General features: G+C 44.5%; 51 protein-coding genes, 1 riboswitch and 1 other annotated feature. Of the genes, 12 read left to right on the plus strand and 39 right to left on the minus strand.

Translation table 11 applies throughout. The annotated features are described in order from the left end of the window. Positions 1-222: 222 nt before the first annotated feature. From hisIE to tet(35), 9 genes are all read right to left on the minus strand, one after another. Entirely contained in the window at positions 223-858 is a 636-nt protein-coding gene (gene hisIE / locus IQP38_RS06825; protein WP_104978976.1) for a bifunctional phosphoribosyl-AMP cyclohydrolase/phosphoribosyl-ATP diphosphatase HisIE, read from the minus strand. Further along, positions 855-1628, minus strand: coding sequence for an imidazole glycerol phosphate synthase subunit HisF (gene hisF / locus IQP38_RS06830; protein WP_004749837.1), 774 nt, complete (start codon positions 1626-1628; stop codon positions 855-857). The genes hisIE and hisF overlap by 4 nt, the downstream gene beginning before the upstream one ends. Next, on the minus strand, positions 1610-2347 hold the full coding sequence (hisA, locus tag IQP38_RS06835; RefSeq protein ID WP_104978975.1) for a 1-(5-phosphoribosyl)-5-[(5-phosphoribosylamino)methylideneamino]imidazole-4-carboxamide isomerase: 738 nt from the start codon (positions 2345-2347) through the stop codon (positions 1610-1612). Before hisA ends, hisF begins: the two co-directional genes overlap by 19 nt. A gap of 12 nt (positions 2348-2359) precedes the next feature. After that, complete coding sequence (hisH, locus tag IQP38_RS06840) at positions 2360-2974, minus strand: imidazole glycerol phosphate synthase subunit HisH (protein ID WP_017634688.1); 615 nt, start codon at positions 2972-2974, stop codon at positions 2360-2362. Between the two features lie 26 nt (positions 2975-3000). Beyond that, positions 3001-4074 (minus strand): bifunctional histidinol-phosphatase/imidazoleglycerol-phosphate dehydratase HisB, encoded by a 1074-nt coding sequence (gene hisB / locus IQP38_RS06845; RefSeq protein WP_005389832.1) that lies wholly within the window; start codon positions 4072-4074, stop codon positions 3001-3003. Positions 4075-4143: 69 nt separating this feature from the next. Next, entirely contained in the window at positions 4144-5184 is a 1041-nt protein-coding gene (gene hisC / locus IQP38_RS06850; protein WP_017634689.1) for a histidinol-phosphate transaminase, read from the minus strand. 12 nt (positions 5185-5196) lie between these two features. Next, a complete protein-coding gene (gene hisD, locus IQP38_RS06855) occupies positions 5197-6495 on the minus strand; it encodes a histidinol dehydrogenase (protein ID WP_193837449.1) in 1299 nt (432 codons plus the stop codon). A gap of 5 nt (positions 6496-6500) precedes the next feature. Beyond that, complete coding sequence (gene hisG / locus IQP38_RS06860; protein WP_005378180.1) at positions 6501-7397, minus strand: ATP phosphoribosyltransferase; 897 nt, start codon at positions 7395-7397, stop codon at positions 6501-6503. Between the two features lie 53 nt (positions 7398-7450). Further along, positions 7451-7588 (minus strand) — a sequence feature (His leader region). Between the two features lie 180 nt (positions 7589-7768). After that, positions 7769-9370, minus strand: coding sequence for a tetracycline efflux Na+/H+ antiporter family transporter Tet(35) (gene tet(35), locus IQP38_RS06865; RefSeq protein WP_017634691.1), 1602 nt, complete (start codon positions 9368-9370; stop codon positions 7769-7771). Between the two features lie 109 nt (positions 9371-9479). Beyond that, positions 9480-9662, minus strand: a riboswitch (Lysine riboswitch). A gap of 582 nt (positions 9663-10244) precedes the next feature. Between tet(35) and IQP38_RS06870 the strand changes: the two genes are divergently transcribed. After that, positions 10245-10652, plus strand: a complete 408-nt coding sequence (locus IQP38_RS06870) for an H-NS family nucleoid-associated regulatory protein (protein WP_005378185.1) — start codon at positions 10245-10247, stop codon at positions 10650-10652. Positions 10653-10780: 128 nt separating this feature from the next. Here the strand turns inward: IQP38_RS06870 and IQP38_RS06875 are convergent, their stop codons facing one another. Both IQP38_RS06875 and IQP38_RS06880 read right to left on the minus strand, forming a co-directional pair. Continuing rightward, positions 10781-12085, minus strand: a complete 1305-nt coding sequence (locus tag IQP38_RS06875; protein ID WP_005378187.1) for an inosine/guanosine kinase — start codon at positions 12083-12085, stop codon at positions 10781-10783. 117 nt (positions 12086-12202) lie between these two features. Beyond that, positions 12203-12472: a hypothetical protein gene (locus tag IQP38_RS06880; RefSeq protein WP_005378190.1), complete on the minus strand. Its 270-nt coding sequence runs from the start codon at positions 12470-12472 to the stop codon at positions 12203-12205. Positions 12473-12660: 188 nt separating this feature from the next. On the opposite strand from IQP38_RS06880, the gene mnmA reads away from it, so the two are divergent. The 3 genes from mnmA (at position 12661) to purB (ending at position 15937) form a co-directional block, all read left to right on the plus strand. After that, positions 12661-13785 (plus strand): tRNA 2-thiouridine(34) synthase MnmA, encoded by a 1125-nt coding sequence (gene mnmA, locus IQP38_RS06885; protein ID WP_054576398.1) that lies wholly within the window; start codon positions 12661-12663, stop codon positions 13783-13785. Positions 13786-13795: 10 nt separating this feature from the next. Beyond that, positions 13796-14413 (plus strand): high frequency lysogenization protein HflD, encoded by a 618-nt coding sequence (gene hflD, locus IQP38_RS06890; protein ID WP_005378194.1) that lies wholly within the window; start codon positions 13796-13798, stop codon positions 14411-14413. Between the two features lie 153 nt (positions 14414-14566). Then, on the plus strand, positions 14567-15937 hold the full coding sequence (gene purB / locus IQP38_RS06895; protein WP_005378198.1) for an adenylosuccinate lyase: 1371 nt from the start codon (positions 14567-14569) through the stop codon (positions 15935-15937). 133 nt (positions 15938-16070) lie between these two features. On the opposite strand, the gene IQP38_RS06900 is transcribed toward purB, so the two are convergent. The 9 genes from IQP38_RS06900 to htpX all read right to left on the minus strand — a co-directional run bounded on the left by IQP38_RS06900 (position 16071) and on the right by htpX (position 23289). Further along, positions 16071-16604: a DUF3833 domain-containing protein gene (locus IQP38_RS06900; RefSeq protein ID WP_193837450.1), complete on the minus strand. Its 534-nt coding sequence runs from the start codon at positions 16602-16604 to the stop codon at positions 16071-16073. After that, positions 16604-17197: a chalcone isomerase family protein gene (locus IQP38_RS06905; protein ID WP_017821712.1), complete on the minus strand. Its 594-nt coding sequence runs from the start codon at positions 17195-17197 to the stop codon at positions 16604-16606. Before IQP38_RS06905 ends, IQP38_RS06900 begins: the two co-directional genes overlap by 1 nt. Beyond that, the gene (locus tag IQP38_RS06910) at positions 17157-17669 is read right to left on the minus strand and encodes a DUF2878 domain-containing protein (RefSeq protein WP_193837451.1); all 513 of its coding nucleotides are present in this window, start codon (positions 17667-17669) and stop codon (positions 17157-17159) included. Before IQP38_RS06910 ends, IQP38_RS06905 begins: the two co-directional genes overlap by 41 nt. A gap of 6 nt (positions 17670-17675) precedes the next feature. Next, a complete protein-coding gene (locus IQP38_RS06915; protein WP_064368031.1) occupies positions 17676-18932 on the minus strand; it encodes an SAM-dependent methyltransferase in 1257 nt (418 codons plus the stop codon). After that, positions 18926-19744 (minus strand): DUF1365 domain-containing protein, encoded by an 819-nt coding sequence (locus tag IQP38_RS06920; RefSeq protein ID WP_064368029.1) that lies wholly within the window; start codon positions 19742-19744, stop codon positions 18926-18928. The genes IQP38_RS06915 and IQP38_RS06920 overlap by 7 nt, the downstream gene beginning before the upstream one ends. Position 19745: 1 nt before the next feature. Further along, a complete protein-coding gene (locus tag IQP38_RS06925) occupies positions 19746-21056 on the minus strand; it encodes an NAD(P)/FAD-dependent oxidoreductase (protein WP_193837452.1) in 1311 nt (436 codons plus the stop codon). A 12-nt stretch (positions 21057-21068) separates the two neighbouring features. After that, positions 21069-21794, minus strand: coding sequence for an SDR family oxidoreductase (locus tag IQP38_RS06930; protein ID WP_017634393.1), 726 nt, complete (start codon positions 21792-21794; stop codon positions 21069-21071). Continuing rightward, the gene (locus IQP38_RS06935; protein WP_005378211.1) at positions 21791-22210 is read right to left on the minus strand and encodes a nuclear transport factor 2 family protein; all 420 of its coding nucleotides are present in this window, start codon (positions 22208-22210) and stop codon (positions 21791-21793) included. Before IQP38_RS06935 ends, IQP38_RS06930 begins: the two co-directional genes overlap by 4 nt. Before the next feature lie 209 nt (positions 22211-22419). Continuing rightward, positions 22420-23289 (minus strand): protease HtpX, encoded by an 870-nt coding sequence (gene htpX / locus IQP38_RS06940; protein WP_005388085.1) that lies wholly within the window; start codon positions 23287-23289, stop codon positions 22420-22422. Between the two features lie 509 nt (positions 23290-23798). On the opposite strand from htpX, the gene IQP38_RS06945 reads away from it, so the two are divergent. Beyond that, complete coding sequence (locus tag IQP38_RS06945) at positions 23799-23966, plus strand: hypothetical protein (protein WP_005378215.1); 168 nt, start codon at positions 23799-23801, stop codon at positions 23964-23966. Positions 23967-24047: 81 nt separating this feature from the next. On the opposite strand, the gene bioD is transcribed toward IQP38_RS06945, so the two are convergent. The 4 genes from bioD to bioB are packed head-to-tail and all read right to left on the minus strand — an operon-like array spanning position 24048 to position 27742. Then, positions 24048-24734: a dethiobiotin synthase gene (gene bioD / locus IQP38_RS06950; protein ID WP_005378217.1), complete on the minus strand. Its 687-nt coding sequence runs from the start codon at positions 24732-24734 to the stop codon at positions 24048-24050. Then, positions 24731-25552 (minus strand): malonyl-ACP O-methyltransferase BioC, encoded by an 822-nt coding sequence (gene bioC / locus IQP38_RS06955; protein WP_005388087.1) that lies wholly within the window; start codon positions 25550-25552, stop codon positions 24731-24733. Before bioC ends, bioD begins: the two co-directional genes overlap by 4 nt. Next, positions 25552-26703: an 8-amino-7-oxononanoate synthase gene (bioF, locus tag IQP38_RS06960; protein WP_017821706.1), complete on the minus strand. Its 1152-nt coding sequence runs from the start codon at positions 26701-26703 to the stop codon at positions 25552-25554. Before bioF ends, bioC begins: the two co-directional genes overlap by 1 nt. Continuing rightward, positions 26690-27742, minus strand: a complete 1053-nt coding sequence (gene bioB, locus IQP38_RS06965) for a biotin synthase BioB (RefSeq protein WP_005378222.1) — start codon at positions 27740-27742, stop codon at positions 26690-26692. Before bioB ends, bioF begins: the two co-directional genes overlap by 14 nt. A gap of 130 nt (positions 27743-27872) precedes the next feature. Here bioB and bioA point away from each other — a divergent pair, with 130 nt between their 5' ends. Continuing rightward, positions 27873-29153 (plus strand): adenosylmethionine--8-amino-7-oxononanoate transaminase, encoded by a 1281-nt coding sequence (gene bioA / locus IQP38_RS06970; RefSeq protein WP_054575124.1) that lies wholly within the window; start codon positions 27873-27875, stop codon positions 29151-29153. Between the two features lie 69 nt (positions 29154-29222). Here the strand turns inward: bioA and IQP38_RS06975 are convergent, their stop codons facing one another. From IQP38_RS06975 to lrp, 8 genes are all read right to left on the minus strand, one after another. Continuing rightward, complete coding sequence (locus IQP38_RS06975; protein WP_017634396.1) at positions 29223-29489, minus strand: DksA/TraR family C4-type zinc finger protein; 267 nt, start codon at positions 29487-29489, stop codon at positions 29223-29225. A gap of 137 nt (positions 29490-29626) precedes the next feature. Further along, positions 29627-30055, minus strand: a complete 429-nt coding sequence (locus IQP38_RS06980; protein ID WP_031812824.1) for a hypothetical protein — start codon at positions 30053-30055, stop codon at positions 29627-29629. Next, positions 30045-30947 (minus strand): N-acetylmuramidase domain-containing protein, encoded by a 903-nt coding sequence (locus IQP38_RS06985; RefSeq protein WP_017634398.1) that lies wholly within the window; start codon positions 30945-30947, stop codon positions 30045-30047. Before IQP38_RS06985 ends, IQP38_RS06980 begins: the two co-directional genes overlap by 11 nt. A 203-nt stretch (positions 30948-31150) precedes the next feature. After that, positions 31151-32458 carry a serine--tRNA ligase gene (serS, locus tag IQP38_RS06990; protein WP_005437179.1) on the minus strand — a complete coding sequence of 436 codons (1308 nt, stop codon included), beginning with the start codon at positions 32456-32458 and terminating at the stop codon, positions 31151-31153. Positions 32459-32549: 91 nt separating this feature from the next. Continuing rightward, a complete protein-coding gene (locus IQP38_RS06995; protein WP_038889531.1) occupies positions 32550-33905 on the minus strand; it encodes a replication-associated recombination protein A in 1356 nt (451 codons plus the stop codon). Further along, a complete protein-coding gene (lolA, locus tag IQP38_RS07000; protein WP_017634949.1) occupies positions 33906-34532 on the minus strand; it encodes an outer membrane lipoprotein chaperone LolA in 627 nt (208 codons plus the stop codon). It lies immediately after the preceding gene. 61 nt (positions 34533-34593) lie between these two features. After that, on the minus strand, positions 34594-37641 hold the full coding sequence (locus tag IQP38_RS07005) for a DNA translocase FtsK (protein WP_017634950.1): 3048 nt from the start codon (positions 37639-37641) through the stop codon (positions 34594-34596). A 152-nt stretch (positions 37642-37793) separates the two neighbouring features. Then, a complete protein-coding gene (gene lrp, locus IQP38_RS07010) occupies positions 37794-38288 on the minus strand; it encodes a leucine-responsive transcriptional regulator Lrp (protein WP_005378234.1) in 495 nt (164 codons plus the stop codon). A gap of 156 nt (positions 38289-38444) precedes the next feature. On the opposite strand from lrp, the gene ald reads away from it, so the two are divergent. Beyond that, a complete protein-coding gene (ald, locus tag IQP38_RS07015; protein WP_005378241.1) occupies positions 38445-39569 on the plus strand; it encodes an alanine dehydrogenase in 1125 nt (374 codons plus the stop codon). A 93-nt stretch (positions 39570-39662) separates the two neighbouring features. Here ald and IQP38_RS07020 read toward each other — a convergent pair whose 3' ends face one another. Then, on the minus strand, positions 39663-40859 hold the full coding sequence (locus IQP38_RS07020) for a methyltransferase (protein ID WP_017634951.1): 1197 nt from the start codon (positions 40857-40859) through the stop codon (positions 39663-39665). A 53-nt stretch (positions 40860-40912) separates the two neighbouring features. Then, on the minus strand, positions 40913-41887 hold the full coding sequence (gene cysB / locus IQP38_RS07025) for an HTH-type transcriptional regulator CysB (protein WP_005388967.1): 975 nt from the start codon (positions 41885-41887) through the stop codon (positions 40913-40915). Positions 41888-42200: 313 nt separating this feature from the next. Here cysB and IQP38_RS07030 point away from each other — a divergent pair, with 313 nt between their 5' ends. Together IQP38_RS07030 and miaE are read left to right on the plus strand one after the other, a co-directional pair. Beyond that, entirely contained in the window at positions 42201-42965 is a 765-nt protein-coding gene (locus tag IQP38_RS07030) for a hypothetical protein (RefSeq protein ID WP_005378247.1), read from the plus strand. A 97-nt stretch (positions 42966-43062) separates the two neighbouring features. Then, positions 43063-43833 (plus strand): tRNA isopentenyl-2-thiomethyl-A-37 hydroxylase MiaE, encoded by a 771-nt coding sequence (miaE, locus tag IQP38_RS07035; protein WP_017634952.1) that lies wholly within the window; start codon positions 43063-43065, stop codon positions 43831-43833. A gap of 125 nt (positions 43834-43958) precedes the next feature. Here miaE and IQP38_RS07040 read toward each other — a convergent pair whose 3' ends face one another. Both IQP38_RS07040 and IQP38_RS07045 read right to left on the minus strand, forming a co-directional pair. Further along, positions 43959-45587, minus strand: coding sequence for a methyl-accepting chemotaxis protein (locus IQP38_RS07040; protein WP_017634953.1), 1629 nt, complete (start codon positions 45585-45587; stop codon positions 43959-43961). Between the two features lie 155 nt (positions 45588-45742). Next, positions 45743-46009 carry a hypothetical protein gene (locus IQP38_RS07045; protein WP_017634954.1) on the minus strand — a complete coding sequence of 89 codons (267 nt, stop codon included), beginning with the start codon at positions 46007-46009 and terminating at the stop codon, positions 45743-45745. Positions 46010-46301: 292 nt separating this feature from the next. Here IQP38_RS07045 and IQP38_RS07050 point away from each other — a divergent pair, with 292 nt between their 5' ends. Together IQP38_RS07050 and IQP38_RS07055 are read left to right on the plus strand one after the other, a co-directional pair. Next, positions 46302-47630 (plus strand): sphingomyelin phosphodiesterase, encoded by a 1329-nt coding sequence (locus IQP38_RS07050; RefSeq protein WP_017634955.1) that lies wholly within the window; start codon positions 46302-46304, stop codon positions 47628-47630. After that, complete coding sequence (locus IQP38_RS07055) at positions 47627-48583, plus strand: hypothetical protein (protein WP_017634956.1); 957 nt, start codon at positions 47627-47629, stop codon at positions 48581-48583. Before IQP38_RS07050 ends, IQP38_RS07055 begins: the two co-directional genes overlap by 4 nt. Positions 48584-48667: 84 nt before the next feature. On the opposite strand, the gene trpS is transcribed toward IQP38_RS07055, so the two are convergent. After that, on the minus strand, positions 48668-49690 hold the full coding sequence (trpS, locus tag IQP38_RS07060; protein WP_176310877.1) for a tryptophan--tRNA ligase: 1023 nt from the start codon (positions 49688-49690) through the stop codon (positions 48668-48670). Positions 49691-50291: 601 nt separating this feature from the next. On the opposite strand from trpS, the gene IQP38_RS07065 reads away from it, so the two are divergent. Continuing rightward, positions 50292-51248, plus strand: coding sequence for an AEC family transporter (locus tag IQP38_RS07065; protein ID WP_005388415.1), 957 nt, complete (start codon positions 50292-50294; stop codon positions 51246-51248). A gap of 44 nt (positions 51249-51292) precedes the next feature. Here the strand turns inward: IQP38_RS07065 and IQP38_RS07070 are convergent, their stop codons facing one another. Then, complete coding sequence (locus IQP38_RS07070; protein WP_017635039.1) at positions 51293-51748, minus strand: MarR family winged helix-turn-helix transcriptional regulator; 456 nt, start codon at positions 51746-51748, stop codon at positions 51293-51295. A gap of 187 nt (positions 51749-51935) precedes the next feature. After that, positions 51936-52715 (minus strand): efflux RND transporter permease subunit (locus IQP38_RS26310; protein ID WP_228009999.1); only part of this gene is annotated, 780 nt, incomplete at its 5' end.

Genomic DNA, 52715 nt, shown 5'->3' on the forward strand with positions numbered 1-52715 from the left:
CTCGTTGGAGTGACGTGAATATATGTACCTGTTTGAAGTAAATAACTCTACTGCAAGCACCATTAGAAAATATACCGTCATTCTGAACAGCGAGGAACGAGTGTGATTCAGAATCTAATCGCTACTAGCACTGTTGCCGGTTTTTACCCCGAATCAAGAACACTAAATTAAAAAAGCCCCTAGGCTCGAGAGCATAGGGGCTTTCACTTATCTATAGCAAGCTTACTTATGACGCTCTTTCAGTTTGTTCACTACGTCATTCATCGATAAGCCTTGGTCTTGAAGCAATACCATTAAGTGGTAAATCAAATCCGCAGATTCACACACTAACTCCGCCTTATCGCCCGACGTCGCCGCAAGCGCGACTTCAACGCCTTCTTCGCCCACTTTTTGCGAAATACGCTTGGTGCCACGGGCATAAAGACTGGCAGTATAAGAGGAATCTGGGTCGGCACTCTTGCGGGCAGCCAATAGCTGCTCAAGTTGATGAAGCCACACCATTTGTGACTCCTCTTGAGGGTCCACATCCCAGCAAGTTGTGTTACCCAAGTGACACGTAGGACCAATGGGATTCACTTTCACCAGTAGCGTATCGTTGTCGCAATCGAGCTGCATGTTCACTAGTTGCAATACGTTGCCAGAAGTCTCACCTTTCGTCCAAAGACGTTGCTTGGTACGAGAGAAAAACGTCACTTGACCCGTTTCGCCCGTTTTTGCCAACGCATCTTGGTTCATGTAACCCATCATCAGCACTTGGCTTGATTGGAAATCTTGTACGATGGTAGGTACCAGACCATCCACCTTTTCCCAGTTGATTCGCTCAGCTAGCGAACTTACTTCGGCGGCTTTCACACTCATAGTCGTACCTCAATGCCTTGTTGTTTCAAATACTGCTTTAGTTCACCAATGTTGATGACTTGCTTGTGGAATACCGATGCGGCAAGCGCGCCATCCACATTGGCTTTTTGGTATGCTTCCGCAAAGTGCTCCATAGCACCCGCGCCACCCGATGCAATCAGCGGTACATTACATACTTCGCGCACCATATTCAGTTGTTCGATATCGTAGCCGTTACGCACACCGTCTTGGTTCATCATGTTCAGTACGATTTCACCAGCGCCGCGTTTTTGTACTTCTTGCACCCAATCACGCGTTTCCCATTGGGTCGCTTTGGTGCGTTCTTCATCACCAGTAAACTGGTAAACCTGATACTTGCCCGTCTCTTTGTCGTAGTATGAATCGATACCAACGACGATACATTGCACACCAAACTTATCAGCAAGGTCAGTAATCAACTGAGGGTTCGCCAATGCAGGTGAGTTGATAGACACTTTGTCTGCACCAAACTCAAGAATGCGCGCTGCGTCTTCCGCTGATTTAATACCACCAGCCACACAGAAAGGAATATCAATAACTTCTGCAACGCGAGCGACCCAACTTTTATCGACGACACGACCATCACTTGAAGCGGTAATATCGTAGAACACGAGCTCGTCTGCGCCCTCTTCCGCATAACGCTGTGCCAGAGGAACGATGTCGCCAATGATTTCATGGTTACGGAACTGGACGCCCTTGACCACTTGTCCATCACGTACATCAAGACATGGGATTATTCGCTTTGCCAACATGCAAACGCCTCCTCTGCTGTGAACTTACCATCTAACAACGCGCGACCAACGATCACGCCTGCCACACCGCAGCCTTTTAGCGCTTCGATATCTGCTAGCGAACCGATGCCGCCTGAAGATTGGAACTGCACTTGTGGGTACTGTTTACATAGGTCGACGTAAAGCTCTACGTTTGAGCCTTCTAGCGTACCGTCACGAGAAATGTCAGTACACAGCACGTGCTGTAGACCTACCGTTAGGTAATCGTTGATCAGAGCTTCAATAGTCACGCCTGAATCTTCTTGCCAACCAGAGATCGCCACTTTACGTGTGCCGTCTTGATCGATGTTGATGTCCAACGCGAGAACGATTTTCTCTGCGCCGTATTTTTCCATCCAACCTTTCACAAGCTCTGGCTGTTTTACTGCTGTTGAGCCAACGACAACACGCTGAGCCCCCGCTTCTAGCAGATCAATCACGTCTTGCTCTGTGCGCACTCCGCCACCGATTTGGATGTTCGCTGGCGTGCTTGCTAGTAGCTTTGCAATTAAATCAAGTTGACGTGCTGTCGTGTCTTTCGCGCCAGTTAAATCCACCAAGTGCAGCCAGTTAGCACCAGCTTGGTGGTACAAGTTGAACTGCTCTGCTGGGTCGACTTTGTACTCAGTTACTTGGCCGTAATCACCTTGATAAAGGCGAACCACCTGTCCTTCAATTAAGTCAAGAGCTGGAATAATCACACTAAATCCCTTTTATAATTCTAAGAAGTTTTGAATAAGCTTCGCGCCCGCTTTTGAAGAACGCTCAGGGTGGAATTGCACACCATAGTAGTTACCGCTTTGTACTGCTGCTGTGAACGGGTTGCCATATTCACACTCAGCAATCGTGTACTCCCCGACAGGCATTGCAAAGCTGTGTACAAAGTAGAAGTACTCGCCTTCTTCAATGCCTTTGAAAAGTGGATTACCTGCTTTTGCAGACACCGTATTCCACCCCATATGCGGCAGCGGCAAGTCTCCTGTTTGTAGCAACTTCACTTCGCCTTCACAAAGTCCGAGACACTCAACCAACTCGTCGGCTTTCTGGCCTTTTTCTTGAGACACTTTGCCCAGCAGTTGCATGCCTAAACAGATACCTAGTAATGGCTTTTCTACCTGTTTTACCAAGCTGATCAGATCGCGCTCTTCTAGGTTCTTCATCGCTTCGCTAGCAGTTCCCACGCCCGGTAGGAATAGCTTATCTGCCGACAATACAACTTGCGGATCTTTTGAAATCGTTACGTCATAGCCTAGGCGTTCAATAGCAAACTTCACCGAAGAAACGTTGGCACAGCCAGTATCGATAATGACAACTTTCTGTTCTGTCACTGTTTTTCTCCTTGCTAACGTTAGCCTTAAAGCACGCCTTTACTACTTGGTAGCTCAGTGCCTTCTACTTTGATTGCTTGGCGTAACGTACGACCAAACGCTTTAAATAGACTTTCAATGATGTGGTGATCATTGTTGCCCGCAGAAGAAAGGTGCAACGTACATGCTAATGTGTCAGTCAGAGAGCGGAAGAAGTGAACTACCATCTCTGTTGAAAGATCACCCACTTGCTCACGACTGAATTGCGCGTCGAACTTAAGGTAAGGACGACCTGACAGGTCTAGTGCGCATTGTGCCAAACACTCATCCATTGGAAGGCTAAAGCCAAAGCGACCAATACCACGCTTGTCACCCAGTGCTTCTTTCAACGCTTGACCTAACGCAAGAGCGGTATCTTCCACTGTGTGGTGATCATCAATGTGCAGGTCACCTTCTACTTTGCACACCATCTGGAACCCGCCGTGTGTCGCAATTTGATCCAGCATGTGGTCGAAGAAGCCAAGACCAGTAGAGATGTCATTGCCGCCTTGTTCATCAAGATTAACGAATACTTTGATGTCTGTTTCTTTTGTGGTGCGAACGACTTCAGCAACGCGCGCCTTCACCGTGAGATCTTTCAGGATCTGTTTCCAACCCATGGTTTCCGGGTTGTATTGAATGCCACGAATTGCCATGTTTTCTGCAAGTTGAAGATCGGTTTGACGATCGCCAATCACAACAGAGTTTTGGAAATCCACTTTGCCACCTTGAAGATACTCTTTTACCAAGCCTAATTTAGGCTTACGGCATGAGCAGTTATCTTCATCAAAGTGAGGACAAATCAGCACGTCATCAAATTTCACACCTTGAGATTCAAAGATCTCCATCATCATGTTGTGTGGTGCATCAAAATCAGCTTGTGGGTAACTGTCGGTACCCAAACCATCTTGGTTCGTGACCATCACTAGACGGTATCCTGCATCCTGCAACGACAACAGGCTTGGGATAACAAATGGCTCCAGTTTTAGTTTATCTAAACGGTCTACTTGAAAATCAATCGGCGGCTCAACAATTAAGGTGCCATCACGATCAATAAAAAGGATTTTTTGTTGTTTGCTCACTCGAACTTCCTTATTGCTATTCTTTTGGCGCTCCCGCTATTGAGCGAGAGCGATAAATTCTGTCTCTATTTATGCGTAGTAGTTTCTGATAAATCCAAGCGTTTTTTCGCACTCGTCACGGTTACCCACACTGATACGCACACAGTTTTCAATTGGCGAGTTACGCAAAATAATGCCCGTATCCCAAGCAGCTTTGAAAAGGTCATCGCCATCTGGGAATTTCACCAATAGGTAGTTTCCCCACCCTTCAAACACTTCCAAGCCCGGAATCATTGAAAGGCCAACTTGCAAGTAAGCACGGTTTGCATTCAAATCGAGAACTTGAAACTTCGCTCGCGCTAAACCAGCTTCCGAAAGTGCCTGAGTCGCAATTTCTGCCACTGGAACTGGGACTGGGTAAGGTGCGATAACTTTAAGAAGTACATTAATCAGCTCTTCGTTCGCAAGCGTAAATCCACAACGCAGACCTGCAAGCGCAAAAGCTTTCGACAGAGTACGCAGAATCGCAAGATTCGGGTATTGCGCCAGTAAATCTACCGTTGACGCTTCTGGACAAAAATCGATGTATGCTTCATCCATCACCACGATTGCTCGGTCTTTTGTCATCTCAAGCAGAGACACAATGTCCTCACGCTTAACCAAGTTACCTGTTGGGTTGTTTGGCGAACATACAAAAACCAGTTTCACGTTATCCAGATTAGCTTCGATGCCTGCAAGGTCTAGTTGCCAATCTGACGTTAGCGGCACGGTTTTGCGCTCTACACCGATGGTTTCTGCACTGATGGCGTACATGCCGTAAGTTGGTGGGCAGTAAAGAATCGCATCTTCACCCGGCTCACAGAATGCACGAATTAATAACTCAATACCTTCGTCTGCGCCGCGAGAAGTCAGTGTTTGTTCTGGCTTCACACCCGCATACGCTGCGTAAGCGGAAATCAGTTCTTTCGGTTGGCATTCGCTGTAACGATTAAGACGAGCAAAGTCTGTTTTGTATTCATTGTTAAATGGTGATTCGTTGGCATTTAGCCATACGTCACCCGTACCACCGATTCGGCGAGCCGACATATAAGGGGTAAGCTGTTGGACTTGTTTACGCGCTAGCTTTTCCATCTCATTACTCTCTTATTCTTTCTTACTTGCTAATTTTTCTACGCGGATAGTAACAGCACGTTTGTGAGCGTCCAGACCTTCTGCTTCAGCCATCGTGACTACCGTTGGTGCAAGGTTCTTTAAACCATCAGCAGAAAGCTCCTGAACCGTCATTCGTTTAGAGAAATCCGCCAAACCTAAGCTTGAATAAGTACGTGTGTAACCGTAAGTAGGAAGGACGTGGTTAGTCCCCGATGCGTAATCTCCCGCAGATTCAGGCGACCAATCCCCAAGGAAGATAGAGCCTGCATTATCAAGTAGAGGTAGAAGCTCACGAGGGTTCTTAGTCTGAACAATCAAGTGCTCAGGACCGTAGTAATTGGAAATAGAAACTGACTGCGTCATCGACTCGGAAATAATGATCAAGCTTGATGCCAGAGCCTTTTCTGCGATGTCTTCACGAGATAGCTCCTTAAGCTGACGTTGAACCGCATCCGTCACTTGATCAGCAATCACAGGAGAAGAAGTCACAAGTACCACTTGAGAATCAGGACCGTGTTCCGCTTGGCTCAAAAGATCCGCAGCGATAAAGTCTGCATCTGCGGTTTCATCGGCAATTACAAGAACTTCTGATGGACCTGCTGGCATATCAATCGCAGCACCACAGAAATCATTACTTACCTGACGTTTTGCTTCGGTCACGTAAGCGTTGCCCGGACCAAAGATCTTATCTACTTTCGATACAGTCTCGGTGCCATAAGCCATTGCAGCAACTGCTTGGCCACCACCGACGTTATACACCTCATCAATGCCACACAGTTTCGCGACATAAAGGATCTCATCAGCGATTGGGGGTGGAGAACAAAGAACGACTTTACGACAACCTGCAATTTTTGCAGGAACGCCGAGCATCAAAACAGTCGATGGCAAAGGCGCACTGCCACCAGGAATGTACAAACCCACTTTTTGAATTGGGCGTGTTACTTGTTCACAAAGGACACCTGGCTGGGTTTCCACCTTGATCGGTTGCGGCTTTTGCGCTTTGTGGAACTTAGAAATATTGGCGTAAGCTTGCTCTAGTGCGCTCTTCATTGACTCTGACAAACGCTCTGACGCTGCCTTAATTTCCTGAGAAGAAACACGAATGGATTCAGGCTTAACACGGTCAAACTTTTCTGTCAGCTCAATAAGAGCAGAGTCACCTTCTTCTCGAACTTTAGCAATAACTTCGGCCACAGCAGTGGTGATATTGGCACCTTCTGCAATAGCAGGGCGCTCCAAAATAGAGTCTTGCTGATTCTCACTTAATGATTGCCAAACGACTGTTCTCATGATGCTTACTCCATCATTTTTTCAATTGGTAGAACGAGAATTGAACTTGCGCCCAACTCTTTCAGCTGTTCCATTGTTTCCCAGAATAGGTTTTCAGAACTCACTAAGTGAACAGCCATTTTCTGCTTATCTGCAGAAAGAGGAAGAACAGTTGGGTCTTCAGCACCTGGCAGTAGTGCTTTAATTTGATCTAACTTCTCTGCTGGGGCGTGAAGCATAATGTACTTAGATTCTTTCGCTTGCTGCACGCCTTGCATGCGAGTTAACAGCTTTTCGATTAGCGCCACTTTGTCTGCGTCGAACTCACCTGTGCGTTGAATCAATGTCGCTTTTGATTTGAAGATAATTTCAGCTTCTTTAAGGCCGTTCGCTTCCAGTGTTGCACCTGTAGAAACCAAATCAGCGATAGCATCAGCGAGACCCGCGCGAGGGGCAACTTCTACAGAGCCTGTCAGCATACATGTAGAGAATGGAACGCCGGCTTCATCCATGTACGCTTTTAGAAGTTGAGGATACGTTGTAGCAATACGCTTGCCAGCTAAGTCTTGTGGACCGTTGTACTCTTCGTCCTTGTCGATTGCGATAGATAAACGACAGCCACCAAAATCAAGTCGACGAAGCTGAACAAACTCGCAGGGTTCACCTAATGCTTTGCGGTCAAGGCGAACTTCTTCTAGTTCATTTTCGCCAATAAAGCCAAGGTCAACCACGCCATCCATAATTAAACCTGGGATGTCGTCGTCACGAACCAAGAGTAAATCAATTGGCATATTTTCAGAATGGACAACTAAACGCTCGCCCATTACGTTGAACTTTACGCCGCACTGTTTTAGTAGAGCTTGACTCTCTTTGCTAAGACGACCTTTTTTCTGAATTGCGATTCTTAAACGTTGTGTTTGCATTGCTTTGTCCCTATGCAAGATTTTGATATCTAAGTATTTTTCAAACTAATAAAACTAAAAAACCCTCGGGAGATTGAAGTCTCCCGAGGGTTTAAAATCTGCTTTTACTTTGATTTTACCTCCGGGAGTTTCCTGCCTCCCGGGTATGCGTACATCGCCCGAAAGACTAGATTGGGTGATGATGGTGATGAATGTTCATTACAAAATTACGCATACTTATTTCAAGGCTCTTCTCATTTGCTTTGTTACCAACAACACTAACCAAGCTGATTACTTTTTTCAACCCTTAATTTTAAAAAAATTCGAATTGTATAATACAAATAAAAAAGGAGGCCGAAGCCTCCTATAAATTTACTTTTTAAATCAGTGAATTACGCACTCTGGCAAGACGCTATTTTAGACTTTGAAAGCCATGACAAAATAGCGCAAACGATAATGAATGTTATCGACGCTGCAATGAACGAGAACGCTATTGAAGCAGTCATACCAAGGGCAATAAAGCCGACGCATGAAACAAGCGCGACTGATAATGCATAAGGTAGCTGTGTTGATACGTGATCAATGTGGTTACAACGTGCACCCGTCGATGACAAGATAGTCGTATCTGAGATTGGTGAACAATGGTCACCGAATACCGCACCAGCTAAAACCGCACTCAGCATCGGTAGCATTAGCGCTACGTCTGTTGCGCCAGCCATGTCTCCAGCGATTGGAAGCATGATGCCGAACGTACCCCATGAAGTACCTGTTGAGAACGCCATCAGGCCAGACAACAAGAATAGGATAACTGGGAGCCAATGAGGGTTGATATTGCCCTGCGCCATTGTCGAAAGGTAAGTACCAGTCTTCATATCACCGATAACAGAACCAATGGTCCAGGCAAATACTAAGATTAGAATCGCACCAAACATAGACTTAGCACCAATCCAAAGTGTACGTGCGATCTCAGCCATTGGTAGACCTTGCTTCACAACAGTAAACAGTGCAACTGCTAAGCCAAGCAAGCTACCGTAGATTAGTGATGTACCTACATCTGTATTTTCAAAAGCACCAAGAAGCGCAAACTCCTTACCATCAGCAGCCAATGCTTGGCCACCCGTGTAAAGCATTGAAGCGATAGTCGCGATAATCAGCGTCACGATAGGAAGTATCAAATCTGACACTTTACCCTTTTCACTTTCACGGATATCTAGCTCTTCGTTTAGGTCATGCGCTTCTTGCGAGTCATTTTCTTTGTCTTTATCAAAGCCACGACCTTGCGATGCAGAGATCTCATGCTCACGCATTTTACCAATATCAAGACCAAACCACGCAACAGCGAACACCATTAGCAGCGCAAAAACGGCGTAGAAGTTCATTGGAATAAGACGAACATATGCGCCAAGAGCCGAATACTCTGTGATCCCATGTGAGACTAAGATCCCGCCAATAATAGTAATAATGTAAGCACCCCAGCTAGAAGCAGGCATAATTACACACATTGGAGCAGCGGTTGAGTCTAGAATGTACGCAAGCTTAGCGCGAGACACATAAAAGCGATCGGTTACTGGGCGAGAGATCGCACCAACAGCAAGGCTATTAAAGTAATCATCGACAAAAATGAATACGCCTAAAAAGGCGGCAAGAAGTTTGGAGCCGCGTTTACTCTTCACTCGAGATTGTGCCCATTCAGCAAAAGCACGAGTACCGCCAGATAGCGTTAATAAAGCTGTTGTCATACCTAATAAGATTAGGAAACCAACAATGCTCATGTTCCAAGTGTTAATTCCGCCATCTTCAATAAAGACAGAAGAAACTTGAGAACTGACGTAACCTGCGGTGTCGCTGATAGACCAGCTATTAAGTAGCACCGCACCTAGCACGATACCTACACCCAAGGAAACTAATACACGTCGAGTCAAAATCGCCAAAGTCAAAGCGACAATAGGTGGCAATAATGAAACAGGAGAACTAGAAAAATCTATTAAATTCATGATCTTCAAAAACCAAAGTTTGGCTAGAGATCTACTGCAGACAAGTCACGTAGCATACGATACGTGCTCATGTTGAACTTAGCGACAGGGAAGCGAACACTCCACCCAACCCTACAGTAGCGCTCCATAGTTTAATGTGAATATATACTATGGCAGTGTTGTTCCTTTCAGATACAACCCCAGCAAGTAACTTTGATGAGTTACTTACTTCGGCAATCTTCGCCTTCCACTATTATTCATTGGCATCACCCCAATAATAGCTACTCTTCGAGACCGCGCCTCTACGGCAACAACAAACAATTAACCACTAACTGTACAAATTAACAACAAATTGTCTGCAATATTGCATCAGGTGGCAGCCATTGTACTTATGATGAGAGTCAATGCAACACATCAAACTAAATTAAACAAATAAATAATGACTGAGATAATTTATAAACCTTGCCTACTTCCATAAGTTTTGTGCAACTGAAATCACATCAATCATGTTATTTATGAAACATTATTACTACCTTAGAAATATCATGGTTTATCTTATATCAATAAATTAAGGATATATGACACAGCATTAAAGATGGATGCTTCATATTTTTAAGTAATAACTCAAATTTTTTTATAAAAAACCAAGCTGTCACTCTCTCTATACAATAATGATTGTTGATTTTAGTTCTCATCTAATAATGATTTATTTCGAGTGTAATAATATTAATTGCTTTAAAAAATAGTCAAATTTAAACAAAATCTTGATTTAGCATTTGCACATAAGGAAAAGATAAAGTTAAATATAAGGACTCTTTGTTTATTTATAGATTGGCATTATTTAATCGTAACGATAAAAAGTGCCCAACACATTAACCTTTTAATAGGAATCGTTATGTCAGAGCTGACTAAAACCCTTCTAAATATCCGTAGCCTTCGTGCATTTTCTCGTGAGCTGACTCTAGAACAATTGGAAGAAGCTCTAGATAAACTCACTACTGTCGTAGATGAGCGTCGTGAAGCAGAAGAAGCAGAACGCGCAGCACAAGCAGAGCAAGAAGCTAAGCTTGCAGAGATTGCTGAGAAAATCGCTCAAGACGGTATTGACGTAGAAGCACTTATTACTGCGCTATCTGGCGAAACTAAGACGAAAGGCAAAGCGAAGCGCGCACCTCGCCCTGCTAAATACAAATACACAGATTCAAACGGTAATGAGAAAACTTGGACTGGCCAAGGTCGTACACCTTCGGCGATTCAAGAGCAACTTGATGCAGGTAAATCTCTGGATGAGTTCCTAATCTAGATCCGTGCTATTTTTTAAAAGGCTCCCATAGGGAGCCTTTTTTATTTAAACCATTACAAATAAAAAAGGCACATTTCTTAATGTGCCTTTTACTTTAGTTACAGAATAGTTAATTAAATCGCTTCGTATTAACGTTCCCAGTATGCTTCTTCTAGGCTATCTTCTCGCTCAGGAAGTCCGCGCGACAATCGTGGTGAATGTTGCACGAGAACTTCGTAGCTAGCACGGTTTGCGTATTTGCAGACTTGAGAAAAAGAAGAGTAAGTTAAATACTCGTTACTGTGCTTGCTTGAATTAGGCACATTTTCTTTATGGTATTTATTTGCTGCCATATCATGAAGAACAGCAGATAACGCAGCATCACCTGCGCCATTTGTATTCTTAATTTTTTCTGGGCCACCCATATATGGCGAGATATGCGAGTACACTTTTATTGGCGTCTCGCATGAGTCTTTTTTCGCCGGACGACTGAATTCATAACGATTAAATTCAGCAATTGACCCTGGAAGTAATGGCAAAGAAGTTTCGCGCTTCGCGCTATCCTCCGTATACCCAGCCATAAATAGACCTACAGGACCCGCCGTGCACAATACTAGATCAGCCCACTCCAATGTTTTATCAGACGCAGCAAGTGGATCAGATTCCCCCGTCAGTGCTTCTGCTTCATCTTCATTCATCGCAACGACTGAAACGTTATCTCGAATGAATTCTTGCCAATATTTAGGGTCATCTTGAATAACAAACTTTGTGCCTAAAGTCAGAACAACAGGCACATCATTCTTTTTCGCGTACTCAATTGCTTTCATTGTTGCTTCCGGCATTGGGTCGCCGTCTTTGCAACGTACTAGATATGACGTCAGTACAAGTGCTGATGCATTTTTAAAGATTTTCTCTGGAATGCTATCAGGATGGAGTTGGTTCATTTGCCCTTCGCTGATAGCAAAAGTACGTTCACCGTCTTCTGTGATAAGAGCAAAACAACGGCCAATTGCACCATCTACACCTTGTAGGTAGTTCAAGTCCATGCGGCTTGATGTATTACAAAGATAGCGGTAACCGTAGCTGCCAATCTTAATATCCTGGCTCATCACTCCAAGTAGTGTGGAGCGGTCATCCGCTAGCACGGAGTAGTTATGTAGCGTGTTACCAATTGTACCGCCCGCATACTCATTGGTAATCAAGTTCTCTTCTTTCAGTTGCTGGTATAACTCTTCTGCTCTTTCGTCATCGATAACCAGAGAGTGACCTTTACTCAGACCGTACTTTTCAATCACATCCGTTGTAACTTTTGCTTCAATATCAACCAAGGTTTGGTCAATACCAATGATGTGAGTGCGCGTCATCTTCTTGCTTTCTTGTGCTTGGCTCACCAGCGGGTCACGAGCATGAACAGGAAAATAGTGCTTCGATTTGCGTTGTCCAGGAAATTTCATATTGTCAGTCTGAGTAAGGGGATGAAAAGGAGAGCGGATTCTATACCGCTAATAATAAAGCAGCAATAAAAGCGATTATAGCAAACGTTTGCTGACTACTTTTTTCTTTTAGGTGGCTTATTCACCTTCCATAAAGCTGAGATCTGGTAGTTGCTCAAGGTGCTCGCTATAACGCTTTAGGTTGAACTCACCCTCATTCTTCATTACATCAAAAATCTCAATTGACATCGCACATGCCATCATCGCAACCGCATCTTCACGTGGTGTGCCAGTCATCATTAAACGCATAAGGGTTTCTTTTACTTTAAGCGGGTTACCATCTTCGAGCTGATTTTCAACAATTTCAATCAACTCACTTTCTTGCATAAATTGGTTTTCTTCTGTCATTTGATGTTTCCTCTTGGATTTTGGCCAACTATGCCATATATACCTCTTCTATACTTGCGAAATTACTCGTTCGAATCTTTGTTGAAGAAAAATCCAGCGAAACGAATTGTGATTTCGATCTCGGATCTGTCACCGGTCTGTGGATTCTGATAGAATCTGCATCCCGTTTATTTAAGTGGTGTTTAGTAATGTCTGATAACAGCCAAAAGAAAGTCATCGTCGGTATGTCCGGCGGCGTTGATTCATCTGTTTCCGCGTATCTTCTAAAGCAGCAAGGCTACCAAGTAGAAGGCCTTTTCATGAAGAACTGGGAAGAAGATGACAACGAAGAATATTGTACAGCGGCAGAAGATCTTGCTGACGCTCAGGCAGTATGTGACAAGCTAGGCATCCACCTACACACTATCAACTTTGCTGCCGAATACTGGGATAACGTATTTGAGTACTTCCTTGCTGAATACAAAGCGGGCCGTACTCCGAACCCTGACATTCTTTGTAACAAAGAAATCAAGTTCAAAGCATTCCTAGAATTCGCTGATGAAGTACTTGATGCTGATTACATTGCAATGGGCCACTATGTGCGTCGCTCTTTCCCAGAAAACGGTGAAAAAACACAAATGTTACGTGGTCTAGATGGCAACAAAGATCAAAGCTACTTCCTGTACACATTAAGCAACGAGCAAATCGCACGTAGCCTATTCCCTGTTGGTGACCTAGAGAAGCCAGAAGTACGCCGCATCGCGGAAGAGCAAGATCTAATCACGGCGAAGAAGAAAGACTCTACGGGTATTTGTTTCATCGGCGAACGCAAGTTTACTGAATTCCTAGGTCGCTACCTTCCAGCTCAACCAGGTAACATCGAAACACCTGAAGGCGAAGTGATTGGTCAACATCAAGGCCTGATGTACCACACGCTTGGTCAGCGTAAAGGTCTACACATCGGTGGCCGTAAAGGCGGCGGTGGTAACGAGGACCCATGGTTCGTTGGTGAGAAAGATCTAGAACGTAACGTTTTGATTGCCGTTCAAGGTAAAGACCATCCAATGTTAAAATCAGAAGGTCTACTTGCATCACAACTTCACTGGGTAGATCGTGAGCCAATTCGCGATGTTATGAAGTGCACAGTGAAAACTCGTTACCGTCAGGAAGATATTCCTTGTACAATCATCCCTATCGATGATGAAAACATTAAAGTTATCTTTGACGAGCCACAAATTGCTGTAACTCCAGGTCAATCAGCAGTGTTCTACAAAGGTGACGTGTGCCTAGGTGGCGGCATCATCGAGCAACGCATTAAATATTCTCAAGCTTAGGAGTCGTTACGTGGCGAATACACTTTATGACCGTACTATCGCTTTCGCTGGGATTTGCCAAGCTGTTGCTTTAGTTCAACAGGTAGCGAGAAACGGACATTGTGATCAAGATGCTTTTGAAACATCAATCAACGCTATTTTGAGCACGAACCCTGCTAACACAGTTGGCGTATTCGGTCGCGAAGCCGATCTAAAGCTCGGCCTAGAGTGCTTGGTTAAGGGGATTGATAGCACACCATCAGGCAGTGAAATTACTCGTTACATTATTAGTTTAATGGCGTTAGAGCGTAAGTTAAGCTCTCGTAACGATGCTATGTCTCAGCTTGGTGATCGTATTCAGATGGCCAAGCGTCAGTCAGAGCACTTTGAGCTACTAGACGATCAAATGATCAGCAATTTAGCGAGCATCTATCTGGATGTCGTTAGCCCTATTGGCCCACGCATTCAAGTAACGGGCACGCCATCTGTACTGCAGCAGACGGCAAGCCAACACAAAGTTCGTGCGCTGTTGTTATCTGGCATTCGTAGTGCAGTTCTTTGGCGTCAAGTTGGTGGTAAGCGTCGCCACCTAATCTTCGGGCGCAAGAAGATGGTAGAGCAAGCACAAATCCTTCTTGCTCGTCTGTAGTAAAATATCAAATAAGCAGCTCGCGTTTATCGCGAGCTCATTTTTTTCGACTAAAACAAATCCCGCGCAAACGTTTGCGCAATATTCGTGACAATTGCCACAGTTATTGGTATAAAGCTCACGAAATTTAGAAACCCAATTCAGGAGAACATCATGGAACTGTCAGCATTGACTGCTGTTTCACCAGTAGACGGCCGTTACGGAAGCAAGACAATTGCGTTACGCGAAATTTTCAGTGAATACGGTCTACTAAAATACCGTACTATCGTTGAAATCCGCTGGCTACAAAAGCTTGCTGCTACTGCTGAAATTGCAGAAGTGCCAGCGTTTAGCGCAGAAGCAAACCAATTCCTAGACGACCTTGCTGCAAACTTCTCTGAAGAAGATGCACGCCGTATCAAAGAGATCGAGCGTACAACTAACCACGACGTAAAAGCGGTTGAGTACTTCCTAAAAGAGAAAGTAGCAGACGTTCCTGAACTGCACGCAGTAAACGAGTTCTTCCACTTCGCATGTACTTCTGAAGACATCAACAACACATCACACGCTCTAATGCTTAAAGAAGCGCGTGAGAACGTGATTCTTCCAGAAATCCGTAACCTAATCGACGCTATCAAAGCACTAGCAGTGGAATACCGCGACATTCCTCTTCTATCTCGTACACACGGTCAGCCTGCTTCTCCATCTACTATGGGTAAAGAAATGGCAAACGTGGCGTACCGTATGGAGCGTCAATTCAAGCAAATCGAAAACGTTGAGATCCTAGCGAAAATCAACGGTGCAGTAGGTAACTACAACGCACACCTTTCTGCTTACCCAGAGCTAGATTGGCACAAGTTCTCTGAAGAGTTCATCACAGAGTCTCTAGGCGTAACTTGGAACCCTTACACAACTCAAATCGAACCGCACGATTACATCGCTGAGCTGTTCGACGCTATCGCTCGTTTCAACACTATCCTGATTGACTTCGACCGTGACGTTTGGGGTTACATTGCACTAGGCCACTTCAAGCAAAAAACTATTGCTGGTGAGATCGGTTCTTCAACAATGCCTCACAAAGTTAACCCAATCGACTTTGAAAACTCAGAAGGTAACCTAGGTCTTGCGAACGCTGTATTCGGCCACCTAGCACAGAAACTGCCTATCTCTCGTTGGCAACGTGACCTAACTGACTCAACGGTTCTACGTAACCTTGGTGTTGGTGTTGGCTACGCTATCATCGCTTACACTTCGACACTTAAAGGCATCAGCAAGCTAGAAGTAAACCGTGAAGCCCTTCTTGCTGAACTAGACAAGAACTGGGAAGTACTAGCTGAGCCAGTACAAACCGTTATGCGTCGTTACGGCATCGAGAAGCCATACGAGAAGCTGAAAGAGCTAACTCGTGGTAAGCGTGTAGACGGCGAAGCAATGCGTAACTTCATCGACGGTCTTGAGCTTCCTGAGCACGAGAAAGCACGTCTGAAAGAGATGACGCCAGCGAACTATATCGGTCAAGCAATCGAGCTGACAGATAAGCTGTAATACTCCTGTAACGACCAGATACTTAAAAGGTTGACGCGAAAGCGTCAACCTTTTTTAGTTAGGAGAGTTAGGTCGGGAGAAAATAATTTTAGTTATATGGAATGGATTATTAATTGAAGATCAGCCCCATTTGTTATGCCTGCTTTTGGAAGAACAAGGTTATTATTCCTACTTCCACACCAAACTTTTTTATTTTCGTTAGATTGAAAACGTGTCTGTCATCCTGACGATAAAGCCAATCATCAAAAGCAACCGTCACTGATGAATCCTCCATTTGTAGCTCAAAGTCATATTGCCACTGTAGCGCATTGCCCTGCTCTTCCCCTGTTGCTACACCTATAATATCGTCTGCCTTACCTTCATAACGACCGTCTTCTAATCTAGTGATAACCCAAATTCGCTGGTCCACCTCTCCGTCATCAAACACGAAGTCTTCCACCAGCGTCAGCGTATCACCCGCTACAGTACCCACTATATCGACCTCAAAGCGACGCGTTTGCTGTCCGGTATAATCTTGCACCATCCCCCACGCCTTTATGTCGCCTTCGAAATAACCGAATACGTCAAAAGTCGGTGTAGAAGAGCGGTAATTATCAATGTCTGCGGAACATGCCGAAAGAAAAACAGCTGCCACTAAAGTCGCTGCTTTAAAAATTCGTTTAAACACTATCTAACCTGCCCTATCAATTGTTTTCGGAGTTTCGGAAATTCTGTGTTGGGTGATAACCATATAGCCAAAAATGCATCGTTCATTCGTTCGTCTTCAATGATGCCAACGTTCTTTACTTGCACGTCCCCAACCTGCTTATAAAAAAGCTGACCAGATTTTCCATCTGTTAGATAAGTAAGCTCGTCACCTTTTTGAATATCAGGAAACATACGATCGAGCTCGCTGATCCAAGCTTTTCGATATGAGTCCGTAAAACCCAATTTCGCCCACTGCTCATCCGTCACATCAAGCAGCTGTTGCTTACTGATGTCTCTCTTGTAATTAATTTCCAACGCAAGGGGATGTGGCGATACGTCATCGCTTACGATAAACTTTCCATCAGGCGCTTTTAATCTTGAGTGATAAATATCGAAGATGAACCAAGTAAGTTGGGCTTCTCCAACAGTTTTCCACCCCTTCCAATTCGCAATGTTGCTGGCAGCTTCGCTATTTCCAACAGGTTGAGCTTGCAGAGCAAAAGAACCAGTTACTATTACCAACGCAAGCAACCTAGTCAGTCTCTGAGTTAAGTCTCTCTTCAAGCTTTTCATTTCCGTACACCTTGAGTATCAAGAGCAGCATGACGCACCATTCGACAAACAACATTGCCAGTGTAGCGCCAGTGCTGAATCCAAATTCAACGGCTTGGAGTTTATGGCCAGCAAAGTAGCTCGCCGTTCCTCCGAGTCCGCCTACTATTGATACGTAGGTTTTTGGGAAACGGTACAAAATTGACTTGAGTTGATAGGCATACCAGGCGAACAGAACCCAAAGGCACAAAAGCCAAAGGGGTAACCATTGAGTGGCAAACATGAAAATTGAAAATTGCTGATTTAATGTATCAAGCACGAGACCAATCGTGGCGATCACACCAATACTTTTGAGCGAAGATGCGTCAGTTTTCAAACAATATAGTAGGGTTGCCAAAGTAAGGAATAACGTGACCCATTGCCATTGATAGGTTCCAAGCACCGCTGCAAACCAGCAGAGTTGGAACCATGTCGAAGCAAGAAATACCTTCATAACGAACTACGGGCGTTGAAACGTCATGTGAACTGCACTGATCGTGCGAGCCAAAAAGCCACCTTCACAGTAGCTCAAATAGTAGCGCCACATACGCACAAAGCGGTCGTCGTAGCCAAACGAGCGCACTTCACTCTCTGCTCGATTAAAACGAAGGTGCCATTCGTTCAGCGTCTTGGCGTAGTCCAAACCAATATCGAACAAGTCTCGCGTCACTAAGTCACTGTACTTTGTTGTTGCTTGGATTAGTGAGGTTACCGACGGTAAAAAACCACCCGGGAAAATGTACTTTTGGATAAAGTCGACGTTGTTACTGTAGTAATCGTAACGCTGATCGGCAATCGTAATCGCTTGAATCGCCATCAAGCCACCAGACTTCAATAAAGACTCACAGACCTTAATGTACGAAGGCAGGAATTGTTTGCCCACAGCTTCAATCATTTCAATAGAAACGAGCTTGTCATAAGTGCCGGTTAGGTTTCGGTAATCTTCTTTGAGTAGAGTGATTTTGTCTTCTAAGCCACGCTCTTTGATTTTTTGCTCCGCGTACGCGTGTTGCTCTTCAGATATCGTTGTTGTGGTGACCTGACAACCGTATTGTTCAGCCATGTAAATCGCCATAGCGCCCCACCCAGTGCCAATTTCAACAACATGATCGGTAGACTTCAGCTCAAGTTGCTGACATAGACGATCCATTTTGTTGATTTGAGCCTGCTCTAGAGAGTCATCCGCATGATTGTAAAGCGCCGACGAGTACAGCATATTGGTGTCAAGGAACGCTTCGTATAGGTTGTTACCCAAGTCGTAATGCGCATGGATATTTTTACGTGAGTTCTCTTCAGAATTTCTGTTTGACCAATGGCTGAACTTGTACAGTATTTTAGTCAACCAACTGCCTTGCTCTTCGAGTTTATCTAGAGCACGCATGTTAAGGGCCATCAGTTTCATTAATGAGGTTAAATCGGGGCTATCCCACCACCCATCCATATAAGCCTCACCAGCAGCAATACTGCCGCCCTGCAAGATCCGTGAATAAAAGCCTGGATGTTTTACCTCTATAGTAGCGACAACAGGTTGACCACTGTACTCCCCATTTGGCGCACTAAAACGCTCGCTTCGCTCTGTCGTTTCCGTCTTAAAACTTTCAATAACTGTTAAACAGCCGATTTCCATTTTTTGCAGACATTGAAAAATAACTCCGCGAGCCGCTTTTTGCGTTGTCGTCAATTTACGCGGCAATGTCATAGAACTAGTATTTAACATGCAGAATTCTCCTTGTGCTTTTTATTTTTTTTGTCTGTTTTTTCAGTATCGGCTTCTATTTCTTCATGCGTTGAATATTTAGGATGAGAATAAAAAGGTGCGCCTTTCACCCAAAGTTTTAATGCGTGCCAATAAATACCAACCATTACTTTTACCGTTTGTATTGGTGTAACGATCAAACACCTCAATAAGGTTTTGCTTGAAAGTGGCTTGGCTTTCATAACCATGGTGGCATCAAAGTGTTTCTCTCCTTTGTGACATTCAAGATGAATATTCAACTTGTCTGTCAAAGGTTTAATTTTCCAGCGGTAGAGTTGGTCAATCGGGTTGAATGGTGAAACATGGAATGCTTTAACTTGTTCCCAACCAAACTTTTCTTCTTCTTTATCTGCTGACACCACGTAGTAATGTCGTTCATTCCAAGGAGTGTTACTCACCTCTGCGAGGAGATACTTCCATTCTCCTTCCGCGTTATAAACGTAGTAGAAATTAACGGGACTGAAATAAAGTCCTAGATAACGCAAGTGACAGACTGCGATTACCTTGCCGGTACAGCGAACACCTGTCAGTTCTTCAATTTTGCTGTGCACTGCCGACTTGACGCTACCTTCACCAATGTAATCACTGCGCTTGAAGCGAGCCCAATGCCACCAACGCGAACCAAAACCCCATACTTTTTTCTCTAAAGCATCGATCTCGTCTACATCAATGGCGGGCATAAATAAAGAGTAGTTCAACTCATGATTCACCGGCGTGAATCGACGGTGACGAACGTTGCCTATAAACAATCGGCTGTTCATTTGGCTATCCATATCACGCTGCGCCTTTTTCGAAAGGAACCACATTTTGTTCGCGGTACTTTTCTTCTAGTTCTTTCACAACATCAAGCGCGCTACGCACGCCATCTTCATGAAAACCGTTGTACCAATAAGCGCCGCAGAACCAGGTACTTTGTTTACCCTGTATCTCATTTTTGCGCTGCTGCGCTGCAATAGACTCAGTGGTGAATACTGGATGATGATAAGTGAACGAACGCAAGACTTTATTTGAGTTAATTTGCTCAGTACTATTCAACGTTACACAAAACGTGTGTTCTGATTGAATATGCTGAAGAATGTTCATGTTATAAGTGAGCGAAGGGAGGCGTTGCTGTTGCTCTTCACTGCCTTCCAATAGGTAGTTCCATGATGCCCATGCTGCCTTACGTTTTGGTAGTACGGCAGAGTCGGTATGAAGAACAACTTCATTTGCTTGGTATGTCATATCCCCCAAGATTTCCTGCTCAATTGGGCTGATATCCTCTAGCATTCTCATTGCTTGATCACTGTGACAAGCAAAGATAACGTCATCAAACCAATGCGTTTCTCCGCGAACTTGAACGCCACCCCCTTTTTCGTTGCGAACCACTTTTTCGACAGGACTATTAAGACGAATATTCTCGGCAAAGCCTTTGGTCAATGGTGGAATGTATGAACGTGAACCACCTTTAATCACATACCATTGTGGTCGGTTAGTCACATCTAGCAGACCGTGGTTGAGGAAGAAACGTAAGAAGAACATAAGAGGGAATGCGCGCATGTCAGCTAAAGTCGACGACCAAATCGCAGCACCCATCGGTAATATGTAGTTATCGGTAAAAAAAGCACTGAATTTGTGTTCGTCAAGGAACTCACCTAACGTCTGAGAGTGCGAAGATTGCTCGCTAGCGAAGCGCTTGGCAAGTTTATTGAAACGAAGTATCTCGAAGATAAATCGATAAAATTTAGGGTTTGCCCAGTTACGTTTTTGAGCAAACAATGTCGACACTGTGTGGCCGTTGTACTCTAGTCCGTTCCCATCGTTTCTGACACTGAAGCTCATTTGAGTCGGCAGACCTTCAACGCCAATCTCGCTCATCATTTTAATGAAATTAGGGTACGTACGATCGTTATAGACGATGAACCCAGTGTCTATCGCGTATTCTCTACCATCAAGGCTCACATCAACGGTTGCAGTATGGCCACCGATGTAATCGTTCGCTTCAAAAAGCGTTACATCATGTTCTTTATGCAAGTAATAACCACAAGTAAGGCCAGAGATTCCCGTTCCCACAATCGCTATCTTCTTTCTTCCTGCTGTTTTCATTTTTATTCCTTCTTATGATACGAGTTTAGCAGTTAGGCGAGCTTGCCAACTGTATGGAAGTAACGAGATAAAACGTAAAATACTGGTAAATCTCGCTGGGAAATAGATATAGGTCTTGTTGGCGGCTAACTGCTTCCTGATAGAGTCCGACGCTTGCTGAGTAGAAATGATCATTGGCATTTCGAAGTCGTTTTTGTCAGTCAACGGCGTTTCAACAAAACCAGGAAACACCGTTACCACTTTGATCCCTTTCTTTTTCAAGTCGACGGCGAGCGTGCGTGCAAAATAACTGACTGCCGCTTTGGATGCGCCGTAAGCTTCTGCACGAGGCAGTGCCACTTCTGATGCGATAGAGCCAACAATAACAATGCGGTGCCCTCTCTCTAAATGTACTTGGCAGCCTTCAACGCAGTTGGCAACACCGACAACATTTACGTTCATCACACGCGCCATGAGTTTCGCGTCGACCACTCCCTCATCCATGTACTCACAATCGCCTGCGTTAAAAACCCATGTGTTTGGCGTAAAGGGCAAATTAGAGAGCGCCTGCTGAGTTTCCTCATAATTTGTCACATCAAACTGCAATGTATGAATTTTGGCAGAAACTGCCTCCAGTTCTGCAAGAACATCTTGATTCCGACCACAAGCAATCACATTCCATTCTGAGGTCGCGTAATCTAGGGCAAGCTGTCTTCCTATTCCGGAGGTGGCGCCTGTGATTAAAATGGTGTTGTTCATTGTCCTAACCTCTGCTTGATGGTTTTAACGACTGAACCAAGTAACGGTAAATGCTCATAGAGCATCTCTCCGAGATCAAAATAGTCTCGGTGATAAATGACCTGACCTTCGCTAAATTTGAGGTGCGAAACACCATTGACGAGAATAGGCGCACCCTTCTGAAGTTTGGGATGCTGAAGGTCCATTGTCCAAGTTAGGAAGCCTGTATCTCCGACTTGTTGATGCTCATGGATTACAAAATCACAACTGATGACGTTGGCATATAATGAGGTGAAATAATCCGAAAGTGCTGGCCATCCTTCTAAACGATGCGCTGCGTCCTCAAATACTACATCTTGGTGATATATATCCTTAAGCAGATGTAAGTTCGCTTTGTTGAGCTTTTGATAGATATTGCCAACAGACTGTATGTCCATTTTTTACTCCTACACGCCCATTAAGTTGTACAAAATTATTATATGTACAAGATAGTTCATTCCACCAAAGTTGTACAAAAATAATTTTGTATAACTTTATTTCTGTAAGTAGTACGTGATGAAGTTCGCACGCGATCAATCGGCGAAAAAAAAGGCTTGGTCAAAACCAAGCCTTTTCAGCAGATTAACAATTATTTAAGTAGGAACAATTAGTATTGCTGGCCTCGCAACGCTGCAATACGTTTATCTAGCGGAGGGTGGCTCATTAATAGCTCAGTCAGCGACTGCTTGCCATTGATACCAAACGCCATCATGGTGCCATCCAGTTGAGATTCATGACTCACCTTCAAACGCTCTAGAGCCGCAATCATTTTTTCTTTGCCAACGAGGCGCGCAGCACCTGCGTCCGCGTGGAATTCGCGATGACGGCTGTACCACATAGTCAAGAAGCTAGCTAGGAAACCAAATACCAGTTCAAGCACCATGGATACGCCAAAGTAAACCATCATATTTGTACCTTGGCCTTCTTCATCATCGTTCGATGCCACGATATTGGCAATAAAGCGTGATAGGAAGATAACAAACGTGTTCACGACACCTTGCATCAACGTCATCGTGACCATATCACCATTTGCAATATGGCTCACTTCGTGTGCAAGTACTGCCTCTGCCTCATCACGAGTCATATTGTGTAAAAGACCAGTAGAAACGGCGACAAGAGAGTCATCTCGTTTTGCACCTGTCGCAAATGCATTGATATCTGGTGAATCATAAATAGCCACCGTTGGCATACCAATACCCACTTGTTGAGCTTGACGACCCACAGTTTCGACTAACCAATGCTCCGTTTCGTTGCGCGGGCTTTCAATGACCATACCACCAACCGAGCGTAGCGCCATACCCTTTGACATCATCAACGAAATAAATGCGCCACCAAAACCAAATACAGCAGCCATTACAAGTAAACCTGACAGACTGCCTGGTTGCATTCCAGTTACAGCGTAAACAATATTCAGAACAACACTAAGCACTAGCACGACAGCTAGGTTAGTTGCTAGGAATAACATAATTCGCTTCATTACTTTTCTCCGAGGAAGCTTATCGTTTTTTTAAAACGGATTGTTATAAGGAACAAATGGTAATCGCTATAAAAGCCAATTCCGTTGATTTTCATGTTCCGTGCGTTATAGATATAGTCTATCCGCGATAAAAACAAGGTTAAGCAATAAATTGCAACATTTGTTTTCGGGACTGAAATATTTGATTCAAGCGATTTCAAAACATGCTTTGGTAGGAGCCGGAACCTCCGTTCATATACATTTATCAAAATGATAAAATAAGCTCTGAGCTACCCATCATCTATTGATAGATGATCTTGGTGTTAAATCTATCACCTCTTAGCAACTTAGCTAGAAATTTTTTAATAGACCAAAAACAGTACGTTAGCTCTGCTATAGACTTTGGTCTTATTGTGCGGCTACATGGACATGCTAAATTCGAATGAGATGAACAAAACAGAGCCACTCTAAGTACATTGCAAAAAGTGCATTGGGTGAGCTCAAAAACTCCATGTATTGAGGGAAAAACCATGGTAGAAACTAACGACTATCAAATGGCTATTGATTTACTGCGTTGTCACCTAGGCATCTCAGAGGACGAGGCAAAGCAACAACTTGGTATTTCAACCGATCATCATATGTCTCAGCGTGTTGCAGAAACACAACAAGCATTGATGGGGCTCAGCCAAGATAAGTAATCTGACTTTTTAGGTTACACCAACAAGAAAGGGCTGCATTGCGCAGCCCTTTGGTTTTTTAGTCTTTTACCCTAAACACCATTAGTCAGTGTTTAGCAACGGCTCTACATTAATGTACTTGCCTAGCTCTTTACGTTTAGCACTTGGAATATATGGAATTTCCCCAAGCTTAGGTGCATCGATACGTGCTTCTAGCATCTCGATAATGTCAGCGTAGTGCTCTGTGCCTGGGTTGACGCGGTTTGCCACCCAGCCAACAAGATTCAAACCATCCGCTTTAATACTCTCTGCTGTGAGTAAAGCGTGGCTCAAACAGCCTAATTTAATGCCAACCACCAGTACAACAGGTAACTGCTCTTCTTTTACCCATGTAGATAAACAGTCCGTATCGGATACTGGCACACGCCAGCCTCCAGCACCTTCAACGAGAACAACATCGGCTTGCTGCTTATGTTGAGCCAGTTTTTGACTCAGAACATCGTAACTTATTTCGACATGTTCATGCTTCGCTGCAATGTGGGGAGAAGCAGGCAACTCTAAAGCGTATGGGTTCACATCATCATAGGCCACATCGAGTGTTGCGGCGTCTTGTAAGTGTAAAGCATCAGAGTTACGCCATCCGGCTTCAGTCTTGTCACTCCCTGCTGCCACTGGCTTATAACCAATAGTGTTTAGTCCTTTTGCGGCGATCGCTTGCAAAATGGCTTTAGACGCTACCGTCTTTCCAACATCAGTATCCGTACCAGCAATAAAAAAAGCATCAATCATAGATGTATTACTCCAAAACAAACCTGATAACTTGCAGGTAGAAGACCTTGATCGTTTTTAAACGCTTGGTACGCATGCTCAACTTTTAACAAAGTCTCGCGACTAGTTAAACCGTGTGAGCGCCCGCTTACGTGATTTGCACCTATACCTTTGAGGTCACGCATAACTGAAAATGCAGAGTCGTACCAAACTGTGATGGTGGTCAAGTCTAGTTGATGGCTGTCACATCGAGATTGCGCTAACGCAATTTTTACCTGATTGAGCGTTAGAAAGTTATTGACGTGTTGATATGCATCAATTTTTTCCCATGATGCACGCAGCTCATACAGTGATCCATCAACCAGTGTAGAGAACCACGCTTTCCCACCATTTTTTAGCACGCGGCGCACTTCTTTTAGTGGGTAACTTAAATCTGTACACCATTGCAGCGCTAAACTTGAAAACACATAATCGAAGCTATCATCGTCAAATGGTAAGTTTTCAGCATCAGCAACTTGGTAGTGCATTCGTACTGCACCACAACGCTGCTCTGCTTTATCTAACATGGCTTGAGAGATATCGCCGCAGACTACTTCCGCACCGCGTTGTTGAAGTAGTTGGGAGAAATAACCCGTGCCACAACCTAAATCCAATACACGTTTTCCCGTCAAGTTTTCAGGAAGTTTATCAAGCAGCTGATGCCCGACATCACGTTGAAAAGCCGCATGTTTATCGTATGTTTCTGCTGCTTTACCAAACGAAGAGGCAATCGCGTCTTTATCTTGATGGAAACTCTCTAACGCGAGCGTTTGCGCTAATGCGGTAGTTGCATTATCCATTACAGCGCTCCTAATGCTTGCTTCAATGCGATTGAAAGCGTTTTAACTTGTTCATTAGTGTGATTGGCAGTGAGTGTGATTCGAAGACGAGACGTTCCTTTAGGCACCGTCGGAGGGCGAATAGCAGTCACCCAAATACCGTTTTGGCGACAAGCACCTGCTACTCGCAAAGCCAATTCAGATTCACCAATCAAAAAGGGCTTAATCGAAGTTTGAGTCTCAACAAACCCCTCAAGGTCGCTAAGGCTATCTCGATACACTTCACTAAGCTCAGAGAGCTTTTCACGTCGCCAAGACTGCTCTTGAACCATAGAAACCGCATGCGTGAGCGCGTAGGCTTGTGCCGGAGGCATCGCTGTGGAATACACATGGTGACGAGCAAACTGAGTCAAAAAGTCTCCCGTTGCGTGGTCACATAAAATAGCCGCGCCAGACATACCAAACGCTTTGCCGAAAGTAACGATCAGTATCTCGGGTTTAACCGTTGCCAACTCGCAAGAACCACCACCGGATTGACCAAGAACGCCAATACCATGAGCGTCATCGACAGCAAACCAAGCATCATGACTACGAGTGACTTCAGCTATATCGCTAAGCGGCGCACAGTCGCCGTCCATGCTGAATACCCCTTCAGTCACAACTAGATGGTTGTCTTCGCTATTAATCAGCGACTTTAGGTGCTCGATGTCATTGTGTTTGAAGCGCTTCATCTTAGCTGGTGACAACGCCCCCGCTTCCATCAGTGAGGCATGGTTCAAACGGTCTTGGATCAATACGTCTGATTTTTCCAACAAGGTGAACAACAAGGCTTGATTAGCACTGAATCCAGAACCAAACAGAATTGCTCTGTCGTAACCCAACCATTCGGTCAGTGCGGCTTCTAAATTGCTGTGCGCGGCACTAAAGCCAGTCACCATCGGTGATGCTCCACTGCCACTACCATATACGCTTAAACCTTGCTGCCAAGCCCGAACAAGCGCTTGGTCATTAGCCAATCCCAAATAATCATTACTTGAGAAATTAATGTAGCGTCTACCTTCGTGTTCCAAAACGGACTGGTTACCGGCAAACACCACATTCATAGAACGATTCAACCCTTGCGTTTTACGCTCAGCAAGGGCGGACTCGATACGAGATTTAAACGCTGGCATCGTAGAAAAGGTCGTCTTTTGTCGGACGGGCAGCAACGCGCTCTACGACGCGATCGAGTAACTCGTTTTCTTCGATTTCATCAGGCTTTTGAGACACCTCTTGGCTGTTAATACCGAGCTTATTGAACAGCATCATGTCCTTATCTTCAGAAGGATTTGGAGTCGTCAGAAGTTTGCAGCCATAGAAGACTGAGTTTGCACCCGCCATAAAACACAGCGCTTGCATTTGTTCGTTCATGTTTTCACGGCCAGCCGATAGACGAACCGCTGATTGAGGCATCATGATGCGCGCAATCGCAATCAAGCGAATGAAATCGAATGGCTCAACATCGTCCACCTCTTCCAGTGGTGTGCCTTTCACCTTAACCAGCATGTTGATTGGCACACTTTCAGGATGCACTGGCAAGTTAGCTAATTCAACCAACAAACCTGCTCGGTCGTTAGCACTTTCACCCATACCGATGATGCCACCGGAACAGATCTTCATGCCAGCATCACGAACATGAGACAAAGTATCTAAACGGTCTTGATAAGTACGTGTGGTAATGATGTTGCCGTAAAATTCAGGAGACGTATCTAGGTTGTGGTTGTAGTAATCCAAACCTGCGGTTGCCAGTTGTTTTGCTTGATCTGGTGTCAACATGCCTAATGTCATACACGTTTCTAAACCCATGCCCTTCACGCCTTTGATCATGTCGGTCAAATGCGGCATGTCACGCTCTTTTGGATTTTTCCATGCTGCGCCCATACAGAATCGAGTAGAACCAGCATTTTTGGCTTTTTGCGCAGCATCGAGTACGCGTTCTACTTCCATCAGACGCTCTTTCTCGATGTCTGTGGTGTAACGAGCACTCTGAGGACAGTACTTACAATCTTCTGGACAAGCACCTGTCTTAATCGACAGAAGCGTGCTTACTTGAACATGGTTGGTTTGTTGATATTGACGATGTACAAGCTGCGCTTCGAATAGGAGATCCATGAATGGTTTTTCCATGAGATCGCGCACTTCAGCATGCGTCCAGTTATGACGAACTTCCACGTGTATTCCTTTAGTCACTTTTGTTGTTGTGTTGACAGTCTACTGAGTCTCGATAAACTGTCAACACAACACAAAGGAACAAAGTTTACATCTGTTTATTTTTTAACCTTAATTGTTATTGGAATCGCACATGGATCTCGCCTTCGACCGCCAGCATATCTGGCATCCTTACACTTCGACATTGACACCTCTGACCTGCTACCCAGTGGCATCGGCAAATGGTGTTCACATTAAACTGGAAGACGGTACAGAGCTGGTCGATGGAATGTCTTCTTGGTGGTCGACGATCCACGGCTATAACCATCCGCACTTAAATCAAGCCGCTCACCAGCAAATCGATCAGGTCTCTCACGTGATGTTTGGCGGGATTACCCACCAGCCAGCAATCAGTTTGTGTAAGAAGTTGCTATCCCTAGCCCCAAGTAATCTTGAACATGTATTCCTTGCCGATTCAGGCTCCGTTGCCGTAGAAGTCAGCTTAAAAATGGCACTGCAATATTGGCATGCAAAAGGCGAACGCCGACCGAAGTTTCTTACTTTGCGACACGGTTATCACGGCGATACGTTTGCGGCGATGTCGGTTACCGATCCTGACAACTCAATGCACTCTCTCTACAAAGGCTTTTTACCTGAACATATCTTTGCGGAGTCCCCAACTTGTGGTTATTGGGATGAATGGGATCCAGAAGCTCTTACTGACTTCGAGCATAAGATTGATACGCACCATCAAGAACTTGCTGCGGTGATCCTAGAACCTATTGTTCAAGGCGCAGGCGGCATGCGCATCTACCATCCAGAATTTCTCAAAGGCGTGCGTAGGCTTTGCGACAAATACGGCTTGTTATTGATTGCAGATGAGATCGCTACCGGATTTGGTCGTACCGGTAAGTTGTTTGCCTGCGAACATGCAGACATTCAACCAGACATTCTGTGTGTCGGGAAAGCACTCACTGGCGGCTACATGACCCTCTCTGCGACCCTGGCGAGCAAACACGTAGCAGACACCGTTTGTGGTGGTGATGCAGGCTGTTTTATGCACGGCCCAACCTTTATGGGTAACCCACTTGCCTGCGCTGTTGCCACTGCAAGTTTGGAATTGATTGAACAAGGTAACTGGCAACAGCAAACCCAACAAATCGAAGCGTTGTTTTCTGAGTTACTGCCAAAACTTGAAGAACACGAGTTGGTAAAAAACACCCGTTGGTTAGGTGCCATTGGCGTAGTGGAGACGTATCGCCCTGTGAATATGGAAACCATCCAAGCCTTGTTTGTTGAACACGGAGTGTGGATTCGTCCATTTGGCAAACTGATTTATATGATGCCGCCGTTCATCAGCAAGCCAGAAGATATTGAAAAGTTAGTGAATGCGATTGATGCTGCGTTACAACGTAAAGACTGCTTCGCTTCATAGTTCAATTGAACATGAAAACGGTTTGAGTATGAGACTCAAACCGTCTCGTTATTTATTAGAGCAGTAAAGTTATCGGAGTTGACTGTCTTTACTCGCTCGTCTATTGAACAATGCTTGGCGTTGAGACACCAATTCGATTGTTGACTGACATTCGATACACAAACGAACGCCTTTCATAGCAAAACGACGTGCTTCTGGGATCTCATCACCACACTCATCGCAATAATGGGCGCTTTCACCCCTTGCGATACTGCCACGAACACGGGAAATCTCGTCGTCTATTGTGTTTTGAATTTGTTGGCTGACGCTATCGTCATTGGCCCACCCTACGGCCATAAGCCCTCCTCGTTACTTGAATGAGAAAATCTACTTACCGTGGTAAGGTGGATGATTATATCGATTACAAATAACAAGATAATTAAGGTAAATACGAAAACACTATTACGTTTTAGTAATAATTACTCTGTAATCGATTATTCGGCGCTCTCATGGAAAAGCAATGCAAGGTTACTCATACTCCCTTCCTCACATTCAAAGTACTGCGTTTGCTCAGGCTCTCTCAAAGTAACACTGAGTATCTTCTCTACCTCACCAAACTCCTCGCTAAAGTACTCACTGACTAATATGACGCGCTCACCAATACTAAATTCCAGTGACTTCTCATCTACCAACGCTCGATGATACTGGTCTAATTTAAAGTCCTTTATAACTAAGGTTCTTTCAATACTGCTCCCCCCTAAATTAAGCTCCGACAGTAGAACCTGACTGTTTATATTTTCTATTGATATTTCTAGACGGTTAGGATGTGAAACATCACACTTAAATAGCGCAGTATTAGTGTGGCTGGAAGCACAAGCAGATGAACTAAAAATAAGTCCAAGCAAAGAAATGTTACGCAGCATTTTTAATCGAAGCATATTTTTTGTAAGCCTTTTCTAATTTGACGTCGTATTGATTTTTCTGATACTCAGAACCATTGTAACCACGAGCAAAGGCAGCCCAATTTTTATCTCTTATATGTTCACCTAAGCCAGACTTTTGGATAAACGTAACAAAAGCCTCAAGTTGTTTCTTCTCCGACTCGAATACAGCTTTAACAAAGGATTCAGCGGTAACATGACCAGCTAACTTGAAATTAAAGCCCATAATTTGGAAACGTCCCCAAGATGCGGAGCGGATTGCTGCATTTGAATTCAGTTCAATCGCTTTATTTAAACGTACGTATTCTGAGATACCACCAACGTACAGACTTCGATTCCAATGCCGACTTGAAATACTCGGATGACTGTTATCGTAGGCTCTTGAAGTGAGTCTCGAAAATATATGAGCCTCAAACAAAATCTTTGGCTTACCATTGCTAAAGTAGGCTTCTCCTCGGCTCTCAACTTCAGCTACAGCTTTAATAGCAGCGACTTCGCATCCAAGAGTTTCAGCTACTTTGCTATAATCCAAGTCCGTCAACGCATCTCTTGAGCCAACCAAGGGTAACGTATATGCCACCGCAGTCTCAGGTGTTCGTTTTAAATACTCATTTAGCTTACGATGGCTTCTTCCATTCACATCTATCCTTCCATCTGGACGAGCCATCCCAACAAGGTTTTTCTGAAAAGCTTTAATTGCGGCGACAGTCTTGGAGTTTTCCGGTCTAGAGCCTAGTTTCCCATCCACTTTAAGCTCCTTTACTCCCTTTAAAGAACCAAGCAATTGGTTAATAGACCTTTGTACCGTACGAATATCAACATCCACATTTTTACCACCCAAGCCAACAGAGCCGCTTATTCTTATTGAAGCCATGAAAGTACCTCCTTTTTAAATTTTGGAGGAGATTGTCATGCCCAATAAAGCTTAGAAAAATATCATTAAGAATTGTTTTCAATAATTTAGGTCAACTATGCAATACCTCATCCAATATTTACATAACAACGTATTTTCACTCGACGCAGATAACAAAAAACCCAGCACTGAGGCTGGGTTTTGGTGTTCTAGTGGTTAATGAGTTAACCGATGTGCGTTGCGCCTGCCATGTACTTCTGAAGTACTGTAGGGATTGCAATGCGGCCGTCTGCTTCTTGGTTGTTTTCTAGGATAGCAACCATTGTACGACCTACAGCAAGACCAGAACCGTTTAGCGTGTGTACAAGTTCAGGTTTCTTCTCGCCTTTACGACGGAAACGCGCTTGCATACGACGAGCTTGGAAGTCCCACATGTTAGAACATGAAGAGATCTCACGGTAAGTTTCTTGAGCAGGAACCCAAACTTCTAGGTCGTAAGTCTTACGAGCGCCAAAGCCCATGTCACCTGTACATAGAACCACTTTACGGTAAGGAAGCTCAAGAAGTTGTAGAACTTTCTCAGCGTGACCTGTTAGCTCTTCTAGTGCGTTCATTGAATCTTCTGGCTTAGTGATTTGTACTAGCTCAACTTTGTCGAACTGGTGCATACGGATCAGACCACGAGTATCACGACCGTAAGAACCTGCTTCTGAGCGGAAACATGGCGTGTGCGCTGTCATCTTAATTGGTAGATCCGCTTCGTCAGAAATCGTGTCACGAACTAGGTTCGTTACAGGTACTTCTGCAGTAGGGATTAGAGACAGTTTACGTGGCTCTTCGTCGTTTACTTTTTCTACTAGCGGCTCAGTGTGGAAAAGATCTTTACCAAACTTAGGAAGCTGACCAGTACCGAATAGGCTGTCAGAGTTTACTAGGTAAGGTACGTACATTTCTGTGTAGCCGTGCTCTTCAGTGTGAAGATCTAGCATAAACTGAGCGATTGCACGGTGTAGACGAGCGAATTGGCCTTTCATCACGATGAAACGTGCGCCAGTGATCTTAACTGCACTTGCGAAGTCTAGACCGTCGCCCATTTCGCCTAGGTCAACGTGATCTTTCAGTTCGAAGTCGTAAGACTTTGGCTCACCCCAACGAGAGATTTCAACGTTGTCGTTTTCATCTTTGCCATCTGGCACTTCATCTGCTGGGATGTTTGGTACAGAAAGCGTGAATTCGTCTAGTTGAGCCATTACTTGCTCAAGTTCAACTTTCTTCGCATCAAGATCGCTACCTAGCGTACCGATTTGTTTCTTGATCTCTTCTGCGCCTTCTTTGTCGCCAGCCGCCATTTTTTGGCCGATTTGCTTGGAGATGGAGTTACGCGTGGATTGTAAATTTTCTACTTCTACTTGAATGGACTTACGTTGTTCTTCAAGTTTACGAATAGTATCTACGTCTAGCTTAAAGCCACGACGCGCCAGTTTAGCAGCTGTTTCATCCAGCTCTGTACGAAGTAATTTAGAATCCAGCATTGTTAATCCTATGCTTTTTGTTGTGAAATCACGCGCACTTTCCAAGCGTACGCGTTAAAAAAATTTACTGAACAAATGTATCCAAAAACGCCTACTTTTCATAGCGCTTTTGTGGGCTATTTGCGTCTAAAGTAGCCAAGTAATCTAACTTTTCGCCGATTTTGGTCTCTAGACCACGATTTGTCGGCTGATAGTACCTACGATCGCCCATTTCAGGCGGCAAATATTGCTCACCGGCTGCGTAAGCACCAGGCTCATCGTGAGCATAACGATACTCAGCCCCATAACCCATGTCTTTCATCAAACTGGTTGGCGCATTTCGAAGGTGATGCGGCACTTCATATTCAGGTAAGTTATGAGCGTCCGTTAGCGCTTGTTTCCAAGCAACGTAAACGGCATTACTCTTTGGAGCGCACGCGAGATAAACAATAGCTTGAGCAATCGCACGTTCACCTTCTGCTGGACCAACGCGTGTAAAACAGTCCCACGCGGAGAGTGCCACTTGCATGGCTCTAGGGTCCGCATTGCCGACATCTTCCGATGCTATCGCAAGTAATCGACGGGCAATATAAAGAGGATCACAACCCGCAGCAATCATACGTGCAGCCCAGTAAAGCGCCGCATCTGGGTTAGAGCCACGAATGGATTTGTGGACCGCAGAGATTAAGTCATACCAGATATCACCTTTGTTATCGAAGCGAGAGACTTTCTCCCCTGCCACTTCAGCCAGCAACTTAAGCGTGATCTCTTTTTCACCTTGCGCATTATCTTCTGCCATGTCGTAGAGCAGCTCAAGATAATTGAGAGACATGCGAGCATCACCGTTGACCAGTTCTGCTAGGCGGTCTAATACGTTATCAGCGAAATGTGCGGGTGTATTGCCCAAGCCACGCTCTTTGTCACTGATCGCTTGATTCAGCGCCAGTGAGATTTCATCTTTATCGAGAGACGTTAGCTTGTAGACACGTGCACGTGACAGCAATGCGTTGTTTAACTCAAACGATGGGTTTTCTGTCGTCGCACCAATAAAGGTAACCGTGCCATCTTCGATATGCGGTAAAAACGCGTCTTGTTGAGATTTGTTGAAGCGATGCACCTCATCCACAAATAAGATGGTGCGGCGACCCGCCATTTTGTTCTCACGTGCTTTCTCGATTGCAGCACGGATTTCTTTCACACCAGACGTTACGGCAGACACACGCTCTACTTCAGCATTGGCGTAGTTTGCAGCCACTTCCGCTAATGTCGTTTTGCCTGTGCCTGGTGGTCCCCAAAGGATCATAGAGTGAATGTGACCCGCCTCTAGCGCACGGCGCAGTGGCTTACCAGGGCCTAAAATGTGCTGCTGTCCAATGTATTGCTCGATTGTTTCCGGTCTCATACGAGCAGCAAGGGGACGAAAATCTTCGTCCCCCGAGAAATCTAATGTGTAATTACTCACTACCAATTAATTCCTTTGGTCATCCACATCCACACCTTTTGGAATTGTGAATGTGAATCTGTCTGCTTTTGGTTTACCCAGCTTCACGTTGTTAAAGGTGAACAAACCTTTTTGACCGTCTTGCTCAACCACGTTGAAGCCTTTCACGACACCTTTGGCATCAATATTAATCTGGAATTGACCTTGTGTGGAGTCTACTGCGGTAGGAATGAGAGTGAACTGGTCACCTTTTTGAGATATTTTGTAGTTATTCCAATCACTTGCTCGGTTACGCGTTAGCAAAACAAATGGCGTTTGCTCTGTTGCTTGCTCTTGCCAGTAGATGCTCACTTGCTCGATGAATGGGCTGTAGTACCACAATGTCTTACCGTCAGAGACCAATAGGTTCTCATCAGGGAATGTTGTACTCCAACGGAACAGGCTTGGGCGAGCGATTTCAACCGTACCTTCTCCTTCCATAACCGTTTCGCCTTCAGGGCTGATAACCTGCTGAGAGAAATCTGCACTAAAGCCATCATTCATAGAAAGGCGTTTGTTTAATTCATCTTTAGGAGACGCTGCGTGTGCAGTAGAGAAGAGGGAAAAGCTTAAAACAAGCGCGGAGAAAAGTTTCGCTGAAAATAGTTTTTTCATTCAGATACCTATTATTAGAACCACTCACCTCAGTTGGACTGAGGTGAGTAACACAAGTTCATTAATCTTTTGGTGGCGCAGGTGCCAGTACTTCACGGTTACCGTTATGACCCGGAGCACTTACGATGCCCTGCGCCTCAAGCTGCTCTACAATACGGGCGGCACGGTTGTAACCTATCTTAAATCGGCGCTGAACACCGGAAACCGAACCTCGACGTGATTGAACCACGTGCTCAACAACTTGATCGAAGAGCGGGTCTACATCTTCATCCGCTTCCATTTGCTCACCTGGCAATAGACTTTCTGGAGTTTGATCTCCACTGATGATCTCTTCAATGTAGTTCGGTTTACCACGCGCTTTCCAGTTGTTTACAACAGCATGAACATCATCATCTGATGCAAATGCACCGTGAACACGAGTTGTATGACTTGACCCCGGCGGTAGATACAACATATCACCCATACCAAGTAGTGATTCTGCGCCGCCTTGATCTAGGATTGTACGAGAGTCCGTTTTAGTCGATACCGTAAACGCAACACGAGTTGGAATGTTCGCTTTAATTAGACCAGTAATAACATCAACCGATGGACGCTGAGTCGCAAGAATTAAGTGAATACCTGCCGCACGCGCTTTTTGCGCCAAGCGAGCAATCAGTTCTTCAACTTTCTTACCTACCACCATCATTAGGTCAGCAAATTCGTCAACAACAACGACGATGTAAGGCAGCTTTTCTAGCAATGGCGGTTCAGTATCCATGCTGTCGCCTTCTTGCCAGAACGGGTCATGGATTGGGTGGCCCGCTTCTGCTGCCATCTTCAATTTTTCGTTGAAGCCCTTCACATTACGTACACCTAATGCCGACATCAATTTGTAACGACGTTCCATCTCGCCCACACACCAACGTAGAGCATTTGATGCGTCTTTCATATCAGTCACAACTTCAGAAAGAAGATGAGGGATACCTTCATAAATAGAAAGCTCTAGCATTTTCGGGTCAATCATGATGAAGCGTACATCTTCTGGGCCAGCTTTATACAGCATGCTCAAAATCATCACGTTCACACCTACCGACTTACCAGAACCTGTTGTACCTGCTACTAGCACGTGTGGCATCTTCGCAAGATCTGCCACCACAGCTTCGCCCGCAATGTCTTGACCTAACACAACCGTTGTTGGTGACGTTGCTTGCTCAAACTGAGGGCTACTGATGACATCAGATAAATAGACCGTCTGACGACTCATGTTTGGCAGTTCCAAACCGATGTAAGGCTTGCCAGGGATTACTTCCACGACACGTACCGCCATCGCAGACAATGCACGCGCTAAGTCAGTTGAAAGACCAGAAATACGACTTACTTTCACCCCCGGCGCCAAATCAAGCTCAAAACGAGTGATCACTGGACCAGGATAAATACCAACCACATCGGCTTTGATTTTGTAGTCAGCGAGTTTGCTCTCTACCAATCGAGCGACCTGCTCTAACGCATCACGGTCGATAAAGTTTTCACGTTTTTCTGGATGATAAAGCAACTCGAGCGTTGGGAGTGGCTCTTCCGGAACTGGCAAGTTTTCTTCTTTCTGTACCAAAAATGGGTTTTGTGTTGCAGCGACTTTGGCTTGCGCATTGGAAACCATATCTTGGAATGCGGTAACGTCTTGGTCGTTGTCTTGGGCCTCTTCTACCTCCACTTTTTGAGGTGCAGGTTCAAATGTTGTTGAAGGTGTTGCAACTTGCTGATGAGGCGTTGTTGGCTGTACTTGCTGCGCAGGCTGAGACTCCACTTCGTCTTCATCATCTAACACATCAAAGTCAGAGATCGTAGGCTCAATATGTTGGCTCGATTCCGTTTGCGCCGTGATGCTATCTAATACAGCAGAATCAATTGCAGGCTCTTCATGTACAGGATGCTCAATACTTGGCTGCTGTACTTGCTCTGCTTCAAATTGTTCGTACTCCGCATAATCTGGTTCAACACTGATCGGTTCTTCTGTAGCTGTATGTGGCTCTACATAGGAAGAGTAAGTGTCTGCAAATGATGGGGCTGCCTGTTCTTCAGTTCCCCAGTCATCTGCTTGTTGCGCCGCTGCTTCAAGCTCTTCTATCGTAACATTCAGTTGCTTGGTGCGTTCCAAGAGCGGATCAACGTTATCCGTGTTAACCGTATGGATAGGTTGTATTTGAGGCTCAGGTTCAGAATAAACTGGCGCAGCATTAACCGTAGCCTTGCGTTGTGGTGGCGTCGGTTCTACCATCGCCTGTTCCGCAGGCTTATCAGGTTTAGCTTGCGGCATATAAATAGGATACTCATGCGCTGGCGCCGGCTCTTTCGGTTCATCGACATCGTACGCCGTTAAATGAGGAAGCGGCTCATCATCAATTTCATGGTCTACATTATGTTTAGGCGTAGAGACTTTATCTTCTACAAACTCATCAAGCTGAGGTTCTAAAACTTCCTGCTCTGAACCTCTTGCCTTATTTGCAAGCGCGGCAATTAGTGCTAACGCACGATCACCAAGCCATTCCACGATGTTAAGCCATGAGATGCCAGTGAAGAGCGTAAAGCCCGCTCCCCACAAGAACAGCAGTACCAATGTGGTACCGAGTACATTCAATGTAGGTAAAGCGAGGCTAGACAACACATCCCCGACCACACCTCCGGATGAAAAATACCAAATGTCATCAAAATTAATATCGGCAAGACCGCAACTGGTCATAATAAGGACGACAAGACCGAGCAGCCTTGTACCCCATAGCATGAAATCAATTGGCTCATCTTCTCCTCGTTTACGGCAAATCACCCATGCAGCCGCCGCTAGCAAGAAAGGGATTGGGTAAGCGAGAGAGCCAAATGTGAAGAATAGAGTATCGGCTAGCCAAGCGCCGAAAAGGCCACCAGCATTATCGATATCCCCTCCCCATGCGGTTTGGGACCAAGAAGGATCGGCCGGACTGAAGGTAAATAGTGCAACCGCAAGCAATACCGAGCTAAGAACGCCAACGATAAAGCAGCACTCTTTTAAGCGTTGGAAGCCATTTAAGCGTGAAGACTGGGGCTCTTCACTGGTTTTGATAATGGTTTCGACTTTCTTTGCGTTCTCTTTGAACATAAATCAACTTGAATATGGAAATGAAATAGGAAATTGCAAAACATTCCGAGCGGCATCAAGCCGCTCGGTAAATTGATTTAACCATATCAAGGAGAAAAACCCAATTACTCTCTGGCGAAAGCGGAAGCATATACCGCTTTCTTTGCAAGAAATTAACGAGTTTTGATCACAAGCTGGTTAGATTGTTTCACTTCTTCCATAACAACGTATGTGCGAGTGTCATTTACGCCAGGTAGACGTAGTAACGTATCGCCCAATAGTCGGCGGTAAGCACCCATATCTGATACACGGGTTTTAAGAAGATAGTCAAAGTCACCTGAAACAAGATGACACTCTTGTATGTCGTCTAGCTTTTGAACAGCTGAGTTAAACTGCTCAAACACATCCGGCGCACCACGGTTTAGCGTAATCTCAACGAATACTAATAGTGATGCATCCAGGAACTGCGGATTCAATAATGCAGTATACCCTGTGATATAACCCTGACGCTCTAAGCGACGTACACGCTCCAAACATGGCGTTGGAGAAAGTCCCACACGTTTTGAAAGCTCAACGTTTGAAATACGACCGTCTTTCTGCAGCTCATTAAGAATGTTGCGGTCGATACGGTCTAGTTCCTTGGACGGCTTTTTATAGTTGTCTGCCATTTTTTATTCCACCTTATTACTTCCTTGCAAAAAAATATACTACAACTTTTTAATATTTGGTGCCAAATTTTACAAATCTATAACTATACTAGTTATTAATTCGACAATAACACCCTACTAACAGTTAATACAACCATTATAGAAAGAGGATACAGGATGATCATTGGCGTACCTAAGGAAATCAAGAATCACGAATATCGTGTTGGTATGATCCCAGCTAGCGTGAGAGAACTCATCTCACATGGTCACCAAGTTTTAGTTGAGACCAATGCAGGTGCCGGCATTGGTTTTTCAGACGATGATTACATCGCTGTCGGCGCATCCATTCTCCCTCATGCTGCTGACGTATTTGCGCAAGCAGACATGATTGTAAAAGTAAAAGAACCCCAAGCAGTAGAGAGAGCAATGCTCCGCGAAGGGCAAATTTTATTTACTTATTTACACCTAGCACCAGATTTTCCACAAACTGATGAGCTAATCAAGAGCAAAGCTGTCTGTATAGCCTATGAGACTGTAACAGATAATATGGGTCGTTTGCCACTGTTAGCACCAATGTCAGAAGTGGCAGGTCGGATGTCTATCCAAGCTGGTGCGCAAACGTTGGAAAAATCGCACGGCGGTCGTGGTCTGCTCCTAGGCGGCGTACCTGGTGTTGAACCTGCAAAAGTCGTTATCGTTGGTGGTGGCGTTGTTGGTGCAAACGCTGCTCGTATGGCGGTTGGCCTTCGCGCTGACGTCACCATTCTAGACCGTAACGTAGACACACTTCGTAAGCTTGACGAAGAATTCCAAGGTCGCGCAAAAGTGGTTTATTCTACTGAAGACGCTATCGAGAAGCATGTTCTAGAAGCGGACCTTGTTATCGGTGCCGTTCTAATTCCTGGCGCAGCAGCACCTAAACTGGTCACTAAAGAGCACATTGCTAAGATGAAGCCTGGTGCAGCAGTGGTTGACGTGGCAATTGACCAAGGCGGTTGTTTCGAAACTTCACACGCGACAACTCACGCAGATCCAACTTACATCGTTGATGAAGTGGTTCACTACTGTGTAGCAAATATGCCTGGCGCAGTTGCTCGCACTTCAACATTTGCACTCAACAACGCTACGCTTCCATACATCGTGAAGTTAGCAAATAAAGGCTACCGCGAAGCACTTCTAGAAGACAAAGGCTTCCTTGAAGGTCTAAACGTTATTCACGGAAAAGTAACATGTAAAGAAGTAGCAGAAAGCTTTGACTTGGAATACGTTGAACCAACTCAAGCTATCGCTATGTTTAATTAATGACAAAATAAAACATAACTTGTCACGTTTTGTTTACAAAAGCCCACTCATAAGTGGGCTTTTTCATATAGAGCGTTTGGCTATAAAGAATAACTAAATCTTATATGCACAAATTAAAATATTTCTAGGTGTGACCGATTTAGGGCAAAACTCTGACAATCTAACACGGTAACCACGTTCTTCAAGATAAAGCACTTTGTCTAATGCGAGCCAGATCTCCAACGGACGTTGAAAAACAAGTTGCACTAAGCTCATTCTCTCCATTTGCCAGAAGCGTTGTTCGCTTAACTTTTCAAAATGAGAGAAATCGATTTCTTGAGGAAGAACAATGCCTTTTTGCTCCGCTGCCCAGCGACATAAAGATTCAAAACCATCACTTAATTGCGACTTACGGATACTCGGCACAGGCTGATACTCTGCCATTCCCAAAGCTTGTCGCGTGATCAAATCAAACCCAAGACGAAACATCATTTCCTGCTGACGATGACGACGCACGCGCTCTCCTCCTGTCACCGTTTGTTGTAATGGGATACGCAGTTCTTGCTTAGACAATGAGAGAGAAGAAGCCCTGCCCGATTCCGACATCGGCTGGTATTGTTCCGACTGAATCAAGTGGTAACAACAAGGTGATATGGTCATCGCAGCAATCCCATTTTCACTGCCGTACTGCATTAGACGAGCGTGAAGGTCACCGCATGCATGCAGTGCTACTGCGTGTTGCGTTGGCTTAAACACGGCTTTCGCTTTGCTATCAAACGCGTCGCCTTGAATAAACGTCATCTTCCAATGATGTTCATTGGCTGCTTGTTGCCCCGAATCGCACAGTGCTTGTTGGTATTCAAAGCTGGTTACAGGCTGATCGGTTTGCGTTGTCAGGATTCGCCCCAAGTAACCTTTACCTGAGCACCATTCTAGCCATTCTTCGCCACAGTGTTGTTGAATTGCAGCTTCACCCATCGAGCTAATTTGCTCCAACTTACGTCCCGGAATACCGTTATCTAAACCACGAGCGAGTTCCAAGCCGTTTAACGACAAAAGCTCTAAATGAGTCAGTTCTGCGAGTTGTTCAAGCTCAGGCAAAAACGGACTAAGTGCTTTTAACGCGAGTTCTGGTGCTGCTTTGTATTCTTCGATTTGAGAGGGAGTAAGAGACGCTAGCCATTGGCACAGTCGAGGATGTTGCTCCTGCCAAGGTAATGATGTGTGAATGCTGCTTTTAAAAGGCTCGAATCGCCACAAAGATTGGTTTTCGATTAAGCAGTCATTAATAAACTGAAATTGCGTTTTCATAGCTCCCCCTACAACGAGCGCATTGTAGAGGGAATCGAAACATCAATGAAGTGTTATCTCACCGGAAGCTCGATGTCTTTAAACATCTCTTCGATTTCTGCATTAGACTTCAACGAAATCGCCTGCTCAACCACTGGACGCGTTAAGTGCGGTGCAAAACGCTCCATAAAATCGAACATGTAAGAGCGTAAGAATGTACCACGGCGGAAGCCGATGCTCGTGGTGCTCGCGCCAAACAAATGGCTCGCATCTATTGCAACCAAGTCACCGTCCTGCTCTTCATCCACAGCCATGCTTGCAATCACACCCACACCAATACCCATACGAACGTAAGTTTTAATGACGTCTGCATCAGTTGCCGTGAACACCACTCGCGGGGTTAAACCTTCGCGGTTGAATGCTGTATCCAGCTCTGAACGACCAGTAAAACCGAACACGTAAGTGACTAATGGGTAAGCGGCAAGATCACTGATCGTTACTTTGTCTTTCTTCGCTAGTGGGTGGTCTTTAGGCACAACTATTGAACGATTCCAGTGATAACAAGGCAGCATGATGGCATCTTGATATAAGTGAAGAGCTTCTGTCGCAATCGCAAAATTCGCAGTGCCTTTAGCTATCGCCTCAGACATTTGTGACGGTGTACCTTGGTGCATGTGTAACGACACTTTTGGATAACGAGAAGTAAAACCTTTGATGACATCTGGCAGTGCATAACGAGCCTGCGTATGTGTCGTGGTGATATTCAGCGTCCCCATTTCTGGATGGGTGTGCTCTCCAGCCACCGCTTTGATACTTTCTACACGAGCGAGAATTTCTTGAGAGATACGTACAATTTCTTCTCCAGCTGGCGTCACTTGCGTTAAGTGCTTACCGCTACGTTCAAAAATCTGAATACCTAACTCATCTTCCAGCAACCGAACCTGTTTACTAATACCTGGCTGAGAGGTATATAAGCTTTCCGCCGTTGCAGATACATTCAGATTATGGTTTACAACCTCAACAATATACTTCAGCTGCTGCAGTTTCATCGTAATCCCTTACTTATTCATGAGAGAGTTTATTGGCCACTCAAGCGAGCGATATAATAATTAGTTATAACGCGTTCAAATCGAAATGAACAGCAATTTCTAACTTATACCTCAATCACATACTAATAATCTTCAAGCAAGAAACAATATGCACAAAGTTGAGCCAATAAATGACCGAAGTTCTATGATGTGACTTCTATCAGTAACTAAAACGTGGGAGAGACAAAATAATCAAACAAATAAGGTGCCGAGTAAGATAAGATTCATGTATTCTTTAACGCTAGCCGCAGAAAAGTAAAGCAGACGCAAAGATATGAATATTGGTTTAATAATCGCTTTGGTAGCCATCCTACTGGTGTTAATCCTAGGCTATAACATTATGTTGCAATATAAGGTTAAAGTTGAAACCGCAAAAAGGCAGGAATCAGCGCGATATGTAGCCTTGATAGATGGTACTGAAGAGTTGATTGGTCATGCGCACCATATCCCTTTTAGTAAAGAGCTGTTGCTGTGTCTAAACAATCGTATTCTTGACGCGCTAGAGAGCATGCATGAGCTGGACCCGAAGAACAAGCAACTTGCTCAACGTATCGAAAATATGAAGCAGCAGATTACGCAGCTAAAAGAGAATGGTCCTACTGGCGAGAGTACCACTTTCAAGATGCCGAGTAGTGATAAACAAGCTATCGTCATGCTTAAGCTGGTTAAACGACTTCGCGACACTATCCGTAACGAGCACAACAAAGGCCGATTGGATACCCAGACTTACGTCACCGAAAATGCGCGCTTGGAAACGATGCAAATTCGCATCAACATTGAAAATGTCATCAAAAGAGCAAACGACTCTATCGCTCGTGGCCAACCAGGCACCGCGCTTCAACTGCTGCGTAAAGGTATCGATGCTTTGAGCACTAAGAGCGATCCTTATTCTATTCAAGCGAAACAAAAGCTTGAAGAGATGTTAGGTGACTTAGATAAAAAGCGCCAAGATAAAAGCGATGCCGAAATGCAGCAGATTGCTGACAAAGAGCGTGACAATGACATGGAAGCTCTCTTCGGCGAGAAGAAAAAGTGGTAACATTCACTTCAGGTCAAAAAAGGCTGCAATTGCAGCCTTTTTTCTATCCGCAAGACAACGGATATGCCCAATAAAAATGTGAAGTACTAAAACTAAAATGATGAATCTAGACGCCTATCAAGATCTTCTTGCTCCCATTAACCAATTTCTGCGATGCAGTACACCTGATGAATGGGTAGAGGAAGCAAAGAAACCAGAGAACCTTCAAACCATTTTGTTAGACCACCTACTGTGCGAACTAAAAGCTGGCCAATCTGCCATGTTTTTAATTCGTAAGTATGCCGTTGACCAATCCAGTTCACATGCTCTACTTGACTGGTTTAAGCCCTACGAAGATTTTGCTTACCGTAACGTAGGCTCATTGGAAACTTTAAAAGGCAAGAGCAATATTTCTAAGTCAATCATGGCTAAGTCCGACTCACCATACAGCCAAGATTTGATCGATAAGATGGTGCTTTTGATAAAAGAGGAGTTACACCACTTTTATCAAGTTTTAGAGATCATGGAAAGTCGTGGAATTGAGTACAAAAATATTCCAGCAAGTCGTTATGCTAAAGGACTGATTTCGCATATGAAGACTCATGAGCCGGAAACGCTGATCGATAAACTCATCATTGGTGCGTACATCGAAGCCCGATCTTGTGAGCGTTTTGCCAAACTAGCACCACATATGGATGACGATATCGCAAAGTTCTACATTTCTTTATTACGTTCAGAAGCACGCCATTACCAGGATTATCTTGTATTAGCGGAGCAAATCGCAGGCAAAGATATCAGCGAGCGCATCGCCTACTTTGGACGTATAGAGGCAGATTTAATTTCTACGCCAGATACAGATTTTAAGTTTCACAGTGGTATTCCAGCCTAGCGAGCATATTCTCCCAAGGTTGAGCATACTCTGAACTTATATAGACAGAGAATAAATAAGCCGGACATTTCGTCCGGCTTATTTATTGTAGCAATGAGGTTAGGAATAAAGCTGAAACACAACAACTAGAGCTGGAATGAACCCATTCGAGTTTTCAAGTTGTGCGCTAGGCTACTAATCTGCTGACAAGCCACAGCCGTTTGTGAAGCTCCCTCAGCCATCTCTGTTGAAGCACTATTAATATGCTCCACGCTGCGATTCAGCTCTTCGGATACAGAATTCTGCTCACTGCACGCCGTTGCGATTTGTGTACTCATTTGCGCTATGTTATCGACAGAATGTTCAATTTCTTTTATCTGGCTATCAGCATCATTAACTTGCTCAACACACTGAGAAATACCCTCCTGACAATCACGGCTTGAATGCCCTATTTTACTGCTGCTCTCTTGTAGTTGATTAACAATTTCCACAATTTGTGAAGTGGAGTCTTGAGTGCGTTGCGCCAGAGAACGAACCTCATCTGCCACAACAGCAAACCCACGTCCTTGTTCACCAGCCCGAGCGGCTTCAATTGCGGCGTTCAGTGCTAACAAGTTTGTTTGCTCGGCAATCCCGCGGATCACATCTACGACCACATTGATATTGTTTGAGCTCGATTCAAGCTCACGTGCCAGTTCATCTGATTCTTGGATCGTATGTGATACACGCTCAATTACTGCGATAGTTTGTTGTAACGTCACCGTTCCTTGCTTTGCCACTTCCGCAGCCGAATAAGCAGAGGTTGCGCCAACTTCGGTATTTTGTGCCACTTCACTTACAGCAGCTTGCATTTCTGTCATCGCAGAAGCCACCGAGCTAAGTTCAATTTGTTGATTTTGCATACCAGAAGCGGTCTGAGAAGAAATAGCACTCACTTCCTCTACTGCTGCCGTTAGCTGAATCGTTGAGTCATTAATCTCAGAAACCAACGAATGTAAGTTTGTTTGCATACCGACAAGCTCTTTGAGCAGCGTTCCTAACTCGTCTTTGCTCAATTCGCTTTCGTCGATTTGATTATTCAATTGACCCTTGGCGATTTTGGAAGCGAATTCCAGTGCTCGATCAACAGGCCCGCAGATGACTCGAGAAAGCAACATGGCAGACATTACCATGACCAATGCGACGACAAGCGCACCAACAGCAGCGCTGTATTGTGTAAATGCCGCTTCACTTTGTACTTCTTCGCCAATCAAATTCACCAACTCATCGTTCAACGCGAGGGTATCATCCAAGCTGCTCAACGCTTTTGAGTAGGTATCGAAACTTGATAAAATTACATCATTTGCACTTTCAGCATCGCCTTGGCTTAGCAATACGTTGTAAGTCTTCGTTTCTTTGATGTATTGATTCCAAGTTTCTTTAAAAACGCTAAAGGACTGCGTTTCACGCTTATTAAGGTCGAGCTTTTCGTATTCTGCAATACCAGCCTGCACATCAGAACGCCATTGGTCGAGGCCTTTTAACCATTCACCAATTTTGGGGTGATTTGCGTTTGGCAATAAAGAGAACTCATCTTTACGCACTTTAGTAATATCAACTTGGATACCTTTCAAAATCGCAACAGAAGGTAAACTTTTATCTGTTAACACTGAAATGTCTTTATTCAGTGTTAACAAACCTTGCACCAACATTACTGACACTAAACCAAACACGGCAAAAACGGTTAAATAACTAACCGATATTTTCTTTACGACACTTAAGTCTTTAATACGCATGCACTTTCTCCCCGCAGCCTTTCCAAACCTCTCACTTAAGTGAAAGCTTAACCTCTAAAACACACTGTTTTTTGCGCTCGATATCATTGAACGCTCTTATATACATCGGCTTGAGAGATCAAATCTTGACCAGTAATTGATAGTTTTATCACATGCTATTTTAGAGATAGGCTCGCATGCTCCGTATTGTGTCTACATCTTTTCATGAGCGCTTCTCGGCGCAGATCCAAGATCTCATCGATGAGCTTTTCTTTCGCATTTATCCCAAAATGCTGGGCATAATTTTTTACTTTTGCTATCTCATTAGGTTGCAAGCGGTACACCTCTTTCTTTAAACGTGCTTCTGCTTCACTTCTAATCAAACCTTGCTCTTGTAACAATTTAATGATGGTTTCATCGGTTGGATTTACTGCTCTAGCCATGGTGCTCCATCTATCAATTTGAGTTCTAGCCATATGGCTAGATGAATGACGCCGCACAACTTATAGAGCAAAGATGACAGCTTGATTGCAGTGAATGCAATTCGTTGACTGTTGGTATTATTTTTCCACCGCTTCAACGGCCACACACTCAATACCCCCATCCTAACCATTGAATAAAGATCACATTCTGATAACAATTTTCAGCGCTGGCTTAGATGTCATCCATATTTAACGTGCAAGTAACATTTATAAACAAGAATGATTGCTCTAGTTCAAATGATGGAAAAATAAGATGAAATTTTCGCAGTGGAGCCTTTTATTAAGTAGCTTGATAGCGTTACCCTGCATTGCAGATACCGACGTTTACCTAACGAATAACTCTGATCAACCGTTAACTATTCAAGTAAAACATGAAGGCAGTGATTTGCTTCAATACGGAGAAGAGTGGCAACAACATGTGCAGGTACTTGGTCCGTGGGAAACTAAATCTGTATTAAGCTTCAACCGTTGGGAGGGCGTGAAATCAAATCAAACTTACCGTTTTGAAACGGTGGTTTCTAGCCCTGAAGGTGAAAGCATAACACTCAATCAAATAATGGAAGGCCATTGGTACAATTCGACCATTGAATACGGCTTGTCCGCAGCCGATGTCGAGTTATCACTCAAAGATGATCGTAACATTCATCGTGCCAACACTAACGCTTTTGGTGCGAGAGAAACCGAACTGGCATTTAAGTCAGACAGTACCGCTCGATATGATGATCTTTACTACACCATCACGCCAAGCAAGGTAGCGGAGTCTGTCGACAACGAAGAACAAAACCTTAAGTTGATGACTTATAACATCTGGGCGTTGACGGCTATTGCATCGCACATTGGAGATCGTTACGAACTGATTCCTCAACATGTAAAAGGTTACGATGTTTTGGCGCTGCAAGAGGTGTTTGCCAGCGGCCGTGAAGCATTCTTACGTGAGTTAGCCAAGGAATATCCTTACCAAACAAAGATGTTAGATAAAGAAGGCGTTAATATTCATGATGGTGGCGTAATCATAGTTAGTCGCTACCCTATCGTGAACGAAGCGCAATATGTCTTTCCCGATTGTTCTGGTACAGACTGCTTTGCCGATAAAGGCGTAAATTATGCGGAAATAATTAAAGGTGGTCAGGCTTACCATGTGTTTGCTACCCATACCGCATCTTTCGATACAGACACCGCCCGTGAGTATCGTCAGCGCCAGTTCAAACAAATCCGCGCACTCGCCCAATCTCTTAACATTCCTTCAAGCGAAACTGTGGTATACAGCGGCGACTTTAACGTAAACAAAAGAAAGTTCCCTGGTGACTACCAACAAATGATCGCTAACTTAAGCGCCATCGAACCTCAGTACTCTGGTTACACGGAGTCAACCTTTGATCCCCGTATCAATAACTTTGCAGGTGAAGCGTTATCAGGTGGCGAAAACGTGGAATACCTTGACTATGTTATGGTGAGTAGTGAATACGGGGTGAAATCATTCAATGACAACCGTGTAGACGTGCCGCGCACAACCGCAGAGAGTTTATGGAAACACTATAACCTTTCTGACCATTTCCCAGTAAGCGCAACAATCAAGCCATGAAGAAAATCGCTTTGATAATCATGTCCGCCATTATGGCGGGCATGATATTTTTAACTTTCAGTCACGATGTTCAAAAAGAAGAGCTCGCTTCCTCTCCTTTCCCTAAGACAAAAAATAAGAGTGTCTCCAGTACATCACTACAAACGAGTAGCATCGTGCCCGATACAGATACTTCACCACAAACCGCTAAGCTCCCTTCCACAGTTCAAATAACGACTGAGCGATTAACTCAACTCAAAGGCAGGAAACTTGTCGCCGAACTTGAGACGTTTTGGCAAGAGTGTATGTTGAACCGTAGTTGTGAAGAGCAGGTCGCCTTGTTTGAGGCGCATTTATCTTCAGCTCGATTCCAGCTTTTGGCGAACTACCCTCAGCTCAGCAGCCAATGGCAAGAGAGTGTAGGAAATTTGTTATTTGATGAGCAACAATCACTGGCGTCGCGTATTGCACAGCTGAAGAACGAAGCAAGGAGCATCTGGGGAGAATTGGCTGATGTTGTTTTCGCGGATGAGTTCGCGCTGTACGATTTCAATTTAGAAGCCCAAAAGCTGGACACTCAAAGCCCAGATAACTTTTTGCGAGCTTTCGAGCAACTCACCATTGACTGGCAAGAACATGCAGATGCTATCGGGCTAACAAGCAACCAGGAAAAATATGAGCGTGCGGTCACCCTGATTCCTAATAGTATGAGCCTACCAGATCGCTTGGCGATCATCGCAGAGCTAGAACGAACTTACTTAACGAAAGAAGAAAGTAAAAACATTCATGCTCGTCAGCAGCAAATTACAGAGCAAAAAAAACAAGTCAAAGATTACCAACAAGCATTACAACAACTTGAGTCCAAGCTAAGAACGCAAAGAGCCTCTAGCCATTCACATTTGTCAGAACCGGAATGGCAAAGCTATTACCAACAAGAAGTCGCGGATTTTCGTCGTGAATTTTTTTCTTCTTAACAATGCGCTTTGACTGACTGGGAACTTAAAAAGGCACGTTGCTAACCAGTCGTCGTGCCTTATGTTCAACTCTCTACTTTTAATTCAGAACAAATTTAAACCAAATACATCTTTCACATCAAATAGCACTTTTTCGGTTTTCTCGCGAGAACGCTCACTACCTTGTTTTAAAATATCAATCAGCTGCGCTTTATCATTCAAATACATAGCGCGCTTCTCTCGAATAGGGCGAAGCATCTCTTGTAAGCATTCTTCTAACACTTTCTTGGTCAAACCATCACCTAACCCACCTCGTCGATAATGGTCTTTTAGCTGTTCGACATAATTTTTATCAGGATGAAAAGCATCGAGGTAGATGAATACAATATTCCCTTCGACTTGGCCAGGATCCTCAATTTTCAGATGATTGGGATCGGTATACATAGATTTCACTGCCGCGGAAATCTCCTTTTCGGAGGCCCCTAAGTTGATTGCGTTCCCCATGCTTTTAGACATCTTATTTTTACCGTCAGTACTCGGCAAACGAGGTGCACCGCTAAGTAATGGACGGCATTCTCTAAGAACCTCTTTTCCACCCAGATGGTTTATTTTTCTCACGATTTCATTAGTTTGCTCTAACATCGGCAGTTGGTCATCACCCACTGGTACTAGCGTCGCATGAAACCCCGTAATATCAGCAGCTTGAGAAATTGGATACGTTAAAAAGCCTGCGGGAATAGAGCGTTCAAAGCCTTTACTTTGAATCTCATTTTTAACCGTGGGGTTTCGCTCTAATCGTGCGATAGAAACAAGATTACTGTAATACATTGTCAACTCGGCTAACGCTGGAATTTGAGACTGCAACGTGATCGTAGTTTGAGCGGGGTTGATACCAACAGCCAAATAATCTGCAACGACATTGAGAATATTAGAGGATACCTTTGATGGGTTATGCGCGTTATCCGTCAGCCCTTGCATGTCCGCAACCAAGATCGTTTGCTCGTGCTCCGTTTGCAATTTGACTCGTTGTTGCAATGAACCAATATAGTGCCCGAGGTGTAATGGACCTGTTGCTCGATCTCCGGTAAGTATAATTTCACGCTGAGATGTATTTTTATGGCTATTCATATTTGTCTCCAAGTATTTAATAGATCGCTACTGGAGATAAAAAGATCAAACACTCTTAGCTACCATCCAGCAGCTTAAGAATGTAAGTATTCCGCGCCGCTCTATTTAGAGCGCCACCAAGAGAAGGTTGTTAATGAAGGGCGAACGTGTATTTTCATGTTTTTTAAACTAACAGCACATACCGCAGAACTCAATCTGTTTTGTACTGAATTAGAGTGAGTGTTCCAACAGCCAATTAAGAGGATTACATTGGTAAAGACATCGCAATGACCAAAACCGCACCAAATACCGAACCAGAGACAAACGCACACAGTACAGTTTTGTTGTGTTTCCTTTTCATTGATGAACTCCTATCCATAACTACGATGACCAGCCCTCACATCTAATACGCATGTGGATGCATCACGACAACGAGTTAACCAACATATCGCACGTAGGACCAGTACCGCTTTGTTAAATTGGGACCTCGTCCATAACTTGGAGTGTAAATGACTCCGGAACCTACAACAGAAGAAAGTTTCATCACGTTACTGTCCTACCCTCCGGGTTTGTGGCTTAATAGGCAGCAGGAACACTTTTTTCTTTTACTGCGGATACTTACATGGAAGCTGTTTTACATCAGTTGCAATTCTCTTTGTCGATAACCGGACCTATCTGTTTGATGTTGGTACTTGGCGTTCTTTTTAAGCGCTTTGGTCTAATCAACGATAATTTTATCGAAGTAGGCTCTAAACTGGTGTTTCAAGTTACCTTGCCTGCAATGTTATTTGTCAGCATTGTGGCTTCAGAACACGACTTTTCCGCGGCAAGTGGATTCGTCAATTTCGGCGTCATCGCTAGTATTTCGTTTTTCATTTTCACCTACCTTTCCGTCAAACTTCTGTTCAAAGCGTCGCCTGACCAAGGCGTTCTCATCCAAGGTGGGTTCCGAGCAAATACAGGTATTATTGGTATCGCTTACGTTGCCAATGCGTATGGTTCTCAAGGTGTGGCGTTAGCGGCTCTCTATGTCGCGGTCACCACATTTATTTATAACGTCCAAGCGGTAATTTGCTTATCGCCCAAGGGGGCAACGTCTGCCTCGCAAGCAGCAAAGATGATGGGCCGAACACTGACTAGGAATCCGCTCATAATCTCCATTGTTCTAGGAATGGCTTTTTATTTACTCGCTATTCCAGTACCGAATGTGGTTATTGACGCAGGAGACTACTTGTCCAAAATGACATTGCCTTTGGCGCTGTTGTGTACGGGTGGCTCACTTGATTTTAGCTTGATGAGAAAAGAGAAAGGTCCATCTTGGTTTGCGAGCAGTTACAAGCTCATCGTAGCGCCAGTCATCATCACCATGGGAGCTTACTTAGTAGGATTTCGAGGAATTGAGCTAGGTATTCTTTTCTTTATGAACGCCTCTCCAGTCGCTGCTGCCAGCTATGTCATGGCGCGTTCCATGGGAGGCAATGCCACGTTAGCTGCAAATATCATCGCACTCACTACGGTGCTTTCTACCGTGACCTGTACGTTGGGCATCCTATTTCTTAAGTTCTACAACTTAATATAATTGGCCAGCGATAAAATAAAGACGCTAGACGGCATTGATGTCAGTTACTGGTCGTGATTCGCAAAAGTGAGCTTTCTTACCAGACGAAAAAATTCACTCGCTTCAGATTCCGACAAACAAGAAAAAAACTCTTTCTGTAAATTCGTCATGATTTGATGAACTTGCTTTAAAGCATTTGCCCCCTCTTTTGTCATGCTTAGCATTTTAAGGCGCTGATTCGATTTACTTTTAGAAACTTGAACAAACCCTCTCTTTTCCAGATTGTCCACCATCCGCTTTGCTACACTTCGCTCAGTTCGAACCGCATCAGCTAACGCTTGCTGGCTCATAGGCTGAAATTCTTCTAAAGCGGCCAGTGCACTTGCCATTTCTAGTGTCATCAAATTTTGCCGAGAGAGCTCAGCTTGGGCACGATTGCGGTACATGCGCTGCATCACACCACAAACAAACATAGGACTTTGATCCAAAACGGAAATTGGGGAAATTTTCTGATCTTTCATCGTCGTTTTTCTTCTTTAGGCTTTCATTCGGCCGAAAAGGCTGTGCTGATACTGCACACAACACGCCGTCTTTCAGGCTCGCGTCATAGACGGTAACCACCAAGTGAAAACATAAAATAAAGAGCGCCGAAGCGCCCTTTAATCGTGTTTATTATCACTAGTATAACTCAGTTAAAACAACCAAGTCCTACTCGCTTTGCTGAGTGGGTTTAGTGCTGGTCTCAGACAACTCTGCCTCCGACTCTTTTCTCGCACGTCGATCAAACAATCGCTCAACCACTACAAAGAAGATTGGGACGAAGAATATACCCAATATCGTGGCACTGATCATGCCACCAAGTACGCCGGTACCTACTGCGTTTTGACCTGCCGATCCCACACCTGAACTGATAGCAAGTGGTACCACACCCAAACCAAAAGCAAGCGATGTCATGATAATTGGGCGCAGACGAACGCGAACAGCATGTAAGGTTGCTTCGATAAGCCCAGCGCCTTTCTCATAGTAGTCCTTTGCAAACTCAACAATCAGAATGGCGTTTTTGGTTGCCAAGCCGACCGTAGTTAATAAGCTCACCTGGAAGAACACATCGTTATCCATACTGCGCGTCATTACCGCAAGCACAGCACCAAGCACACCAAGAGGCACAACTAACACCACGGCGAAAGGTACTGACCAACTTTCATACAAAGCGGCAAGAACTAAGAATACGACGAGGATAGATAGCGCATATAGCATCGGCGCTTGGTTTCCGGAAAGGCGCTCTTCATACGAAATACCATTCCAGTTCACCGTGAAACCTTCTGGTAGCTTTTCTACCATTGCTTCAATTTCTTCCATGGCTTCACCAGTACTTACACCAGGAGCTGCACCGCCTTGAATATTCATTGCTGGCAAACCATCAAAGCGCTGCAAAAGAGGAGAACCATATGTCCACTCGCCACTCGCAAAAGCAGAGAAAGGCACCAT

The sequence above is a fragment of the Vibrio sp. OPT41 genome (assembly GCF_015163595.1).
GTDB lineage: Bacteria > Pseudomonadota > Gammaproteobacteria > Enterobacterales > Vibrionaceae > Vibrio > Vibrio alginolyticus.

Excerpts from the sequence above, each read along its gene's own strand:
- hisF (WP_004749837.1), bottom strand. The coding sequence starts at position 1,628 with ATGTTGGCAAAGCGAATAATCCCATGTCTTGATGTACGTGATGGACAA.
- IQP38_RS06870 (WP_005378185.1), top strand. The coding sequence starts at position 10,245 with ATGTCAGAGCTGACTAAAACCCTTCTAAATATCCGTAGCCTTCGTGCA.
- bioD (WP_005378217.1), bottom strand. The coding sequence starts at position 24,734 with ATGATTGATGCTTTTTTTATTGCTGGTACGGATACTGATGTTGGAAAG.
- IQP38_RS06935 (WP_005378211.1), bottom strand. The coding sequence starts at position 22,210 with ATGGACATACAGTCTGTTGGCAATATCTATCAAAAGCTCAACAAAGCG.
- miaE (WP_017634952.1), top strand. The coding sequence starts at position 43,063 with ATGATGAATCTAGACGCCTATCAAGATCTTCTTGCTCCCATTAACCAA.
- bioF (WP_017821706.1), bottom strand. The coding sequence starts at position 26,703 with ATGCCAGCGTTTAAATCTCGTATCGAGTCCGCCCTTGCTGAGCGTAAA.
- IQP38_RS07050 (WP_017634955.1), top strand. The coding sequence starts at position 46,302 with ATGAAATTTTCGCAGTGGAGCCTTTTATTAAGTAGCTTGATAGCGTTA.
- htpX (WP_005388085.1), bottom strand. The coding sequence starts at position 23,289 with ATGAAGCGAATTATGTTATTCCTAGCAACTAACCTAGCTGTCGTGCTA.
- cysB (WP_005388967.1), bottom strand. The coding sequence starts at position 41,887 with ATGAAACTGCAGCAGCTGAAGTATATTGTTGAGGTTGTAAACCATAAT.
- IQP38_RS06975 (WP_017634396.1), bottom strand. The coding sequence starts at position 29,489 with ATGGCCGTAGGGTGGGCCAATGACGATAGCGTCAGCCAACAAATTCAA.
- hisD (WP_193837449.1), bottom strand. The coding sequence starts at position 6,495 with ATGAGAACAGTCGTTTGGCAATCATTAAGTGAGAATCAGCAAGACTCT.
- IQP38_RS06920 (WP_064368029.1), bottom strand. The coding sequence starts at position 19,744 with ATGGATAGCCAAATGAACAGCCGATTGTTTATAGGCAACGTTCGTCAC.
- serS (WP_005437179.1), bottom strand. The coding sequence starts at position 32,458 with ATGCTGGATTCTAAATTACTTCGTACAGAGCTGGATGAAACAGCTGCT.
- IQP38_RS07020 (WP_017634951.1), bottom strand. The coding sequence starts at position 40,859 with ATGAAAACGCAATTTCAGTTTATTAATGACTGCTTAATCGAAAACCAA.
- IQP38_RS06905 (WP_017821712.1), bottom strand. The coding sequence starts at position 17,197 with ATGAAAAGCTTGAAGAGAGACTTAACTCAGAGACTGACTAGGTTGCTT.
- purB (WP_005378198.1), top strand. The coding sequence starts at position 14,567 with ATGGAACTGTCAGCATTGACTGCTGTTTCACCAGTAGACGGCCGTTAC.
- IQP38_RS06985 (WP_017634398.1), bottom strand. The coding sequence starts at position 30,947 with ATGGCTTCAATAAGAATAAGCGGCTCTGTTGGCTTGGGTGGTAAAAAT.
- bioC (WP_005388087.1), bottom strand. The coding sequence starts at position 25,552 with ATGGATAATGCAACTACCGCATTAGCGCAAACGCTCGCGTTAGAGAGT.
- IQP38_RS07070 (WP_017635039.1), bottom strand. The coding sequence starts at position 51,748 with ATGAAAGATCAGAAAATTTCCCCAATTTCCGTTTTGGATCAAAGTCCT.
- IQP38_RS06880 (WP_005378190.1), bottom strand. The coding sequence starts at position 12,472 with ATGACAGAAGAAAACCAATTTATGCAAGAAAGTGAGTTGATTGAAATT.
- mnmA (WP_054576398.1), top strand. The coding sequence starts at position 12,661 with ATGTCTGATAACAGCCAAAAGAAAGTCATCGTCGGTATGTCCGGCGGC.
- IQP38_RS07040 (WP_017634953.1), bottom strand. The coding sequence starts at position 45,587 with ATGCGTATTAAAGACTTAAGTGTCGTAAAGAAAATATCGGTTAGTTAT.
- hisG (WP_005378180.1), bottom strand. The coding sequence starts at position 7,397 with ATGCAAACACAACGTTTAAGAATCGCAATTCAGAAAAAAGGTCGTCTT.
- hisC (WP_017634689.1), bottom strand. The coding sequence starts at position 5,184 with ATGGAAAAGCTAGCGCGTAAACAAGTCCAACAGCTTACCCCTTATATG.
- IQP38_RS06930 (WP_017634393.1), bottom strand. The coding sequence starts at position 21,794 with ATGAACAACACCATTTTAATCACAGGCGCCACCTCCGGAATAGGAAGA.
- IQP38_RS07005 (WP_017634950.1), bottom strand. The coding sequence starts at position 37,641 with ATGTTCAAAGAGAACGCAAAGAAAGTCGAAACCATTATCAAAACCAGT.
- IQP38_RS07030 (WP_005378247.1), top strand. The coding sequence starts at position 42,201 with ATGAATATTGGTTTAATAATCGCTTTGGTAGCCATCCTACTGGTGTTA.
- IQP38_RS07045 (WP_017634954.1), bottom strand. The coding sequence starts at position 46,009 with ATGGCTAGAGCAGTAAATCCAACCGATGAAACCATCATTAAATTGTTA.
- hisIE (WP_104978976.1), bottom strand. The coding sequence starts at position 858 with ATGAGTGTGAAAGCCGCCGAAGTAAGTTCGCTAGCTGAGCGAATCAAC.
- IQP38_RS07055 (WP_017634956.1), top strand. The coding sequence starts at position 47,627 with ATGAAGAAAATCGCTTTGATAATCATGTCCGCCATTATGGCGGGCATG.
- trpS (WP_176310877.1), bottom strand. The coding sequence starts at position 49,690 with ATGAATAGCCATAAAAATACATCTCAGCGTGAAATTATACTTACCGGA.
- bioA (WP_054575124.1), top strand. The coding sequence starts at position 27,873 with ATGGATCTCGCCTTCGACCGCCAGCATATCTGGCATCCTTACACTTCG.
- IQP38_RS06945 (WP_005378215.1), top strand. The coding sequence starts at position 23,799 with ATGGTAGAAACTAACGACTATCAAATGGCTATTGATTTACTGCGTTGT.
- lrp (WP_005378234.1), bottom strand. The coding sequence starts at position 38,288 with ATGGCAGACAACTATAAAAAGCCGTCCAAGGAACTAGACCGTATCGAC.
- IQP38_RS06875 (WP_005378187.1), bottom strand. The coding sequence starts at position 12,085 with ATGAAATTTCCTGGACAACGCAAATCGAAGCACTATTTTCCTGTTCAT.
- IQP38_RS06980 (WP_031812824.1), bottom strand. The coding sequence starts at position 30,055 with ATGCTGCGTAACATTTCTTTGCTTGGACTTATTTTTAGTTCATCTGCT.
- IQP38_RS06915 (WP_064368031.1), bottom strand. The coding sequence starts at position 18,932 with ATGTTAAATACTAGTTCTATGACATTGCCGCGTAAATTGACGACAACG.
- IQP38_RS07065 (WP_005388415.1), top strand. The coding sequence starts at position 50,292 with ATGGAAGCTGTTTTACATCAGTTGCAATTCTCTTTGTCGATAACCGGA.
- IQP38_RS06910 (WP_193837451.1), bottom strand. The coding sequence starts at position 17,669 with ATGAAGGTATTTCTTGCTTCGACATGGTTCCAACTCTGCTGGTTTGCA.
- ald (WP_005378241.1), top strand. The coding sequence starts at position 38,445 with ATGATCATTGGCGTACCTAAGGAAATCAAGAATCACGAATATCGTGTT.
- IQP38_RS06925 (WP_193837452.1), bottom strand. The coding sequence starts at position 21,056 with ATGAAAACAGCAGGAAGAAAGAAGATAGCGATTGTGGGAACGGGAATC.
- lolA (WP_017634949.1), bottom strand. The coding sequence starts at position 34,532 with ATGAAAAAACTATTTTCAGCGAAACTTTTCTCCGCGCTTGTTTTAAGC.